We start from the raw sequence: 57,671 nt of genomic DNA, 5'->3' as shown, positions 1-57,671 counted from the left end.
CTCGCCGCGTCAGCACGCGATCCGAAGCCCGGCGGGCTCAACTGGGCGCCGCCTCCCGCCGTTCGGCGAGGGCCAGGCCGGTGGCGCCGGCCAGGACCGCCATGCCGAGCGCCTCGAACCGGCCGATAGCCTCCCCGGCGGCGGCCACGCCGACCACCACCGCCACCGCCGGGCTGACGAAGGCGTAGAGCCCGGCCCGGAACGCGCCCCAGGCGCGCAGCAGCCAGAGATAGATCGTGAAGGCGCCGAGCGAGCCGCCCACCACCATCAGGGCGAGCCCGAACGCGGCCCGCGGGTCGGCCAGCGCCGCGAAACGGGAGGGATCGTAGCCCTCGGCGAGGAGCGTGACCGGAACGAGGCCGAGCGCGCCGAGGCTCGTCTCCCAGAAGGCGAGGGCGACCGGGTGCATCGCCTGCATCAGCGGGCGGCTCGCCACCGCGCCCCAGGCGTAGCTGAGCGTTCCGGCCGCCACCGCCGCGAGGCCGACGCCCGCCGCGTCGCTCCCCCCGCCGACCCGTCCGGCGTAGAGGAGCCCGAGGCCGATCACGCCGAGTGCGATCGCCCCGAGCCGCCGCCCGGTGATCCGCTCCTCGCCGTGCAGCGCCCCCACGAGGACGACGAAGATCGGCATCAGCGCGAGGTTCACCACCGCCGCGAGCCCGGTCGGCGCCCGCGCGACGCCCCAGAACAGCAGCCCGTAGGAGAAAGTGGTGATGAGGAGGGATGCGAGGAGGAGCCGCCCCGGCTGGGCGACCCGCAGGGGCAGCCGCAGCGCCAGCACCAGGCCGAGATAGCCGAGCCCGGCGAGGCTGAAGCGGATGGCCGCGAGGAACAGCGGCGGCACGACCTCGGCGGCGAGCTTGGTCGGCAGCCAGGTCAGGCCCCAGATCAGCGCCATCAGCAGGAAGGCGCCGACCCGCGCCCGCTCCCCCGCGGGACCCGGCATCCCGGTCAGGAGGCGCAGGTCGGTGCCGCCAGGGCGGGGGTGTCTCCGCGCGCCGCCTCCCGGCGCAGGACGCTGGAGACGAAGACCGAGCCGGCGGCCTGGAACGAGAGCGCCGCCGCGATCAGGTCGAGGCCGCAATCGACCCAGGTGGTCGAGGCCATGAACGACCCGAAGCCGATCGCTCCCATCAGGCCGTTCGAGATCGCGTCGTTGCGGGCGTTGAGCCACGTCGCCGCCACCAGGGGATTGGCGTCCCCACGGAACCGGGAGAGCGCGGCGGCGGCGAGACCGGACACGCCGCAGCTCGTGGCCAGCGAGAGGGCCACCACCGCGGTGCTGGTCTTGTCGGGGACGAAGAGATCCCGCCACCCGTCGCACAGCGACTGCACCCCGGACGCCATCATGAGCCCCGCCACCATCAGGGCGGAGATCCGCTCCGCCCGCTCGCCCCGCCCGAAAACGAAGGCCGCGACCGCGTTGAGGAGGATGTCGTAGCCGAAGCTGCGCGCGTCCTCGAACAGGCCGTCGGCCCCGATCGCCCGCGCGTAGGCGGCCTGCGCCAGGGCCACGACGAGCGTGCCCACCGCGATGCCCCAGACGGTCAGCGGATAGCGCGCGGCGGACGGCACGGCGATCGTCATCGGGAACTCTCCGCGCGAGGTCGACTGTGCCCGGATTTCTCCGGTGTTTCCAGTGTTCGACTGTAGCGGAGGATCGTGACGTCAGTAAGGCCGCAGGATGTTGTGGTCGATTCTCGGTCGGGACCGGGCCGCAGGCTATTCCGCGTACTCCGTCTCCGGCATCTCCTCCTGACGGTCGGCGGCCCCGGGCTCGAAGCGGCCGGCGCGGTGGCGGTCGCGCCCGAGGGGAGACCCCGCCTCCAGGCGGGCGATGGCGGCGAGCCGGCTCATCTCGTCGTGTGCGTGGTAGCTGTAGCGCAGGTAGGAGATGCCCCCCGCCACGATGGCCAGCACGGCCGCGAGGCAGAGCAGCGTGCCGGCGAGCGGATTGCCTTGGGGGAGCGTCGTCATCGGGGACCTGGCCAAGCGGGGAGCGGTTCTCGCGGGAGCGCGACCGGTCGTCATTCGAGCGGAGAAAGGTGGACGATCTGTATCGTTGCGCGGCGGCCCCCGCCTATGTCGCGGGTGCCACACCGCCGCGCAACCGCCCTGTCCCCCGACGATCAAAGGACGGCGCCGGCGGCGCGATCGCGATCTCGGTTGCGGTCCCGCGATGCGCGACGATGGGGAGCGCGGAAAGACTTTCGTCGACGTGATGCCCGGCGACTCCGCCGTTGCGCAACGATGATTCGGATCCCGCCCCGGCGACCCGCGGATCGTCCGCAATCGTTCCGGCGCCCCGCTGGCCGGGTCCATGACCGGATCTCTGTCCGGGATCCCTGCGACCGGCCGGATCCGCCGCGTGAGCGGATTGCCAGCCCCCGCGGCGGTCAGATAATGTATTCAAAATTCGTAATGCCAATTTGGCCCGACCTGCCGCGGCACGACGGCGGGCGCCACGAGGAAACGCGGAGGGGACGACCCGCCGCTGCCAGGGAGCGAGACGCCCATGCGGGTGCGGGTCAAGGCGACGACGAGCGTGCTGCTGCTGCTCTGTCTGATGTACTTCATCACCTATATCGATCGGGTCAACGTCGGCACGGCGGCGAGCCACATCAAGCAGGACCTCGGGCTGACGAACACGCAGCTCGGGTTGATCTTCTCGGCCTTCGCCTACCCGTACGCGGTGTTCCAGGTGATCGGCGGCTCGGTGGGCGACCGGTTCGGGGCGCGGCGCACGCTGCTCGTCTGCGGCATGATCTGGGCGGCCGCCACGGTGCTGACGGGCTTCGCGGGCGGGATGGTGTCGCTGTTCCTGGCCCGCATGCTCCTCGGCTTCGGCGAGGGCGCGACCTTCCCGACCGCCACGCGGGCGATGCAGAACTGGACGGCGGCGGGCCGCCGCGGCTTCGCGCAGGGCATCACCCACGCCTTCGCGCGCCTCGGCAACGCGGTGGCGCCGCCGGTGGTGGCGCTCCTGATCGTGCTGGTGGGCTGGCGCTGGAGCTTCGTGGTGCTGGGGATCGCGAGCTTCGTCTGGGTGCTCGCGTGGTACGGCTACTTCCGCGACGACCCGCGCGAGCACGCCCGCATCACGCCCGGCGAACTGGCCGCGTTGCCGCCCGCCCGGCCCGTGGGCCGGCGCAGCCATGTGCCCTGGGGCCGCCTCACCCGCCGCATGCTGCCGGTGACGGTGACCTATTTCTGCTACGGCTGGACGCTGTGGCTGTTCCTCAACTGGCTGCCCTCCTTCTTCAAGGAGGGCTACGGGCTCGACCTCAAGAACTCGGCCCTGTTCGCCTCGGGCGTGTTCTTCGCGGGCGTGGTCGGCGACGCCCTGGGCGGCGTGCTGTCGGACCACATCCTGACCCGGACCGGCAACCTGAAGCTCGCGCGGCTCGGCATCATCCTGCTCGGCTTCCTCGGCGCGGCGGGGTTCCTCGTCGGCGTCTTCCTCACCCGCGACCTCACGACGATCGCGGTCCTGCTCTCGGCCGGGTTCTTCTTCCTCGAACTGGTGATCGGCCCGATCTGGTCGGTGCCGATGGACATCGCGCCCCAGTATTCCGGCACGGCGAGCGGGCTGATGAACACCGGCTCGGCGGTGGCCGCGATCGTGTCGCCCCTCGCCTTCGGGTGGATCGTCGACCTCACGGGCAACTGGGTCCTGCCCTTCGCGGGCTCGGTCGGCCTGCTGTTGGCAGGGGCGCTCCTCGCCTTCACGATGCATCCCGAGCGCCGCTTCGTCGACGAGCCCGCCCCCGGCGGGCCCGCGGTGGCGCCGGTCGAGGGAGCGGCGGCACGATGAGCACGCGACAGGGGCCCCTCGCGGGCGTGAAGGTGATCGAGCTCGCCCACATCATGGCGGGTCCGGTCTGCGGCCTGATGCTCGCCGACATGGGGGCGGAGGTCGTCAAGGTCGAGAAGAGCGAGGGCGGGGACGACACCCGCCGCATGACGCCGCCCGTGCAGGGGGGCGAGAGCGCCGCCTACATGATGATGAACCGCGGCAAGACCGGGATCGCCCTCGACCTCAAGCACCCGGACGGCAAGGCGGTGCTGCGCCGCCTGCTGCGGGACGCGGACGTGCTGATCGAGAACTACCGCGCCGGCACGATGGAGCGGCTGGGCTTCGGCTATTCCACCCTGCGGGAGGAGAATCCGGGCCTGATCTACTGCTCGCTCTCGGGCTTCGGGCGCACCGGCCCCTACGCGGACCGGGCCGGCTTCGACCTCGTCGCCCAGGGCATGAGCGGGCTCATGAGCATCACCGGCGAGGGGCCGGGCCGTCCGCCGGTGAAGAGCGGGGCGCCGGTCACCGACATCACCGCCGGCATCGTGGCGGCCATGGGCGTGCTCGCCGCCTACGTGCACCGCCTCAAGACCGGCGAGGGTCAGGAGGTCGACACCTCGCTGTTCGAGGCCGGCATCGTCCAGACCTACTGGCAATCGGCGATCGCGCTCGCCACCGGCGTCGCGCCGGGGCCGATGGGCTCGGCCCATCCGCTCAACGCGCCCTACGAGGCCTTCCCGACCGCGGATGGCTGGATCACGGTCGGCGCCGCCAACCAGACGAACTGGCTGCGGCTCCTCACGGTGCTCGGCGCCGAGGCGCTGGGGCAGGATCCGCGCTTCGCCGAGAATCGCGGCCGGATGCAGCACCGGGAGGCCCTGGCGGCCGCGCTCTCGGCCTATTTCCGCGAGGCGACCTCCGCCGCGTGGCTGGCGCGGCTGGAGGCGGGGGGCGTGCCGGCCGGCCCGGTCCTCGACGTCCGCGCGATGCACGCGGACCCGCAGACGCTCGCCCGCGAGATGGTGGTGGAGGTGGAGCATCCCCGCGCCGGCCCGATGCGCACGCTGGGCCTGCCGGTGAAGTTCTCGCGCACGCCCGGCCGCGTGCACGGCCCGGCGCCCCTGCTCGGCGAGCACAGCCGGCGGATCCTCGCCGCACACGGCTACGCGCCCGCGGAGATCGACGACCTGATCGCCCGCGGCGTCGTGCGCGAGAGCGCGGCCTGATCGATACGCATTCGCGTATCATTTCATGTTATACGCGAATGCGTATTTCCTGTGATGATCCGCATTCGCGTATATGGACCTCGCGCGCGGCGTCGCGTATCCGTCTCGTGGAGACGGCCATGAGCGAGCAGATTGCCCGGACCGAGAAGCAGCTCGGCGCCATCCTGCGCCGCGCCCGCCGGCAGGCCGGGTTGACGCAGGCCGCGCTGGGCGAGCGGGTGCATCTGCGGCAGGGCACGGTCTCGCGGCTCGAAGCCGGCGAGCCCGCGGTGCAGCTCCACACCGTCCTGGAGGTGCTCTCGGCGCTCGGCCTCGAACTGGTCGTCCGGCCGCGCAGCCAGGGCAGCGCGCAGGAGATCGAGGACATGTTCTGATGGCCCGCCGCAGGGCGCATCGGCCCTTGAGCGTCCTCGCCAACGGCCGCCGCGTCGGGACGCTCCGGCGGGAGGCGACGGGCGCCGTCGATTTCCGCTACGCGCCGGAGTGGCTGGCCCTCGACGGCACCTTCCCGGTGTCGCTGTCCCTGCCGCTCCGGGAGGAGCGTTACGTCGGCGCCCCGGTCCTCGCCGTGTTCGACAACCTCCTGCCCGACAGCGATCCGATCCGACGGCGGGTGGCTGAGCGGGTCGGGGCCGAGGGCACGGACGTCTACAGCCTCCTCTCGGCCCTCGGCCACGATTGCGTTGGGGCGCTGCAGTTTCTTCCGGAGGGCGCCGAGCCGGGTCCGGTCGGCGGCACCGACGGCGTCCCGCTCACCGAGGACGATCTCGCCCGCCTCGTGGAGAACCTCGCCGTAGCTCCCCTCGGTGTCGGCCCGAACGAGGATTTCCGGATCTCAATCGCGGGCGCTCAGGAGAAGACGGCGCTGTTGCGCCGGGACGGGCGCTGGTTCAAGCCCGTCGGCACGACCGCGACGACGCACATCCTCAAGCCGCAGATCGGGCGGCTGCCGAACGGCGTCGACCTCTCGCACAGCGTCGAGAACGAGTATCTCTGCCTGCGGCTGGTGGAGGCCCTCGGCGTTCCGGCCGCGCGGGCCGAGATCGCCGAGATCGGGGCGCGCCGCACGCTCGTGGTCGAACGCTTCGACCGGCTCTGGACGCAGGACGGGCGCCTGCTGCGCCTGCCGCAAGAGGATTGCTGCCAGGCGCTCGGGGTGCCGCCGAGCCGCAAGTATCAGTCCGACGGCGGGCCGGGCCTGCGCGAGATCGTGGGCCTCCTCAAGGGCAGCGACCGCCCGGAGGACGATGTCGCCGCCGTCCTGCGCGCCGCGGTGGTCTTCTGGCTGATCGGAGCCACGGATGGCCATGCGAAGAACTTCAGCGTGTTCATCACGCCGGGCGGACGCTTCCGCTTGACGCCCCTCTACGACGTGCTCACAGCGCAGCCGAGCCTCGACGCGGGGCAGATCCAGCGCAAGGCGTTCCGGCTCGCGATGTCGGTCGGGACGAACCGGCATTACGCCGTCAACGACGTCGTGCCCCGCCACTTCCTGCAGAGCGCGGATCTGGCCGGCATCGGGGCATCGGTCCTGCGGGGGATCTCCGATGACCTCGCGGCGCATGCCGTGGAGCGGACCGAAACGGTGCTCGCCGCGCTTCCGCCCGGCTTTCCGCCATCCCTCGCCGAGTCCGTCCTCTCGGCCATCCGCACAAGGGTACGCCTCCTCGACGCGTGAGGCGGTCCGCGCGGACTTGACGGCCGCGACCCCCGCGGGCAGGCACGGACCTCGGGCGAGGGTTCTGGCGATGCGGCTCTGCGTGTTCTGCGGCTCGAGCGACGGGGCGCTGCCCCACTACCGCGAGGGCGCCGAGGCCCTCGGGCGGCACCTCGCCCTGAGCGGTGTCGGGCTCGTCTACGGCGGCGGCAAGGTCGGGCTGATGGGCGCCGTCGCGGATGCCGCGCTGGCGGCGGGCGGACACGTCACCGGGATCATGCCCCGCGCGCTCGTCGAGAAGGAGATCGGGCACGAGGGGTTGAGCGACTTGCGCGTCGTCGCCTCGATGCACGAGCGCAAGGCGATGATGGCCGACCTCGCGGACGGCTTCGTGGCGCTGCCGGGCGGGCTCGGCACCTTCGAGGAATTGTTCGAGGTCTGGACCTGGGCCCAGCTCGGCTACCACCGCAAGCCGGTGGCGCTCCTCAACGTCGGCGGCTTCTACGACGGCCTGCTCGCCTTCCTCGACGAGGTCGTGCAACAGGGCTTCGTGCGCGCGCCGCACCGGGCGATGCTCCTCGTCGGCACCACGCCCGAGGACCTGCTCGCGCGGATCCGCGCCTACGAGCCGCCGAACGTGGTCAAGTGGGTGAAGGCCGGCGAGCGCTGAGGGAGAGAGCCATGGCCGGTCTGCCGCGCCCGGAAGACCTCACGATCTGCTTCGCCCACGCGGCCTACCGGCTCGCCCCGGACTTCGCCGCCCGCGGGCACCCGGCCCGGTTCTTCGCGGTCGAGAGCCGGGAGGCGCTGCGAGCCCGGATCGGCGAGGCGGACGTCCTCGTCGCCTCGGGCTTCTGGCAGGACGACCTGATCCCGCTCGCGCCCCGCCTGCGCTTCATCCAGGCGGTGAGCGCCGGCACCGACCTGTTCGACCGCGAGCGGCTCGCCGCGGCGGGGATCCGGCTCGCGAGTGCGCAGGGGTCGAACGCCAACGCGGTGGCCGAGCACGCCATGGCGCTGATCCTGAGCCTGCAGCGCCAGCTCCACCTCGCCCGCGACAACCAGGCGGCGCGGCGCTGGCGCCCGATGATCGCCGACCGCTCCGTCCGCGAGGAGGAATCGGCGGGCAAGACCCTGGTGGTCGTCGGGTTCGGCGGGATCGGGCGGCGCCTCGCCACCCTGGCCCGCGCCTTCGGCATGCGGGTCGTCGGCCTGCGTCGGCAGCCCGGCCCCTGCCCGGAGGCCGACGCCGTGCTGCCGCCCGACCGGCTCCACGAGGCGCTGGCGCAGGCCGATATCGTGGCGCTGGCCTGCCCGTTGACGCCCGAGACGCGGGGCCTGATCGACGCGGCGGCGCTCGCGGCGCTCAAGCCCGGGGCGCTGCTGATCAACGTGGCGCGGGGCCGGGTGGTGGAGGAGGCGGCGCTGCTGCGGGCGCTCACCGAGGGCCGCCTCGCCGGTGCCGGGCTCGACTGCTTCCACGACGAGCCCCTGCCGCCGGATTCCCCGTTCTGGGCGCTGCCACAGGTGATCGTGACGCCCCATAGCGGCGGCGAGACCCGCCGCCACGAGACCCGGGTGGTCGATATCCTGATCGAGAACCTCGCCCGGCTCGCGCGCGGGGAGACGGCGTTGCTCAACGGAGTGGTGTGAGGGCCGCCCGCCCGTGGCAGCCTCAGCTGCGGGCGGCCCAGCGGTCGATCTGCCAGACCGGGCGGCCCCGGAGATCGCTGGTTCCGGTGCGGACGAACTCGGCATCGTCCGGCTTCGCGCCGAGGAGGTCGTAGGCCTGCCGGGCGAGCGGCGCCGTCCGCGCGAAGGCGCCCTTGACCTGCTCCCAGCTCAGCGGCGCCGCGATCGCCTTGCTGTCCACGAGGGACTTGGACACTTCGAGGAGCGCGGTCGCATCGGCCTCGGTGGGCCAGGACCAGCCGCGCAGGAACAGCACGTCGTCCTTGACCACCGTCGCGCCGTCCTCCGCCTCCAGTTTCCAGTAGGGCTTGACGAGGTCGGACACCGCGCCCGGATCGCCCTTGGCGCACAGGGCCGACAGGGCCTCCTGCTGGGCCACCAGGAAGGCGAGCGCCAGCTTCGGATGGTGGTCGAGGAGCGCGTTGTTCGCCAGCCAGAAGGACCGGTGCAGGTAGTAGCCGTCCGGGTAGAAGGGCGATTGCCGCACGGAGGGAAGGAGGAGGCCGGCCCCCTCGCCGAGCGGTCCCCGGTAATGGGCCTCGGTGTAGCCGTGCGAGTTCATGATCGCGACGCTGCCGGTGGCCCTGGCCGGCAGGAAGGCGGGGTAGAAGACCGAGGTCGCGTCGAGCCCGGCGGGCACCTGCGCCGCCTGGGCCAGGGTCGGAATGTTCACGAGCCGGATGCCGTGGTCGCGGGGATTGGCGCTGCCGAGTTCCCAGCGCAGCATCTGCGCGAAGGCGTTGAAGGGGTCGCCGCCGAGCAACGCGCCCACCGTCTTGCCCCGGAGATCCTGGATGGTGCGCAGCGGCGAGTCCGCCCGGGTGGCGATCACGAAGCGCTGGTGACCCTCCCCGACCGCGAGCAGGCTGACGGGCAGCCGGTTCGCGATGGCCCGGATGATGGGGGTGTTCCCCCACATGCCGATGTCGAGGGTGTTGCCGATCAGCGCCTCGACCATCGGCAGGGCGGTCGGGTAGTCGCGCCAATCGACCGTGAGCGCGTAGCCCTGATCGGCCGCGCGGGCCTCGAACAGCTTGTGCGCGATCATGTGCTGGGTCACCGGAGCGTTCGCGGCGGCCCAGGGGATCCGGCCCACCGAGACCCGGACCGGCTCCCGCGCCGCCTCGCCGCGGGCCACGAAGGGGGCCGCGAGCGCGCCGCCCGCGAAGGCGGCCGCGCCGGCGAGCAGGCTCCTTCGGCTGCCGCGGGTCCAAGTGTCGACCATCGTCGTCTCCTCTCGTTGCGGTTGGGGTCGGGACGCGTCAGCCGATCGCGGCGCGCGCCTCGTCCCGGATCAGGCCCCAGATCTCCTCCGCCAGCGCGCCGAAGCGGGGGAGGGCGCGGGTGTGGTCGCCGCGCGGTCGCGGCAGGTCGACGGGGATCTCGGCCCGCAGCCGGCCCGGATGACGGCTCAGGATCACGACGCGGTCGGCCAGGAACACCGCCTCGTCGATATCGTGGGTGATGAACAGGACGGTCTTGCGCTGCGCCCGGGGCCGGCGCTCGCCCCAGATCCGCAGCAGCTCGACCTGGAGGATCAGGCGGGTCTGGGCGTCGAGGGCGCCGAGGGGCTCGTCCATCAGCAGGATGTCCGGCCCGTTCGCGAGCAGGCGCGCCAGGGCGACGCGCTGGCGCATGCCGCCCGAGAGTTGGTGGGGATACTTGCCCTCCGCGCCCCGCAGGGACACGAGGTCGATGACGTCGGCGATCCGTTCCCGCCGTTCGGCCCGCGTCAGGCCCGCACCGGGCGTACCGTGGTTCAACCCGAAGCCGACATTCTCCTCGACCGTCTGCCACGGATAGAGCGCGTAGTCCTGGAACATCACGCCGCGGTCGGGACCCGGCCCGGTGACGGGAACGCCGTCCTTCTCGACCGTCCCGGCGCTGGGCGTCTCCAGGCCCGCGATCAGGTTGAGGATCGTCGACTTGCCGCAGCCGGACGGGCCGACGACGCAGACGAACTCGCCCGCCGCGACCGCGAGCGACACGTCGTCGAGCACCAGCGTCGGCCGCCCGTGGCCGGGCGCCGCGAAGCTCTTGCTGACGTGCGACAGGCGCAGGGCGGCGCGGGCCGTCTCATCGGCCATCGGCGAATCTCCAGGGCGTGAGGCGCTGCTCGGCCAGGCGAAACAGCCGGTCGATCGCCAGGGCGACGAGCCCCACCGCGATCATGCAGACGACGATCCCGTCGAGATCGACGCTGTAGGCGTAGAAGACGAACATCATCTGCCCGATGCCGCCCGAGCCGCCGCCGCCGGAGGCCGATCCCACCGCCAGTTCCGCCGCGATGATCGCGGTCCAGGCCACTCCCATGCCGATGCGCGCGCCCAGCATGATGCTCGGGAGGGCGCCCGGGAGCACGACCCGCAGCCGGATCGCCCGTCCGGAGATCCCCATCGTGCGCGCGGCGCGCAGGAGCCGCCGGTCGACGCCCGTCACCCCGAGCACCGTGTGGGCGAGGATCGGGAAGAAGGCCGCGTAGGCGACGATGGCGCAGGCCGTGGGCGTGCCCGTCCCCAGCCAGAGGATGGCCACGGGGAGGATCGCCATCGGGGCGATCGGCCGGAATCCCTCGACGGCCGGCGTGAGGAGGTCCCGCACCGGCCGGCTCGTCCCCATCGCGAACCCGAGTGGAACGGCGAGCGCCAGGGCGAGCGCGAAGCCCGCGAGGACGCGCGCGAGGCTCTCGAGGAGGGCCGCCGGCAGCTGGCCCCCCGCCGCGAGGGTGCCGAACGCCGCCAGGACCCGCGCGGGCGACGGGGCGGCCTGGCCGCCGGGCAGGAGGGAGCTCCAGACCTGCCAGAGGGTCAGCGCGGCCGCCGGCAGCAGCAGCGACCACGCGAGGGCGGGCTTGCGGCCCGGCCGCGCGGCCGTGGCGGCGGCCCGGCGTTCGGCCGGCGCCAGGCGCTCCTGCAGCAGGCGGAGCAGGGCATCGAAGACGATGCCGATGGCGCCGATGACCGCGATGAAGGCGAACACCTTCGGCGTCGTCAGGAGCTGGCGGTACCACTCGATCGCGAAGCCGACGCCGCTCGGCGCCCCGATCAGCTCGGCCGCCACGATCGCCGACCAGGCCGCCGCGAAGGCGAGGCGCAGGCCCGCCGTCAGGTGCGGCAGGCAGGAGGGCAGAACCACCCTGAGCAGGATGGCGCCCGGCCCGACGCCCATCGTGCGCGCGGCGGCCGTCAGCCTCGGATCGACCGCCTTCACGCCGGCGACGGTGGCGAGGAGGAACTGGAAGCTCGACACGTAGACGAGGATGAAGATCGGGAGTGCGTCCCCGACGCCGAAGATGAAGAGCGCGAGCGGGATCCAGGCGATTCCCGAGATCGGGCGCAGCAGCTCGACCAGCGGATCCACCAGGGTCTCGACCCGGCGGTTCAGCCCCATCAGGAGACCGAGGGGCACGGCGAGCGCGCCGCCGAGCAGCAGGCTGACGAGGACGCGCGCGAGGCTCACGCGCGTGTTCGCCCAGAGATCGCCGTCCGCCGCGAGATCCCGCAGCGCCGCCGCGACCGCCAGGGGATCGGGGAGCTGGATCGGGCTCGCCCACCACCGCGCGGCGCCCGCCCAGATGAGGAGGACCATCAGGATCCCGATGGCGCCGAGCGCTCTCGCTCCGTCCGGACGGAGCGGCGCCGGCCAGAGCACCCCGCGCGCGGGGCGCTCCCCGATGGCGTCGGAGATCGAGGAGCGCTCCGTCATGCGGGGGGCACGGATTGGCTGTCGGGCATGGGGATGGCCGAACGAGGGGAGGTCGAGGTCGCGCGGCGCCCGCCGCCGCGCATCGGCGGGGCGGCGGCCCGGCGCGCGCAGGCCTCGCGGGGAGCCGGCATCCGGCGTCGCGCCCGCGCTACCGGTCGGCGAAGCGCCGCGCATAGGCCCGGGCGCGCGCCTCCAGCTGGCGGCGCCGCTGCGCCGGGTCGAGGCGCGCCGCGTCCTTCGGCAGGGCCGAGGGCAGGGCGTCCCGGGAGACCCGCCGCACCGCGATGGCCGGCTCGCCGGTCGCCCCCCCGTCGTTCAGGAGCTGCCAGCGGACCATCAGGATCCCTTCGCGCGATCCGCCCGGGTCGATCCAATTGACGAATCCGGGATCCCGGTTGGCCACGACCAGGGTGATCGTGCCGTCCGGATTCGGGATCGCCTGATGGTTGTTCAGACTGTTCTGGTGCCGCGTCGCGTCCGGCGTGACGCCCCAGACATTCGTCGCCGTGAGGGCGGCGTAGCCGGCGCCGCCTGGGGTCAGCACCGCGACGAGCGCCTCGTCGTCGTCGAGCCGGAAATGCCCCAGCGCGTTGCGCTGCGTGACGAGGTAGCCGGGCTTGTCGGCCGCCGCGCCCGGTTGCGGGATCGTGTTGACGGGATGCCGGAAGATCGGCGGCTGCAGCGTGTCGAGGCTGTGGCCGATCACCACCTCCATTCGGGCGACGATCCGCCGGGCGAGATCGTCGTCCGTCGGCTCGGGGCCCGGCGGCGGTCCTTCGGTGCGCGTGATCGCGAGGGCGTCGGGCCGCGCCGTCGCCCAGTCGGCGAGCGTCTGCCGGATCAGCAGGACGCCCCCTCCCTCCCGGATCTGCAGGTGGTTGCGGCGCCCGCCGGCCGGCGCGTCGTCGAGGGTGATGCGATAGCGGCCGTCCGGGTCCACCGCGAGATCACGCAGGCCGAGATTGTCGAGGGTGCTCCAGACATCCGGCACCTGGACCGAGACGTTGAGATCGACGGGGCCATCCGCGTGGCGCAGGCCGTCGACGCGGTAGCGCGCGCCGCGCGCGATCGGCACCGCGAAATAGAGCGTGTCCGGATTGTTGATGCCCCAGCGCCCGCCCGGGACGTCCAGTCCGCCCCAGCGATGCGGCCCGGCCGAGATCTCCACCACCCGTGGACGCGCCGCGTCGCCGTTGACCACCTGGAGGGCGACCAGCAGCACGACCTCCTCGATCGAGGCGCGGAGCTGCGCGTAGGTCTCGGGCAGGAAGCCCGCGGTCCCGTCCCGCCACCGGGCCGCCTGACCCTCCAGCGCCGCCTGCACGTCGGCCCGGCGGATCAGCCGGATGGCGCGGCGCTCCATCGCCACCTGCTCGTCCAGGAAAGAACTCATACCGGCCGCCCGTGAGAAAATGAACGATCTCTCGTCGATCGACAGAGGGACCGAGGCTGTCGATCGACGATCCCCGCCTCGCCGCGCCCGCATTCTTGCTCATTCGGACGACGAAGACCAGATCGAGGCGAATAGAAAATAATACTACGAAAACACGCGCTCGAAAGACTTGAATTCTCCTGCGTCAAGGCGTCGATCCGGGATGCGACCGACGGCGGCCCGCCGCTCGGGGCGGCGTCGGCCGCGGTCCCCGGTCCTACGGCCCGCCCGCGCCGTCCGCGAGCCCCGCCGCCTCCGGTGGCACCCGCCGCTTCCAGGCGGCGATGGCCGGGGCGGCCGCCCGCGTCAGGGCCGCCAGGAGCGGGGCCGGGGCGGGATCGGCGATCGCGACGCCGTTCCGGCGCATGCGGGCGTAGTTCTCCTCCGTCCGGGTCGCCAGCCGCTCGACCTGCCGCCGCTCGGTCTCGGCGGCGGCCTCGGTCACGGCGGCCTGCTGCTCCGGCGGCAACGCGTCGAAGGCGTCGCGGCGAATGAAGGCGACCGAGATCGGAACCGCGTAGGTGATCGCCGTGAAGTGGTGCAGGTCGTCCCAGAGCCTGCGCCCGGCCCCGCCGTCGCCCGAGGTCAGGATCCCGGAGAGCGTGCCGGCCTTCACGCGGGCGATCGTCTCACTGAAGGGCAGGAACACGGCTTCGGCGCCGGCGGCGCGCATCACCGCGGCCGAGGTCTCGTCGTAGGTGCGCAGGATCAGGCCCGCGAGGGCGTCGGGACCCGACAGCGCGCGGTTCGACCACAGCCCCGTCGGCGGCCAGATCGTCACGTAGAGGAGCTTCAGGCCGCGCCGCGCCAGGACGGCCTCGTAGAGCGGCCGCGCGCGGGCATTGAGGTCCCGCGCCGCCTCCACCGACCGGACCAGGAAGGGCAGCGAGGGGAGGCCGAAGACCGGATCGATCGCTTCGAGCGGGCCCGCGAAGGCGTCCCCGCCGGTGATGCGCCCCTCCTGCGCCGCCCGGATCATCTCGCCCGAGGTCGCCTTCGCGGCGTTGTCGAAGGCGGGGGCGATCACGACGGCGCCCCCCGTGCGCGCCGCGACGCGTTCCGCCAGCATCGCGAGCCCGGCACCCGAGACGGTGCTCTCCGGATACTCCGTCGCCAGGACCCAGCGCACCTCGGACCGGGCCGGGGCGGCGAGGGCGAGGAGCGCGGCGAGGGCAAGGGCCGTTCCGGAGAGCCGGCGGCGGCGGGTGGGTGCGTTCACGGTCGGACCTCCGCGGAGCCCGACGGCCGGGCCGCCGCTCCCCTTAGGGTAGGAGGTCGGCGCGGCGCAATCGCGGCCACCCGGCGCCGCGGCCCCCTCAGGCGCCGAGGGCCTCGGCGAAGAGCCGCCGGAACTCCTCCGCGCCGAGGGGCCGGCCGTTCGTCGCCGTCGAGTGGTCCTCCACCGCCCAGGGCAGCACCGCCTCGCATTCCTGCGCGGTGACGCCCATCTGCGCGAGGCTCTGCGGCAGGCCGAGGTCGCGGTTCAAGGCTCCGATGGATTCGGCCAGGTCGGCCTCCGGGGCGAGGCCCATCGCGTTGCGCAGCGCCCCGTACTTCTCGGCGCAGGCCGGGGCGTTGAAGCGCAGCACGGGGGGCAGGATCACGGCGTTGAGGGTGCCGTGATGGAGCGGCCGCGCCTGCCGCCCGCCGAGGGCGTGCGACATCGAATGAACCGCGCCGAGCCCCTTCTGGAAGGTCATCCCGCCCTCCAGCGCCGCCATCATCATGTCCTCGCGGGCGTCGAGGTCGCTGCCGTCGCGCACCGCGCGTCGCAGGGAGCGCATCGCCCGCCGCAGCCCGTCGAGGGCGATCGCCTCGGCCGGCGGGTTGTGGCGCGGGCTGAGGAAGGTCTCGATGCAGTGGGTGACCGCGTCCATGCCGGTCGCGGCGGTGAGCCCGGGCGGGAGCCCGAGCGTCAGCTCGGGATCGCAGATCGCCACGTTCGGGATCAGGTGGGGCGAGATGAAGCCGAGCTTGCGCCCGTCCGCCAGGGTCAGGAGGGCGGCGCGGCCGACCTCGCTGCCGGTCCCGGCCGTGGTCGGGATGGCCACGACCGGCGGCTGGTCGGCCCGGATGCGGGGAATCCCGCCCAGCACCGCCGCGTAGGGGGCGAGGGGGCCGTCATGCGTCGCGAGGAGCGCCACGCCCTTAGCGAGGTCGAGGGGCGAGCCCCCGCCCACCGCCACCACCGCGTCGCAGCCCTCCGCCCGGTAGAGGTCGCGGGCCGCGATCACCGCCGCCTCGGTCGGGTTCTCGGGCGTGCCGTCGAAGACCGGCGCCCCGGCGAGCGCGCGGCTCGCCTGCGCGAGGCGCCCGATCAGCCCGGCCGCCACGATCCCGCGGTCGGTCACGATCAGGGGGCGCTTCGCCCCGAGCAGGGCGAGCTCCTCGTCGATCAGGCGGATCGCGCCGCGCTCGAACTGGATGCGGGTGAGATAGGTGATCAGGCCCATGCGCCGGCGTCTCCTCCCTGTCCGGCGGTGCCGCGCCGGTTGCCGGACCGGATAGCATCCGGGCGGGCCGGCGTCGCCGCGATGGGGCGGAATGCTTGCGGCTCATTCCTGCATGCCTCATATATTGTCCCTGTTTTGGGGCAAATGGAGCGGCAGCCGTGGGACATCCGAGTGTCGTGCTGACGGACCTCGTCGCCGAGGACGGGGTGATCGAGACCGGCCGCCTGTCCGAGCGGCTGCGGGTCTCCAAGCTCGAACTGGCGGCGGCGGCGGGCCTGTCGCGGGATGCCGTGTCGAAGACCGCCCGTCTGCGGGCGCCCTCCACGCAGGCGCGGCTGCGCGACATGGTCGAGATCATCACGCGCGTGCTGCCCTGGGCCGGATCGGTGCCCCAGGCCTTCGCGTGGTACCGGGCGCAGCCGCTGCCCTCGTTCGGCGACCAGACGGCCGAGGATCTGGTGAAGGCCGGCCGGGCCGAGGCCGTGAAGACCTACCTCGCGCGGATCGCCGTCGGCGGCTTCGCGTGAGGCTCGTCGGAACGGTCTACCGGGCGCACCATCCCCGCTGGGCCTTCGCGCCGGCCTCCGGCGAGGGCGCGGCGCTCCACGGCGGACGCTTCAACCCGAAGGGCGTGGCGGCCCTCTACACGGCGCGCCGCCTGGAGACCGCCTGGCTCGAAGCGCAGCAGGGCTTTCCCTTCAAGGCGCAGCCCATGACGGTCTGCGCCTACGCGGTCGACTGCGCCGACCTCCTCGACCTGACCGATCCGGCCGAGCGGGACGGGCAGGGCGTCGCGGCGGAGGATCTCGCCTGCCCGTGGGAGGACCTGTCGCTGCGAGGCGCGACGCCGCCGAGCTGGGTCCTGGCCGCGCGGCTGATCGGGGCCGGCGCGGCGGGGATCGTGGTGCCGAGCTTCGCCCCCGGCGCCGGGCCCGACGACGCGAACGTGGTGTTCTGGCGCTGGGGCGACGCGCACCCGCATCGGGTGCGCGTCGTCGACGATGCCGGCCGCCTGCCGCGGGACGAGTCCTCCTGGCGGTGAGGGGCTCCTACTGCCCCGGGACCGGCGGCGGCGGCAGCGTCTCCGTCGCGCCGTCCGGCGGCTGCACCCGCGCCACGTTCAGCGTCATGCAGACGAGGTCGTAGTAGCCGTTGACGGCGATCAGATCCATGGCGCCCTGCTCCCCGAACCGCGCCACCACGCCCTTGTAGAGCGTATCCGAGACCTGCTTCTGCCGGTGGAGCTGTGTCGAGAAGTCGTAGATCAGCGCCTCGTCGTCGCTCATGCCGGCGGGGCGCCGGCCGGCCTTCAGGTCGGCGAGGATCTCCGGCTTCATCCCGGCCTTGAGGGCCAGCGGCTGATGCGCGAACCACTCGTAGCCCGCGCTCCACTCGACCCCGGTGATCAGGATCGCGAACTCGTTCAGGTCGCGCGGCAGGCTGGTGTTGAAGCGCAGGTATTCCCCGACCTTCTGGAGCCGGTCGCCCAGTTCGGGCGAGCGCAGCCAGGCATTGAACGGCCCGTCGAGGGACTTGCGCGGTCCCGACAGGATGGCCTCGGCGGCCTTCCTCTGGGCCGGGTTCATCTGATCGAGCTGCAGGGGCGGGAAACGCGCGACCGTCTGCGCGGCCGCCGGGGCCGCCGCCCAGGCCAGTCCGAGCGCGGCCAGGATCACGGCTCTCATGGATGGTCCTCCCGAACCCGGCCGTTCATCGCCGGATCCGGGGATGGTGAGCGCCCGCCGCGGCCTTGTCCACCGGATGCGACCGATCCCAGGCGGGCCGCGCTCCACTTCCAGGCTGACGGAATCGCTGCGCCCGCGTAGCATAGCTGAAGCAGGCGTCTCATCGGGCGCTCGGAACGGCTGGCCGCGCTGCTTCGATGATGATGTCTATGGTGATCCTCGCCGGGCTCCTCACGGCCGCCGCGGAGAGTGCCGACGACGACGCGTCGCGGTGCGCCGTGCTGGACAGCGCCGATCTGCGCAGCCTCTGCCTGTCGCTGCGGGACGGGGACGCCTCCTATTGCCGCCGCATCCGCGACCCGGACATCCGCGAGTGGTGCCGGAGCCAGAGCGGGGAGGAGACCCTGGAGGGCCCCGACCAGGCGGACGAGGCCGGCCCGCCGCGGCGCCCCGCCGGTCCGCGCCGCCGATGACCCGGCACGCGGGTCAGGCGGGATCCGGCGCCTCGACGGTGCCGGACCGGGGGGCCACGATCCCGTCGATGGCGCGCAGGGCCGGGACCACGAAATCCGTGAAGGCCCGGATCGCGGGCCGCATGTAGCGGACCGACGGGTAGGCGAGATAGGCCTCCGTCGCCGGGACCTCGTAGTCCGGCAGGAGGCGGACGAGGCGGCCGTCCCGCAACTCCTCGTTGACGAGGATCTGCTGGACGGAGCCCGCCGCGTGGCCGTCCCGCAGGGTCGCCGTGATGACCTCGGCGTTGTTCGTCCGCAGGATCGGGGTCGTCCGGATCGCGCAGGTCGTCCCGTCCCGGTGGCGCAGGGTGAGGCCGTCGTCGTCGGCGCCCGGCCGGACGCTCGCGATGACCGGGACCGCGGCGAGGCGCGCGGGCGCGTCGATCGGGCCGGTCCGCGCCAGCAGGTCCGGCGCCGCGACCACGATCCGCCGGATCGTGCCCAGGCGGCGGACGATCGCGGTCTGGGCGCTCGGCCGGTCGTACCGGATGGCGAGGTCGAGATTCTCGTGGACGAGGTCGATCTCCCGGTTCTCCAGCAGCAGATCGACGGTCACCCGCGGATGCGCGCGCTGGAACGCCATCACGAGGCCGGGCAGGCACTTCGCCCCCAGGCAGGACGGGGCGTGCAGGCGCAGCCGGCCCTCGATCAACCCCATGCCCTGGCGCACGCCCTCCAGCGCGGCGTCGATGCTGTCGAGGGCCAAGCGGCTCGCCTCGTAGAGGGCGCGGCCCTGCGGCGTCGGCCGCACGAGGCGCGCGGAGCGTTCGAGCAGGCGGGCGCCGACATGGCGCTCGAGGTTCCGCAGGTGCTTCGTGACCGCCGGCTGCGACACGGCGAGATCCCGCGCGGCCGCCGTCACCGACCCGCGCTCGACGGTCCGCAGGAAGGCGCGCAGGGCGAGGGCGACGTCCATTCGATCACCAAGGGTTATGACGCTCATGTCTTCATAACCGCTGGACGGGAATGCCGTCATCCGGCTCTCTCGCCTGCATCCCTGCGGCAGGTGACCTCGGCTGACATCATGATCGTGAAGAGACGGAGCTTTCTCCTCGGCCTTCCCCTCTGGGCCGCGGGCTGCGCGGCGCGGCGGGAGCCCGTCGCGGCGGTGGCCGAGGACCCGGTCGATCCCGCCTTCGTGGCCATGTACGCGGCGATCACGACGGAGCCCTACCCGGTCCCGGCCGTGGACCCGGCGCGGATCCCGCCCCGATTCTGGCGGCGGGAGGTCGCCGACCCGACCGGGCAGCGGCCCGGCACGATCGTGGTCGATCCGGCCGCGCGCCACGCCTACCTCGTCCTGGAGGGCGGCCGCGCGGTCCGCTACGGGGTCGGCGTCGGCCGCGAGGAGGCCTTCAACTTCAGGGGGACCGCCACGATCGCCCGCAAGGCGGAATGGCCGGGCTGGCGGCCGACGCCCGCCATGATCGCGCGGGAGCCGGAGCGCTACGGCCCGGTGCGGGACGGCCTGCCGGGGGGCGAGGGCAACCCCCTCGGCCCGCGCGCGCTCTACCTCTATCGCGACGGGCGGGACACCTACTACCGGCTTCACGGGACCGTGGAGCCCTGGACCATCGGGACCACGGTCTCGTCGGGCTGCGTGCGCTTCATCAACCAGGACATCATCGACCTCTACGGCCGCGCCCCGATCGGCACGACGGTGATCGTGCTGCCCGCCGACCGTCCCCTCGCGTGACGGGGCCGCCGCCGCTCAGGCCAGCATCTGCAGGTCGCCGTCGACCGCCAGCGCCTGGCCGGAGATGGTCCGCCCGCGCGGCGAGGCCAGGAACAGGATCTGGTCGGCGATCTGGCGGGCCGTGACGTAGTCCTTGATCGAGGCCGCCGCGAAGGCCTCGGCCTCGGCTTCCGCGAAGCTCAGGCCCCGCCGCTGGGCGCGGGCCTCCAGCACCCGGCGCTGCCGGTCGCCCGCCACGATGCCGGGCAGGATGGCGTTGACCCGGATCCCGTCCGCCCCGAGTTCCCGCGACAGCGACTTGGTGAAGCCGATCACGCCCCACTTCGCCGCCGCGTAGGGGGTGCGCAGGGGGAAGCCGAAGCGGCCCGCCGCCGAGGACAGGTTGGCGATCGACGGGTTGGCGCTCGCCCGAAGCAGCGGCACCGCGAGGCGCGCGCAGTTGAACTGGCTGGTGAGGCAGATCGCGAGGCAGCGGTCCCACTCCTCGGGGCCGATCTCCTCGACGCGCCCGGTCGGCCCGGCGATGCCGGCATTGTTCACGAGCGCGTCGAGCCCGCCCAGCGCCGCGGTGGCCTCCGCGAACAGGTGCGCGACCGCGCCGCGATCCGCGACGTCGGCCCGCGTCCCGGTGATCCCCTCCGGCAGCGCGGCGAGCCCCGCCTCGTCCACGTCGCAGACATGGACCCGCGCGCCCTCCTCCCGGAAGGCGCGGGCGATCTCCAGCCCGATCCCGCCCGCACCCGCCGTCACCAGGACCCGCAGGCCCTTCACATCCATGTCCATCAGACACTCCCTGGCTGGGGCGGGCCGCTGCCCGCTTGGTGGCCGTTGTCCGCTTGGCGGTCGCCGCCCGCGAGGCGGCCGCCGGCCGCGATGAAGGCGGCCGCGCCCTCGATATCCGCCGCGAGGGCGGCGCGGGCCGCCGCCCCGTCCCGGCCGCGGATCGCCGCCAGCAGGGCCGCGTGGTGCCGCTCGGCCCCGCCCTTCGCGAGGCGCCCGCCCGAGACCCGCATGTCGAGGTTCAGCACCGGCCCGACGCGCAGCCACAGCCCCTCGATCAGGCCGACCAGCGTCGGCAGCCCGGACGCGGCATAGACCGCGAAGTGCAGGTCCCGGTTCGCCCGCACCGCCCGCTCGAAGTCGGGGGACAGGGCGCGCGCCTCCTCCCGGAAGATCGCGTCCTGCCGGGCGATTGCCGCGAGGTCCGCTGCGCCGCGGGCGCGGGCCGCCTCCTCGGCGGCGAAACCCTCGACCGCGAGGCGCACCCGCGTCAGTTCGCGGAACTGGCCGGCATCCATCAGCGGCACCCGCACGGAGCGGTTCGGCAGGACTTCGAGCGCCCGGTCGGCCGCGAGCCGCGACACGGCCTCGCGCACCGGCATCATCGAGGTACCGAGTTCCCCGGCGACCCGGCGCAGGGACAGGCGCTCGCCCGGGGCGAGTTCTCCCGCCATCAGCAGGTCGCGCAGGCGCGCGGTGACGCGGTCGCCGAGCGTTTCCCGCTCCAACCGGCCGATCCGTCGACCGATCCTGGCGATGGCCTCATCCAAAGCGATTCCACCCCGTCGCGGGCCTGCGGCGCGAGGGCTCGACAGGCCTTCGGTTTGATGGCAGCCTAAGTGTGATCACAGATCACGGCAAGCCAATCGACCGTGGCGGATTCACAGGGCAGGGGACGCATCCCATGACGCAGGGCATGACGCCGACGCGCCGCACCCTCGTGCGCGGAGGCTTGGCGGCGGGTGCCGCACTCGCGATGCCGGCCATCGTGCGGGCGCAGGCGGGGCCGATCCGGATCGGTCACCTGACGCCGCGCACCGGGTTCCTCGGGCCGCTCGGCGAGTACGCCGTCATGGCGGCTCAGCTCGCCACCGAGGAGATCAACGCGGCGGGCGGGATCGACGGCCGCAGGATCGAGCTCCTCACCGAGGATTCGGTGAACCCGCAGACCGCATCGAGCAAGGCGGAGCGTTTCGTCGAGCGCGACAAGGTGGCGGCGATCGTCGGCGAGATCTCCTCCGCCTCGGCGCTGGCGATCGGCCAGGTGGCGCAGCGCGGGCACACCCCCTTCTTCAACACCGGCGCCAATTCGGACGCGCTGCGCGGCCCGGATTGCAAGCGCTACATGTTCCACATCGAGGGCGCCAACTCGATGTACGTGAAGGCGGTCGGCCGCTCGCTGGTCCAGGACGGGCTCGTCAAGGGCAAGAAGTGGTACTCGCTCACCGCCGACTATGCCTTCGGGCACGATCTCCTGCGGGTCGCCAAGGTGTTCATGCAGGGCAACGGCGGCGCCTTCGCGGCGGACGAACTCGTCCCCACTGACGCCACCGATTTCTCCGCCTACCTGATCAAGATCCGCCAGGCGAAGCCCGACCTCGTGATCTCGAACCTCGCGGGCAACCAGATCACCAACTTCCTCAAGCAATATGCCGAGTACGGGCTGCCCTTCCCGGTGGCGGGATTCGGCTTCGACACCGCGCTCGCCTGGGGCGCCGGCGCGGGCAGCTTCGCCGGCACCTGGCCCTGCCTGTGGCACCACCTCGTGGACACGCCCTCCGCCAAGGCCTTCGTGGCCGCCTTCGGCAAGAAGTACGGCAAGCCGCCGGAGAACCAGGCCTGGGGCGACTACAACGGCGTCAGGATCGTCGCCCAGGCGATCCGCGAGGCGAAGTCGACGGAGGGGCCGGCACTGGTCTCCTACCTGGAGGGTGGCGCCAAGTTCGACGTGATGAAGCCCCGTCCCGGCTATTTCAGGGCCCGCGACCACCAGTTGATCAGCGAGATGTACGCGATCACCGCGCTGCCGGCCGATCAGGTCAAGAACAAGTGGGACATCTTCTCGTCCTCGCCGGCCCTGCCGGGGCCGAACGAGGACTTGGAGGTGCTCGCCCCCACCGCCGAGGAGGCGGCGTGCCGGATGGAGGGGTGAGCCTCCCGCCGTGTTCAGGATGAGGCGCGGGAGAACCCTCCCCCCTCTGCGGGGGAGGGTGGCGAACGCAGTGAGCCGGGAGAGGGGAACCACGCTTCAGGATCTGGCGCCCTGCACCACGGTTCAGCCAATTCCGGAAGCGTGGTTCCCCTCTCCCGCCCCACTCCGTGGGGCACCCTCCCCCGCAGAGGGGGGAGGGTGAGCGTCAGCGAATTGTCGAAGTCGGAGCCCTGCCGCCGTGATGCTCCTCACCCTCGCTGCCGAGCAGGTCGTCAACGGCCTGTTCCTGGGAGCGATCTCCCTGCTGATCGCGCTCGGCCTCTCGCTGATCTTCAGCTTAGGCGGCATCGTGAACCTCGCGCACGGGGCGTTCTTCGCCGTCGGCGCCTACCTCACCATCGTGCTCACGCCAAGCCTCGGCTTCTTCGGGTCCCTCGCGGCGGCGCCCGTCCTCGTCGGGATCATCGGCCTCGTGGTGGAGCGGGTGCTGTTCCGGCGCTTCTACCGCTCCGACCCGATCCTCTCGCTCCTCCTCACCTTCGGCCTCGCCATGGTGGCCGAGCAGGCGCTGCGCATGATCTTCGGGGCACCGCCGCTGCCCTACGGCATCCCGCAGGCCCTGCGCGGCCAGATCGTCCTCGGCGACTTCATCCTGTCGCGCTACCGGCTGACCATCCTCGCCGCCGTGGTGCTGGCGGTGGCGTCCGTCTGGTTCCTCCTCCAGCGCACCACCTTCGGGCGGGTCGTGCGGGCGGGCGTGCAGAACCCCGACATGGTCGCGGCGCTCGGCATCTCGCTCAAGCCCTACATGGCGGCGGTCGTGGTCATCAGCGTCGGGCTCGCGGCGCTGGCCGGGGTCATGCTGGCGCCGATCTCGGGCGTGCACCCGGCCATGGGCGCGGAGGTGCTCACCGGCGCCTTCGTGGTCGTGGTGATCGGCGGGCTCGGCTCCTTCTGGGGCGTGGTCGCGGCGGCGCTGATCGTCGGGGTGGTCCGCGGCCTGATGGTGCTGATCTCCCCGGGCCTCGCCGAGGCGGCGATCTACGCGCTCATGGCGGTCATCCTGCTCGTCCGGCCCCGCGGCCTGTTCGGCGAGCGCATCCTCCGGTTTGAGTAGGGAGCGCCCGATGACCCGCGCGGACCGGCTCGCGCTTCCCCTCCTGGCGGCCTCCCTGGTCGTCCTGCCGTTCGGCCTGCAGGCGGTCGGGCTCACGCTCACCACCGCCACCGACGTGGTGGTCTTCGCGGTGGCGTGCCTAGGCCTCAACATCCTGGTGGGGCAGACCGGCCTCGTCTCCTTCGGCCACGGTGCCTTCTTCGGCTTGGGCGCCTACGCGGCGGCGATCAGCCAGCGCGCCCTCTTCCCCGGCGGCCTCGTGCTGCCGATGCTCTTCGCCCTCGTCGTCGTGGCGCTGATCGCCCTGCTCCTCGGGCTGCTGATCCTGCGGCGGCGCGGCGTCTACTTCTCGCTCCTCACCCTCGCTCTCTCGGCGCTCACCTTCACGGTGGCCTATCGCTGGACGGCGCTCACCGGCGGCGAGAGCGGCTTCGGGGGCGTGGTCCGCCCGGCCCTGCCCGGGCTCGACCTCGACCGGCCCCTCGCGTGGTACGGCACCGTCGCGCTCGTCGGGTTCGGGGTGGTCTACGGGCTCGCGCGCCTGCGCCGCTCGGCGGTGGGCAGCGTGCTGGAGGCGATCCGCGAGAACGAGCAGCGGGCGCGCTTCCTCGGCTACCCGACCAGCCGCTACAAGCTCCTCGCCTTCACGGTCTCGGCCGCGGTCACGGGCCTCGCCGGCGTGCTCGAAGTCTTCACCCACCGCTTCGCCTCGGCCGAGCCGCTCGGCACCGCCTTCTCGGGCGAACTCCTCGCCATGGTGGTGATCGGGGGCATGCGCAGCCTCGCGGGGCCGGCGATCGGCGCCCTGTTCTTCATCCTGTTCCGGGAACAGCTCTCGATCTGGACCGGCGACTGGCTGTTCTGGTTCGGCCTCCTGTTCATCGGCTTCATCCTGTTCTCGCCGGACGGGCTCGTGGGCATCGGCCGCCGGGTCCTGCACCTCGTCCGCCCCGCCGCCACCGAGGACGCCGCCATGGCGGGCCGTCGGGCCGGCGCGCCCGAGGGCCTGCCGGAGGTCCTGCGCCCGGCCGGGAGCGTCGCCGGCGCGATCCTGAGGGCGACCGGCATCGCCAAGCGCTTCGGGGGCATCCGGGCGGTGGAGGACGTCTCGCTCGCGGTGCGCGACCGGACGCTGCACGCGCTGATCGGCCCGAACGGAGCCGGCAAGACCACGGCCTTCAACCTGATCTCCGGGATGTTCCGGCCCGATGCCGGCGACATCACCCTGGCGGACCGCTCGATCGCCGGCCTCGCGCCCGAGCGGATCTGCCGGGCCGGTCTCGGCCGCTCCTTCCAGATCACCAACCTGTTTCCGGCGCTCAGCGTCGAGGAGAACGTGCGCCTCGCCGTGCAGGGCCGACATCCGGGCCGTTTCGACCCCTGGCGCGACGCGCGCAGCCGGCGTGCCGTCGCGGCGGAGACTGCCGAGATCCTGCGCTGGCTCGGGCTTGCGGGCCTGGAGCGCGCGGAGGCCGGGTCCCTCTCCTACGGCGGCCAGCGCCTCCTCGACATGGGCGTGGCGCTCGCCACCAAGCCCCGCCTGCTCCTCCTCGACGAGCCGCTGGCCGGCCTCGCGGCGGGCGAGCGGCAGCGCATCGGCGACATCATCAAGCGCGTCTCGACCGAGGTGCCGGTCCTGATGGTCGAGCACGACATCGACCGCGTCTTCCAGATCGCCGACGCCGTGACGGTGATGAACGAGGGCCGCGTCCTCGTCGACGGCACCGTCGAGGAGGCCCGCTCCAGCCGCGCCGTGCAGGAGGTCTATATCGGCTCGGGCACAGCGGCGATCGCGTCCAAGCCCCGCCCGAGCGCCGCCGGTGGGCGCACGCTCCTCTCCCTCGAGGGCGTCGACACCTTCTACGGCAAGAGCCATATCCTCGCGGGTGTCAGCTTCGCCGTGCACGAGACCGAGATCGTGGCGCTGCTCGGCCGCAACGGGGCCGGCAAGTCGACCTGCCTCAAGACCATCACGGGCATCGCCCCCCATGCGGCCGGCCAGATCCGCCTCGGGGACCAGAGCCTCGACGGGCGCTCGGCCGCCGCGATCGCGCGGGCGGGCATCGGCTACGTGCCGCAGGGGAGGGGGCTCTTCGCCGGAATGAGCGTGGCCGAGAACCTCGAACTCGGCCGGCTGCGACGGCGCACCGGTAACGGGGTGCACTGGGACGAGGAGCGGATCCTCACCTATTTCCCGCGCCTGCGCGCGCGCTGGCACACGCCCGCCGACTACCTGTCTGGGGGCGAGCAGCAGATGGTGGCGGTGGCGCGCGCGCTCTCGGGCGACACCCGGGTCCTCCTCCTCGACGAGCCCTTCGAGGGGCTGGCGCCGGCCGTGGTCGAGGGCCTGTTCGAGACCTTCGACGCCCTGCGCCGCGAGGTCTCGATCGTGATCGTCGACCACAACCTCGATCTCGCGCTGGCGCTCTCGGACCGCACCGTCGCGCTGGAGCGCGGCCGGGTGGTGCATGACGGCCCGTCCGCCGCCCTGCGCGACGACATCGATCTGCGCCGTCAGGTGCTGTGGCTGTAACCGGAGGGACCCTGCCATGCCGAACGTCGCCCTGGTCGGAGCCGGCCTGATCGGCCGGTCCTGGGCCGTGGTCTTCGCCCGGGCGGGCTTCCGCATCCGCCTCACCGACCGGGACCCGGCCGCTCTCGCGGCGGCGCCGGCCCACATCGAGGCGGCCCTGCGGCAGCTCGCGGCGCACGGCCTCGTCGCGGAGATCCCGGCGATCCTCGCCCGGGTCGCCTGCACCGACACCCTCGCCGCGGCGGTGCAGGGTGCCGACCTCGTGCAGGAGAGCGGGCCGGAGACGGTCGAGGCCAAGCGGGCGCTCTTCGCCGAGCTCGACGCGCTCTGCCCGCCCGAGACGATCCTCGCCTCCTCCACCTCGGCGATCGTCGCCTCGCGCTTCACGGAAGACCTGCCCGGCCGCGCCCGCTGCCTCGTCGCGCACCCGGTCAACCCGCCCCACCTCGTGCCGGTGGTGGAACTCTGCGGCGCACCCTGGACCGACCCGGCGGTGATCGAGCGGGCGCGCGGCCTCTACGCCGCGTCCGGCCAGGCGCCCGTGACGGTGAACCGGGAGGTCGAGGGGTTCGTGCTCAACCGCCTGCAGGGGGCGCTGCTGTCCGAGGCCTTCCGGCTCGTCTCCGAGGGCGTGGTCAGCCCCGCCGACCTCGACCGGACGGTGGCCGAGGGCCTGGGCCTGCGCTGGTCCTTCCTCGGCCCCTTCGCCACCATCGATCTCAACGCGCCCGGCGGCGTCGCCGACTACGCCGCCCGCTACGGCGGCTTCTACCGCCGCCTTGCCGCGGACCCGGCCCCGCCCGAGGTCTGGGATGCCGAGACCCTCGCGCGGATCGCGGACGCCTGGCAGGGCGGGCCGGACCCGGCGAGCCCCGCCGAGCGCGCGCGCCGCCGCGACGCCCGCCTCGCCGCCCTGATGGCGCACAAGCGCGCCCAATCCTGAAAGGCACCGCCATGGCCGCCCGCAAAGTCATCATCACCTGCGCCGTCACCGGGGCGATCCACACGCCGTCGATGTCGCCGCACCTGCCGGTCACCCCGGAGGAGATCGCCGAGGCCGCGATCGGCGCCGCCGAGGCCGGGGCGGCGATCGTCCACCTCCACGCCCGCGACCCGCAGACCGGCAAGCCGGACCAGCGGCCGGAGGCCTTCCACCCCTTCCTGTCGGTGATCAAGCAGCGCTCGAACTGCGTCATCAACCTGACCACCGGCGGCGCCCCGACGATGGGGATCGAGGAGCGCCTCGCGCCCGCCTCGACCCTCAAGCCGGAGGTCGCCTCCCTCAACATGGGCTCGATGAATTTCGGGCTCTACCCGATGCTGGAGCGCTTCAAGAGCTTCAAGCACGACTGGGAGGAGCCCTACCTGGCCGGCTCGCGCGACCGCATCTTCAAGAACACCTTCGCGGATATCGAGCACATCCTGACCACCTGCGCCGAGAACGGCACCCGGTTCGAGGTGGAGTGCTACGATATCGGCCATCTCTACACGCTTGCCCACTTCGCCGACCGGGGCGTGATCAAGCCGCCCTTCTTCGTGCAGAGCGTGTTCGGGATCCTGGGCGGGATCGGGCCGCACCCGGAGGACGTGGCGCACATGAAGCGCACCGCCGACCGGCTGTTCGGCCAGGATTATCACTGGTCGGTGCTGGGGGCCGGCCGCAACCAGCTGCCCATCGCCGCCCAGGCCGCCGCCATGGGCGGCAACGTCCGGGTCGGGCTGGAGGATTCCCTCTGGATCGGCCCCGGCAAGCTCGCGGAATCGAACGCCGACCAGGTCGCACGGGCGCGTCAGATCATCGAGGGGCTGGGCCTCGCGATCGCCGGTCCCGACGATGCGCGCGCGATCCTCGGCCTGAAGGGCGGCGACCGCGTCGGTTTCTGACCGGCGCCGCGACCCGCGCCGACCCGCCCGCGGCCGCAGCGATGGCGCGGCGCGGGCGAGCGAGCGCGACCGGCACGACGCGGGTCATGCGGGCCATGAGGGCTCGCCGGGCTGGCGCGGGGGCCGCCGGCGCAGGCCCGAACAGTGCAACCCAATCCGGCGCGCCGCCTCTCGCCGCGGCCCGGTGCCGTCTCAGGTCCCTCGGCGGGTGCGGGTGCTGCAATCTCAAGTTGACTGTTCGTGAGGTAAGAACTTGTACCGGTTCTCGTCCGCGGCCCGTGCGCCGCGGAGGCCGCACGCGCCCCATTAATCCACGTGGGATGTCGCTCGTCGCTGGGTCAGGTCTCGGGCAGGCCGCGAAGCGAATACCGGCCGTTAATGATTGTGCGCGACAGTTTCATCTGCGGGGAATACGGGGTTTGCCCTCTCGGTCTGCCGGTCGCGGCGGAACCCGGCGGGGCGAAGAAGAACCTGGACCCGTGCGGGGCTGCTCACGGATCGTGCAACCGATCCGCATATCGGGACAGGTGCATGTCGTTCTTCGGCCGTGACCACGCCGCCATCATCGAGGCCCTCGGCCGTTCGCAGGCGATCATCGCCTTCTCCCCGGACGGCACGATCCTCGACGCCAACGAGACGTTCCTCAAAACTGTCGGCTACGCGCTCGGTGAGATCAAGGGTGTGCATCACCGGATGTTCGTGGATCCCGCCGAGCAGGACGGCGCGGCGTACCGGGCGTTCTGGGCGTCGCTCGCCGGCGGCGAATTCCAGTCCGGCGAGTACCGGCGCCTGGGGAAGGGCGGCCGGGAGATCTGGCTCCAGGCGACCTACAACCCGATCCGCGGGCGGACCGGACGCATCATCAAGGTCGTGAAGTTCGCCTCGGACATTACCGAGCGCAAGCGGACCGACGCGGATTACCGCAGCAAGGTCGAGGCGGTCGAGCGCTCGCGGGCGGCGATCGAATTCGATCTCTCGGGCCACATCCTGCGGGCCAACGACAATTTCCTGCAGACGGTGGGCTACGGGCTCGACGAGATCGTCGGGCGCCACCACACCCTGTTCGTCGATCCGGCCGAGCGCGAGTCGGCCGCCTACCGCGACTTCTGGGCCCGGCTCGCCCGCGGCGAGTTCCAGTCGGGCGAGTTCCGGCGGCTCGCCAAAGGCGGACGGGACGTCTGGCTGCAGGCGGTCTACAACCCGGTGCTCGACGCCAGCGGGCGTCCCACCAAGGTGGTGAAATACGCCACCGACACCACCCGGGCCGTGCAGGCGCGCCGCGAGCGCGAGGAGGCCCTGGCGGCGATCGAGGTCAAGCTGCAGGAGATCGACCACACCATGGCGGGCGTCGCCGCGCAGGTCTCCGGGACCGCCGCGGCGGCCGACGAGACCTCCGCGACGGTGCGGGCGGCGGCGGCCGGGACCCAGGCCTTCGCGGCCTCGATCGACGGGCTCACCCGGGATGCCGGCGAGGCGCGGCGCGCGGGCGACGCCGCCGTGTCGCAGGCGCAGGAGGCCCGCAGCATCGTCACCGGCCTCCTCCAGGCCGCCGAGCGCATCGGCGACGCCGTGAGCGCGATCCGGGCAGTCGCCGAGCAGACCAACCTGCTGGCGCTCAACGCCACGATCGAGGCGGCCCGCGCCGGGGAGGCGGGCCGGGGCTTCTCGGTGGTGGCCACGGAGGTCAAGGCGCTGGCCGGACAGTCGTCCCGGGCGGCCGAGGACATTGCCGCGCTGATCGCGGCCGTCCAGGGCTCGACCGGCGACGCGGTGCGGGCGATCGAGACGGTGGGCGGCGCGATCCAGGAACTGAGCGCCCTGTCCGGCCGCGTCTCCGCCGCGGTCACCGAGCAGGCGGCGGCGACCCGGGAGGTGTCCGGGAACATGGACGCCATCGGCGGCAGCGTGGAGCGGGTGCGCGAGAGCGCCCGGGCGATCGACGCCGCCACGAAGGCGGTGGGCGCCTCGATGAGCGAGATGGCCGGTTTCGCCCGCCGGATGGTCTAACGCGAACGCGCCCGCACAACATGGTCGTTGCTGCGAGATTTTAGGCCGGCTGTTCTGCGGGTCATGGCGCCGGGAACCCCTCTCCCGCGTGGGCTAGCGGATTCACAGAGCGCGAAAAATAAAAACAGGGCAGATACTTGCGTCGACACACGATGGTTCCCGGATGTGGCGCGGGAAACCCCTCTCCCGTGCGGGAGAGGGGCAGGGGTGAGGGTCCAGGTGGTTCAGCAAGAATTCTGAAGTGTCCCGCTGCCAGCACGACCGTCTTCGCTTGATGACGGCACGGTCCGGGACCCTCACCCCTACCCCTCTCCCGCACGGGAGAGGGGATCCCGCGGGTCTCCTCGGTTCCGTTCAGGCGACTGCGAAAGAAGCGCTTTTTTGATGCCGGGAGGCGAAGTGTGAACACGCTAGCCCGAGTGGGAGAGGGGCAGGGGCGATCAAAGATCGCGCAGGGTGGCTCGGCTTCAGGATTGAACTCCAAAGGTCGAGCTGCCAGCGGCACGGTTGCGTCTTCTTGCTGAAGCGTCCGTCCCTCACCCCTACCCCTCTCCCACTCGGGAGAGGGGTTCCCGCGCCCGTCTTGGAAGGCCATCGTCAAGTCTTGCCTGTCCCTACCACCGATCAGCCCACGCTTTCATCCGCGAGGGACGGCGAAGCCGGTGAAGAACTCATATCGAATCCGCTTGATCGAAGCGGGTGCCTTATCGGCAGCCCGCGCGGCGGAGTCTCGCGCCGCACGCCTGAGCGAAGTCCAAATTCGCCATCCCGGAGCGATTGCGGCAGCAATCGCCGAAGGGATCAAGCGGATTGAGTAAGAACGGGGCCGTCCCGCCGCTCACCGCCTTGGGGCGGGCGGGTCGTCCTCCTGGATGGTGCGCAGCAGGCCGGCGAGCTGGTCGGCCTGGGCGCGCGTCAGGCCGGTGCTGACGATTCCTCCGTTGCAGCAAACCGTGAAGGAGCCGTCCCCGCACGGCCTGACCTTGATCGACGTCATGATGGATCACTCGTTACGAACGCGGCGCCCCCGGCCGGACCGGTCCGGGCGCCCGGCGAGCATGTGGGAAGGCGCGCGCTTTTCACCAAGGGGAGGGCGCGCTGCTCAGGCCGGCCCCGCGGGATCGAGGGCGGCGAAGCGCGGGAGCAGGTCCGCCAGGAAGGTCTCGGAGGCCTTGGGCAGCGAGCGGCGGGCCTTGCGGATCAGGGCGATTGGCCGCTCGAAGCTCGGCTCGGCGATCGGACGCGAGCGCAGGTTCGGTTCGGCGCGGATCTCGCGGGCGGAGCCCGGCAGGATCGTCAGGCCGAGGCCCGCCCGCACCATGCCCACCGCGGTCATCATGTAGGTCGCCTCGCAGGCCGTCAGCGGCGGGCGCCCGACCGTCGCGAAGGCCGCGTCCACCACCGCGCGGACGCTGGTCTGGGCATCCATCAGCACCAGCGGGTGCGCGGCCAGGGCCTCCACCGTGACGGCCGGCAGCGCCCCGATCGGATGCCCTTCCGGATAGATCACGTGGAGCGTGTCGACGGCCCGCGCCAGCACCTCGACCTCCGGGTCGCGCAGGGACCCGCCCACGATGCCGAGATCGACCTCCTCGCTCCGCACGAGGTCCAGCACCCGCCCGGCGATCGCGTCCTTGACCGCGAAGCCCACCCGCGGGTGGCGCGCCCGGAAGGCCGCGATGGCGTCGGGCAGCAGCCCCGCCGCGAAGGACGGGAGGGTGGCGATCCGCACCGTGCCGTGCCGGCCCGCCGCGAGGGCGCGGGTGTCCGCCACCGCGCCGTCGAGGTCGCGCAGCACCCGCTGGAACACCGGCAGCAGGTCGCGCCCGACGCGGGTCGCCGCCACGTTGCGGCTGTCGCGGTCGAGGAGCCGGACGCCGAGCGCCTCCTCGAGACGCCGGATCTGAACCGTCAGCGCCGGCTGAGACAGGTTCAGGAGCGACGCCGCCCGGGTGAAGCTGTGCAGATGCGCGACCGACACGAAGGCGCGGACGTGCCGCAGGTTGAGATCCATAACGGATGCCTATCGCTGCGATCCGATCTTTTCAATTGTCTGATCGAACGCGGCGCTGTTTCCTGCCGACAAAGAACAGGCGGTCCGCCGTCGAGATCTGGGAGGAAACCATGCTGGCCCTGCTCGGCCTGGGCACGATCGCCCTGCTCCTGGCCGCGATCCTGACGAAGCGGATGTCGCCCCTGGTCGCGCTGATCGTGATCCCGGTGGCGGCCGCCCTGATCGGCGGCTTCGGCCTCGAGACCGGCAAGTTCGTGCTGACCGGCCTGCAGAGCCTCGCGGGCGTGGTCGGCATGTTCGTGTTCGCGATCCTGTTCTTCGGGATCGTCAGCGACGCCGGCATGCTCGACCCGATCATCGAGCGGATCCTCGCGACGGTGGGCACCCGCCCGACCCGGATCGTTCCCGGCACGACCCTGCTCGCGCTCCTCATCCACCTCGACGGCTCGGGGGCGGTGACCTTCCTGATCACGATCCCGGCGATGCTGCCGCTCTACGATCGGGTCGGGATCGACCGGCGCATCCTCGCCTGCGCGGCCTCGCTGGCGGCGGGCGTGAACTTCCTGCCCTGGACCGGCCCGATGATCCGTGCCTCGGCCGCCCTGAAGCTGCCGATCCCCGAGATCTTCTCGCCGCTCGTCGCCGTGCAGGCGGTGGGCCTCGCCTTCATCTTCGCGGTGTCCTGGTGGCTGGGCTCACGCGAGGAGCGTCGCCTCAAGCGCGTCCGGCGCGAGGCCGAGGCCCAGGCAGCGCCCCTCCGGGCCGAGGCGCGGCCCCTCAGCGAGGCCGAGCGGGTTCTGCGCCGGCCGGAGCGGTTCTGGATCAACCTCGCGCTCACGCTCGTCGTCCTCGGCACGATGGTGTTCATGGCCGAGAAGATCCCGCCCGCGCTGATGTTCATGCTCGGCACCGCGGCGGCCCTGCTGATCAACTACCCGAGCGTGGACGCGCAGCGCCAGCGCATCGACGCCCACGCCAAGGCGGCGATCCTGATGGCGTCGATCCTGCTCGCGGCCGGGGTGTTCACCGGCATCATGCAGGGCACCGGCATGCTCAAGGCCATGGCCCAGAGCGCGGTCGCCGTGGTGCCGCCCGGTCTCGCCCCGCACATCCCCTTCGCGCTCGGCCTCGTGGCGATGCCGCTCAGCATGCTGTTCGACCCGGATTCCTTCTATTTCGGCGTGCTGCCGGTGGTGGCCGAGGTGGCGGGCCAGCTCGGCGTTCCGAAGCTCCAGGTGGCGCAGGGCGCGCTGCTCGGCCAGATGACCACCGGCTTTCCGGTCAGCCCGCTCACGCCCGCCACCTTCCTGGTCTGCGGCCTCACCGGCATCGATCTCGCCGACCACCAGAAGTTCACCTTCCCGTTCCTGTTCGCCGCGTCGGTGGTGATGACGTTCGCCTGCGTCGCCCTCGGCGTTTTCCCCCTGTGATGGAGGGCCGACCATGAGAACCCTGCGCCTGGGCGCCGGAGCCGGTTACGCGGGCGACCGGATCGAGCCCGCGGTCGAACTCGCCGAGCGGGGCGAGATCGACGTCCTCGTCTTCGAATGCCTCGCCGAGCGCACCATCGCGCTCGCGCAGGCCGCCCGGCTGCGCGACCCGGCCCTCGGCTACGACCCGCTGCTGGAGGCGCGGATGCGGGCCGTGCTCGATCCCTGCCGGCGCCGCGGCATCCGGATCGTCACCAATATGGGCGCGGCCAACCCCCTCGCCGCGGCCGAGCGCGTCCGCGCGATCGCGCGCGAGAGGGGCCATGCCGGGCTCAGGGTCGCGGCGGTGACGGGCGACGACGTCCTGGCGGAGATCCGCGGGCTCGATCCCGCGATCGAGGAGACCGGCGGGTGCGTCTCGGATCTCGGCGACCGGGTCGTCTCGGCCAACGCCTATCTGGGTGCCGCCCCGATCGCCGAGGCGCTGGCGGGCGGCGCCGACGTGGTGGTCACCGGCCGGGTCGGCGACCCGGCCCTGTTCCTCGGGCCGCTGGTCCACGCCTTCGGCTGGCGCCTCGACGATTGGGACGCGCTCGGGCGCGGCACGCTCGCCGGCCACCTCCTCGAATGCGCCGGCCAGATCACCGGCGGCTACTTCGCGGATCCGGGCCGCAAGGACGGACCGGGGCTCGACGCGGCGGGACTGGCGCGGCTCGGCTTCCCGATCGGGATCGTGGCGGAGGACGGCACGGTCGAGATCACCAAGGTGCCGGGCTCCGGCGGCGCCGTGACGCTCGGCACCTGCAAGGAGCAGCTCCTCTACGAGGTCCACGACCCGGCCCGCTACGTCCAGCCGGACGTGGTGGCGGATTTCTCGGGCGTGACCATGGAGGCCCTCGGCCCCGACCGGGTGCGGGTGACGGGCGCGCGGGGCGCTCCCGCCACCGGCCTCCTCAAGGTCTCGATCGGTTACCGCGACAGTTTCGTGGGTGAGGGCCAGATCTCCTACGCGGGGCCCGGCGCCCGGGCGCGGGGCGAACTCGCCCGCGCGATCGTGCGCGAGCGCCTGCGCCTCACGGGCCTGCACCCGCGGGAGCTGCGCCTCGACCTGATCGGGGTCGACGCCCTGCACGGGGCGCGGCCCGGGCCGGACCCCTCCGAGGTGCGCCTGCGGGTGGCGGGCCGCACCGACAGCCTCGCGGAGGCGGCGCGGATCGGCAACGAGGTCGAGACGCTCTACACCAACGGCCCGGCAGGCGGCGGCGGCGCCTGGACCTCCGCCCGCGAGGTGATCGCGGTCTGCTCGGCCCTGGTGCCGGCCGGGCTCGCCCGGCCCCGCGTGCAGATCCTGGAGGCGTGACCATGCAGCTCTGCGACCTCGCCCATTCCCGCACGGGCGACAAGGGCGACACCGCGAATCTCTCGCTGATCGCCTACGACCCGGCGGACTTTCCCTTCCTCGAACGGCACGTGACGGCCGAGCGGGTGCGCGCCCACTTCGCCGGGATCGTCTCCGGCGAGGTGGTCCGCTACGCGCTGCCCCAGCTCGGCGCGCTCAACTTCGTGATGCGCGGGGCGCTCGGCGGGGGCGTGACGCGCTCGCTCGCCCTCGACGCCCACGGCAAGTCCCTGAGCGCGCTCCTTCTCGACCTGGAGATCCCGGAGCGCGCCGGCGCGCCCGCGGTTTGACGCCGGGCGGGCCCGCCCTATTCCCCTCCCGTCGGCGGCCTTGCGCGTCGCCGGCCGGAGGCCCGACCCATGCGCACCCTCACGCTCCGCACCGGCGCCGTCGTCCCGGTCCTCGGCCAGGGCACCTGGCGGATGGGCGAGGTGCCGCGGGAGCGCCGGACTGAGGCCGAGGCCCTGCGCGCCGGGATCGATCGCGGCCTGACGCTGATCGACACCGCCGAGATGTACGGCGAGGGCGACACCGAGAGCTTCCTCGGCGAGGCCCTGGGTCCCTTGCGCGAGCGGGTCTTCCTGGTGAGCAAGGCCTATCCGCACAATGCCGACCGGACCCGCCTGCGCCGGGCCTGCGAGGCGAGCCTGCGGCGGCTGCGCACCGACCGGCTCGACCTCTACCTGCTGCACTGGCGCGGGCGCGTGGCCCTGGAGGAGACCGTCGCGGGCATGGAGGCGCTGGTGCGGGCGGGCCAGATCCGCGCCTGGGGCGTCAGCAATTTCGACACCGACGACGTCGACGACCTGATCGAGGCCGGCGGAACGGCCTGCGCGGTGAACCAGGTCCTCTACAACGTCACCCGCCGCGGCCCGGAATTCGACCTCTTCCCGGCGATGGCGGCGCGGGGCATCGCCGTGATGGCCTATTCTCCGGTCGAGCAGGGCCGCCTGCCGCAGGAGGGCGCGCTCGCCGCGGTGGCGTCCCGGCACGGGGCGACGCCATACCAGGTGGCGCTGGCCTTCACCCTGCGGCGCCCGGACCTCGTGGCGATCCCGAAGGCCGCGAGCCTCGCCCACGTGGAGGAGAATGCCGCCGCGGCCGACCTCGTCCTCACGCCCGAGGACCTCGCCACCCTCGACGCCGATTTTCCGCCGCCGCGGCGCAAGACCCCACTGGAGATGCTGTAGGGTGGTCGGAGGATTTGCGGTCCTCCACCCCCCTTTTCCGGGCGCATGCAGCGTCAGCGGAAAGCGACCCGGAAACCAGCACAAGAAGACGCGAAGCGGCTGCTTTTCAACACCGTTGCTGGAAGTCGGGGCCGCTTCGCGGCGATTCCTGTGCTGGTTTCCGGATCTCCTTCCGCTGTCGCTGCCGTCGTCCGGAAAAGGGGAGCTTGGCATCGAGGGGAAGCACTTTGGTTGGATCCGACAGGGGTCGCTTCGCCAGTGAAAACTCCGAACACGTCCGCGTCATCCCTGGGTGATTGCTGCAGGATGGCGAATGGGGGCTTCGTTCCGCCGCACGGGTTTGCTGACGCGCCTTCCGCTCCGATCAAGCGGACGGCGCGTCACGCCTCGTCGAACCCGTCCCGCCGGATGACGTAGCGCGCCGCGCCCTCGCGCACCCGCAGCGCCATGCTGCGCTTCTGCAGGTGGCAGTAGATCGCCTGGCGCGCGTGGCCGCCCGTCTCGATCACCGTGAGCCGGCCGTCCTCACCGCAGACCACCTCGCGGATGTCGCGGTCGGGATGGTAGGTGTCGAAGAAGCTCGCCTCCACGTCGCGCTCGTTCGGCCGGAACAGCCGCACGAAGCAGGCCGGCACCACGTCGCAGAAATACCGGTTGATGTAGAACATCGTCAGCGCGTGGGCCGCGACGAAGTCGAGGAAGGGCTGCCGGAAGGCGATCTCGTCGGTGATGTGGACCTCCGGCGATAGGATCAGCGCGACGAGGTCCGGCACCTCCCGGTAGATCCGGCGCAGCGCCGGCCGGTTGCGGAACGCCGTGAGGTGGCCGTGGAAGCCCCCGATGACGTCGCGATCCGGCTCCAGGGGCAGGAAATCCGCGAAGCGGCCGTAGATCAGGTCGATGTCCCCCCAGCCGACGTAATCCTCCTCCGTCGCCCCGAGCCGCGCGCCGAGCGCCCGGAACAGTTCCGGCAACAAGACCTTGACGTCGACGATCTTGTAGGGCGTGCGCAGCAGCGCCTCCGGCGCGACCGCGGTGCCGAGCTCCTGCGCCAGGAAGGCGGCGAGCCGCCCGCGCAGCGCATCGAGGGTCATCGGGATGCAGACGAGGTTGTCGGGCAGGTCGTAGTCGCCGAGGTCGATGTCGGTGAACAGGACGACCGTCAGCACGTCGGCGTTCCGCGCCAGGCTGCGCAGATAGAGCGGGAAGTAGTTCGGCAGCGACCCGAAATACGGCACGTAGAGGAAGATCCGCGGCCGGCGCGCGGGGGGGCGGCGGTCGCGGGCCAGCGCCTCGAACTTGCGCGAGCGCGTGCCGTACCAGCCGTCCCCCGAGAGGTCGGCGAGCTGGCGCAGCACCCAGTCGAACTGCCGGCCCACCGCGGCCTTGCCGTAACGCTCCCGCGCCAGCGCGGCGATGCGCGCCCGGTCGAGGTCGCCGCTGGCGCGGATCGCCTCCACCCAATCGGCCAGCGTGTGGCAGCGGTAGCCGGTGACTCCGTCGATCACGGTCTCCTGGAAGGCGCCGAAGGCGGTGGCGATCTGCGGCACGCCGCAGAGCTGCGCCTCCGCCCCGGAGCAGCCGAAGGGCTCGATGTAGGTGGTCGGCGTCAGCACGCAGCGGGCGCGCTGGACCACGCGGATCCGCTCGTCCCCGAACAGGATGCCCTTGAAGTGCAGGTTCTCGGGCTTGCGCTCCAGCCAGGGCGACGGGTCGCCCGGGCCGTAGACGTGCACCGGCACGTCGGGCATCCGCCGGGCGACCTCCATCACGGTGTCGATGCCCTTGCGCGGCGTCACGCGGCCGTGAAACAGGACGGCGTCCCCGGTCTCGGTCCCGGGCGTCCACAGATCCTCGTCGAAGAAGGCCGGCACGACCCATTTGTAATTGTGGCCGTCGCCGTGCCCGGCCTTGGCGTAGTGGTAGTGCATCCACGCGCTGCTCTCGTAGATGCGGAAGGACAGGCCCGGCGAGGCGTCGTAGCCCACCGCCAGCTCCACGTGGTGGCAATGCGGCACCGCCTCGGCGGCCGGGACGTTCGGCCCCCAGACGTGGCAGACGATGTCGCCCGGCCGGGTCCGGGCCTTGAGCTCCCGGATCAGCGCCGCCTGGAATGCCTCGTTGAGGGGCGGGTTGTCGACGTCGAGCTGGTGGGGATCCTCCCGCGAGTGCCGCCGGCTGAGCTGCCGCATCCGCTCGCGGCCGAGCATGACCACGTGCTCGTGGGCGCGGCTCTGCGAGCCCTCGTTGCTGTACTCGACCACGTACCAGCCGAAGGGCTGGATGATCTCGGGAAACAGCAGGATCTTGGCCGTGAAGGCGCAGACGAGGTGGTCGCGGTCCGCCACCGTGTGAGGAACACCGATGATGTGGAGGGTGCTCGGCATCGCGTCCCGTTCCTGAACCGGTTCCCGCCGCGCGGCCGGGCCGCCGGCCGCGACGCCCGGCAGAGATGAGGAGAGGCACCGTCCCCGGGACGGCCCGATGTCGCGCCCGGGAAGTTCCGGGCGATCGCGGTCGTGACGGCGGATGATCTGTCGAGCGGCGCCTCCCGACTGCCGGGAGGACCACGACGACACGCACACCTCAAGGTGAGGTGTGGACGATCGTCTCCCGGATTGTCAACGCGCCCGCGCCGCGTCGAGGGCCGCGACGACCGGCCCGGCGATCGCCGCGGCGGCCTCGCGCCAGTCCGCCATCGCCCGCCGCTTGGCCTCCCCGTCCGGCCGGAACGCGGTCCCGGGCGCCTTGGCGTCCCGCCCCGCCGCCGCCCGCATCGCGGCGCGGGTGGCCGCGTCCGGCTCCAGCCCGAAATGCGGCAGCACCCGCGTGAACAGCGCCTCCGGCAGGTCGTCGTAGCGCAGGACCAGACCGCGGCCCGGCGCCCGGTCGAGGTCGTCGAGCGCCGCCCGCCCGAGCGCCGCGATCACCTTCAGCTGGTAGATCGACGGTTCGAGGGTGAAGAGGTCGGCCGGATCGATCCCGAGCCGCGCCGGGTCGATCCGGCCCGGGAGCGTGTCGGCCCCCGCCTGGCGGACCTGCGAGGCGACGACTTCCAGCGGCTCCCGGTAGAGGAAGATCCAGGGCACCGCCGGAAACACCCGCTGCAGGCGGGGCAGGTCGAGGACGTCCGCGGCCATGAACTTGACGATGGCCCGCGCCTCCCCGGGAAAGCGCGGCTGCGCCAGGGCGGACAAGGTGCCGGACAGCCACGCGTCGACCCGCGCCGGGTCGAGGGCCGGGATCCACCCGGCCTCCAGCACGCCGCGCAGGGGCCCGGGCTCGGAGAGGACCAGGGAGGTCGGGTCGGCGGCCAGCATCTGGGCGCAGAGGGTCGAGCCGCAGCGGGCCATGTGGAAGATGAAGCCGGCGGGCGGCAGGCCGGGAGCGCGGGCGGCGAGCCCGTCGGCGCGGCTGCGCTGCTGGAAGGCGGCGTTGAACGGGTGCCCGATCTCCCGGGCGATGGTCTCGAAGAAGAACGGGGCGGTGGGGCGGCGGTCGCCGAGGTGGCACCAGTCGAGGGTGAGGGTGCCGTCGGCCCAGCCGGTGCGGAACGGCGTCCATCCGGCGAGGGCGGCGGGGTCGGGGTTCTCGACCGGCCCCGGCTCGCCCGGCGCGGGCAGCGGCGCGGTCTGCATGAGCCAGCCGTGCCGGTTGCCGGCCATGGCGGCCGCGACGTCGCGCTCCGTGACGGCGAAGCCCAGGCGGCCGGCCGCCGCGACCGCCGCCGCCGTCAGGGCGTCGCGCTCATCGATGGTCCGCAGGGCGGCGGCGAGCGCCGGGTCGCCGCCGACGCGGCGCACGAAATCCGCGAATCCGGGAGCGGGTGTCACGCCGCCGCCTCCCGGGCCCGCGCGAACAGGGCGGCGAGCCAGGGATCGACCCGGGCGTCGATCACGAGGTGGATGCGCTCGCCCGGCCCGTCGTTGCGCACGCTGTGGGGGTCGGACAGGCGCAGGTACCAGCAGGTTCCCGCCGCCATGGTCACGCGGGTGCCGTTGAGGCGGAAGTCGACGCCCGCATGGGTGCGCAGCGGCACGTGGAGGCGCACGGCGCCGTCCTCGAAGGCGAGGTCGGGGTCGCGGTGCTCGCGGATCACCGAGCCGGCCGAGAGCCGCATCAGGCGCACCGCGTCGAGGGGGCAGGGGAGGGCGGCGAGCGCCGCGCGAATCGCCGGGCAGGCGTCGAGGAAGGGCGTGTCGCGAAAATCCCGGCAGGCCGGATCGGCGTGGATCATCCGCACCGGATGGGTGGCGTCGGCCGGCGCGCGCAGGGGGATCACGTCCCAGTCGCCCGCGTAGTTCCCGGTGACGAAGTGGCGGATCCAGGGCGCGCGCCCCAGCCCGTCGCACTCGGCCGCCAGGGCCTCGGCGTCGAAGCGGAGCGGCAGCCGCAGGCGGTCGGGGATCGGGCTCACGGGGGCGGGGTCCCAGGCGAGGTCGAGGGTGAGGTCGCCGGCCGCGACCTCCCGGAAGCCGAGGCGCGCGTAAAGGCGGCGCGCCCGGCCATTGTCGGCCGCCACGGTCAGGCGCACGGGGAGGCCGCACGCGGCGGCCTCCGCCATCGCGTCGCGCAGGAGGCGGGTTCCGAACCCGCGCCCGCGCCAGTCCGGCAGGAGCGCGAGGTCGAGGATCGTCAGGGCGTCGGCGCCCCGCTCCGTGACGATGCGGCCGACCGGCACGCCGGCCGCCTCGACCACGTCGAACCGCGCCGCGGGGTGCCGCGCCCGGTAGGTGGCGGCCTGGCCCGCACAGCACTGAGCGAGCAGGAGGTCGCGCAGGTCGGCGGGCAACCCGGCGAGGGGGCGGCCCTGCGAGGCGGCGAAGACCGCGCGCAGGAACGGCCCGTCCCCGGGTCGCTCGGGGCGGCGGACGGGATCGTCCGCCGCCGTGGCCGGGTGCGCCATCACCGGGCCGCCATCAGTTCCGGCTCGGGAAGACGCCCTGCAGGGCGATGATGTAATTCATGGCCATCGACGGCTGCAGGTTGCTGTGCGGCTGGCTCCCCCCCTGGACCCCGCTGGTGGTCGGGTTGAGCGCCACCGGGGCCGCCGGGGTCCCGGTCGTGAAGGACGGGGCGAGCGTCGGCGGCCTGCCGGCCGCAAGCACGACCTGCGCGATGTTGCCGGTGTTGGCGGCCGGCGCAGAGGTCGACCCGGGCGTCGCGTCCATCGTCACGGCGACCGAATGGGCGTGGGACGGGATCTGCGCCACCGTGAGGGTGGTCGACTCGGAGCCGACCGTCTGCCCCGGCTGATAATTCGTGCCCGAGCCGGGCGCCTGCCCGGTGCCCAGCGGAACCCGGCCGCGCAAGTCGGGCAGTGCGAAGGTCGTCGTCCCGTTTCCTCCGTAAGTTGTTCCCAGGATCGCGAACAGGGCCTGGTTCTGGGCAATCGGCAGGATCTGTCCCTGGCAGAACGCCCATCCTTTCGGCGCGAAGGTGCCGGCGAACAGCATGATCTGTCCAATGTAAGGTGTCGTCATTGCCGATTTCCTCCAGTCAATAGGGTGCGATCCACGAGTGAAGTGGCAACAGACCCCGAAGTGTCTGTCGTGGGCGCGCTTTTGATCAGATAACAGAAATTTTGCGGGAGTAAACAGGATATCTGCGGGTAGAATAGAGTTTCATGGCACGCTATGAAGGCGTTCATCACAAGAAACGTGAAGCCCTAAGACGGATATGAAGAGAAAAATGTCGAAAAATCTTTGCTACATGATTGCTATCTAATGTTTTTAGTAAGAAATACAGCGGAAAAATATCTCCATGGACAGGTCGTCGAGTGTGATTTTTTCGCATCTCGCCTGCTTTTTTCCACCAGTTGGGGCCGCCATCGTATCTCTAACTTTGAATATCTGCGAGTGTCGGACAAGGCAAGACTGATGCAGGGGAGAAGGCGGGGTAAGCCACCAGATATCGGCCACCGCGAGGGAGTCGAAATCTCGGAGCGGGCCGCGCTTCGCTGCACGAACAGACCGCCATCTGAGGCGAGAGGGGCTTTCCACTGATCGACAGGGGTTCGGCTGAACGGACGTGACTTGCGGTTGGCGCCGCGGTGGCGCGCCGTCTCATGGCTGCATCGGCTGAAGCGGCCTCATCGTTGTGCGCAATCCAGGGAGTAAAGTGCGGCCATGGCGAATTACGGGCAGGTATTCCTCAACGGGGTATCTTCAAATCTCTTTGCCAACGGATCGACAAGGTTTGAACTTTTCACCGGCACGTTCCCGGCAACGGGGTCGAACTTGGTGGCGTACAACCAGGGCGCGGTCCTGCCTCCGTCGGGGACCGTGACGAACCCGCAATCGTTCTCCCTCTCAGGTTCGGTTCCGGTCGGTTCGACGACCTTCGAGCTCTACATCGTGGCTGCGGTTGCGGCCCCGACCGGACTGAGCCCGGTTCTGGTGACTTCGGACGGAACACAGTACACGAGTACGAACGGTAGTACTCCGGGCACCGTGTCGGACAGCAATACGACCGGATCCCCGATCACCGATTACACCTATACTTTCACCAACGTGAACGTTACGGCAAGTGCCGGTGCGACGGGTGCGACGGGTCCGACCGGCTCCGTCGGTGCGACGGGCGCCACAGGCCTGGGCGCGACGGGCGCTGCGGGTGCGACCGGTGCGACCGGTGCGATCGGCGCGACGGGGGCCACTGGATTGGGCGCGACGGGCGCCACGGGCGTCGCAGGCGCGACGGGGGCGACCGGCTCCACGGGCGTGGGGGCGACGGGCGCCACAGGGTCGGTGGGCGCCACGGGCGTCGGCGGAGCGACAGGCCCCCAGGGATCCACGGGCGCGGTCGGTGCCACGGGACCGGTGGGCGCCACGGGAACGGGTGCGACAGGAGCCGTCGGGGCTACGGGCTCCACCGGGGCCGCGGGCGTGACAGGCGCGACCGGGGCCACTGGGCCCGCGGGGGCGACGGGCTTGGCCGGTGCCACGGGACCGGCCGGTGCGACGGGCGCCGGCGGGGCGACGGGTGCCGGGGGCGCGACGGGTGTGGCCGGCGCCACGGGACCGGCCGGCGCGACGGGTGTCGGCGGGGCGACCGGCGCCGGGGGCGCGACGGGTGTGGCTGGCGCCACGGGACCAGCCGGCGCGACGGGCACGGGCGCGACCGGCCCCGCCGGCTCCACGGGCGCCGTTGGGGCGACGGGCGTTGCGGGAGCGACGGGTCCTGCCGGCGCGACGGGTGTCGGCGCCACCGGGGCGACCGGTGTCGCGGGGGCGACGGGCGCGACGGGCCTCGGTGCGACCGGAGTGGCCGGCGCGACCGGCCCCGCGGGCGCGACGGGCGCGGTTGGGGTGACGGGCGTAGCGGGAGCAACGGGTCCTGCCGGCGCGACGGGCGTCGGCGCCACCGGGGCGACCGGTGTCGCGGGGGCGACGGGCGCAACGGGCCTGGGTGCGACCGGAGTGGCCGGCGCGACCGGCCCCGGGGGCGCGACGGGCGCAGCGGGGGCGACGGGCGTAGCGGGAGCAACGGGTCCTGGCGGCGCGACGGGCGTCGGCGCCACCGGGGCGACCGGTGTCGCAGGGGCAACGGGCGTTGCGGGAGCGACGGGTCCAGCCGGCGCGGCGGGCGTGGGTGCCACCGGGGCGACCGGTGTCGATGGAGCGACGGGCGCGACGGGTCTCGGTGCGACCGGAGCGGCCGGCGCGACCGGCCCCACGGGCACCGCGGGAGCGACGGGTCCAGCCGGCGCGACGGGCGTCGGCGCCACCGGAGCGACCGGTGTCGCGGGGGCCACGGGCGCAACGGGCCTCGGTGCGACCGGCTCCGCGGGCGCAACGGGCACCGCGGGAGCGTCCGGTGTTGCCGGCGCAACGGGTCCTGCCGGTGCGACGGGCCTCGGTGCGACCGGCTCCGCGGGCGCAACGGGCACCGCAGGGGCGTCCGGTGTTGCCGGCGCGACGGGTCCAGCCGGCGCGACGGGCGTCGGGGCCACCGGGGCGACCGGTGTCGCGGGGGCCACGGGCGCGACGGGCCTCGGTGCGACCGGCTCCGCGGGCGCGACAGGCACTGCGGGGGCGTCCGGTGTCGCCGGCGCGACGGGTCCAGCCGGCGCGACGGGCGTCGGGGCCACCGGGGCGACCGGTGTCGCGGGGGCGACAGGCGCGTCGGGCCTCGGTGCGACCGGGGCGGCCGGCTCCGCAGGCGCGACAGGCACCGCGGGGGCGTCCGGTGTTGCCGGCGCGACGGGCGTCGGCGGCGCGACCGGCGCCACCGGCCCGCAGGGGGCGACCGGCGCCACCGGGGCGACGGGCGCGGTGGAGTGCTTCACCCGCGGCACCCGCCTGCTCACGCCGACGGGCGAGCGCTGCATCGAGGACCTCGCGGTCGGCGACCGCGTGCTCACGGCCGAGGGCGAGGCGCGGCCCATCATCTGGATCGGTCGGCGCCGGCTCGACCTGCGCGCGCATCCGCGCCCCGACCTCGTCTGGCCGGTGCGGATCCGGGCCGGCGCGGTGGCGCCGGGCCTTCCGGTGCGCGACCTGCTGCTCTCGCCCGGCCACGGCGTCGCCTTCGACGGCCACCTGATTCCGGCGGGCTCGCTGGTGGACGGGGCGGCGGTGACCGTGTGCCCGCGGGGGGAGATCGAGTACTTCCACCTCGAACTCGACCTGCACGCGGTGGTGCTGGCCGAGGGACTGCCCTGCGAGAGCTTCCTGGACGGCGGACAGCGGGCGGATTTCGAGGGCGGCGGTCCGGTGATGCGGCTCCACCCGGTGTTCCTGCCGCTGACCTACGAGGCGGCCTGTCTGCCGGTGGCGATCGGCGGCCCGGTGGTGGCGGCGGCCCGCGCGAGGATCGCCGCACGCGCCGCCGAGCAGGAGCCCGCGCGGGAGGCCGAGGCGCTAGGGATGGCGGCCGGCGGGGCCGAGTAGGCCATCGAGGAAGTGGACGAGCGGCACCCGCCGCTCGTGCCCGGTGAGATCGGTGGGCGCGGCCTCGGCCGCGCCCATTTGCGTGGCGCGATAGGCGGCCGAATCGAACACCCGGCAAGGATCGAGGTCGCGGGTGGCCCCGAGCCGCAGCAGGTGGCCGAACGGGTCTCGGTTCGGACCGATCTCGCGCCCGTGCCGAGCGAGGTAGAAGGGGATGTCGAACAATCCGTTGGGCGCCACGGCCTGCGAGCGGCGATGCGCGAGGTAGTGCGCGAGGCAGAGCTGGTCGTTGGGCACGCCGTAGGTGCGGCGGTACCAGGCCGGATTGAAGTAGGCGATCGGCCGGCAGCCCGCGGCCTCGCCGCCGCCGGCATAATGGGCGAGGGGATTAGCCTCGGGCGCATCGGCGAGGTAGCGGGCGCGGTACCAGCCGGGATCGAAGCAGAGGTTGGGCCGCCGCCCCTCGCGCCAGCCGAACCGGCAGAAATGCGCGACCGGGTCGACGCCCGCCCGCAGCACGTCCTGGCCCTCCATCAGGTAGTAGTTGAGGTCGAGGAGGCCTGAGCCGCGCACGAGCTCGGTCTCGCGGTCGAGGTCGGGAACGAGCCGGCGCGGCCGGAAGGTGAGCGGCATCGGTGGTGCGGTGGATCGGCCCCGGCGCGGAGGCCGGTGCCCCAGGGCTACGCGGATCGGGAAGCCGGTTCAACGGGCGGGATGCGGCGCCCGCAGCTCACGCCACTGCCGGCGCCGCCGGGCCGGTGCGGCACGCCGCGAACCTGAACCCGAGGTCGACGCGCGCCCGCGTGCCGGTGACCATCGGGTCGTGGACATCGCCCGGTTGCCCGATCCGAAACATCCGGTCCGCCGGGGCCCAGGCCCGTTGCCGAAGGACAGGGTGCGGCGGGCCGGGCTCCCCCCGCGGCGCGTCGTCCGCGTGGTCATCCGGCTGCCGCGCGGCGATGAGCGCGGCGGAGGCCGCCGCCGGGTCGCGGCACCGGACCTCGAAGCCAGCACCGGGTGCCGGCGAACATCCTCCCTGGCCGCGCCCGCCGGCCCCGGCTTTGGCGCCGACTGAATTTTGAATTATGTATCCGCTCATGACAGAGCCGGCCCTCGCGTCGCCGGGAGGGAGGAGCGATGCACGGATCTCTGGAGCGGGGCGCCGCCGCGGTCGCGTCCGATCTCGGGCGGCGCCTGCGCGGGGCCGTGGCGGGCGAGGTGCTGCTCGGCGCCCATGATCGCGGCCGCTACGCCACCGACGCCTCGATCTACCAGATCATGCCGCGCGGCGTCGTGCTGCCCCGGAGCGCGGACGACATCGCCGCGACCTTGGCGGTGGCGGCCGAGCACGACCTCCCGGTGATCCTGCGCGGCGGCGGCACCTCGCAGAACGGCCAGCCGATCGGCGACGGGATCGTGGTCGATTGCTCGCGCCACCTCGACCGGGTGCTCGCCTACGACCCGCAGGCCGGCACGGTGACGGTCGAGCCCGGCACGGTGCTGGAGCGCCTCAACGCGCGGCTCAAGGCCGACGGCTGGTTCTTCCCCGTCGAGCCCTCGACGGCGAGCCGCTGCACGATCGGCGGGATGGCCGGCAACAATTCCTGCGGCGCCCGCTCCCTGCGCTACGGCAAGATGGTCGACAACGTCCTCGGCCTCGACGGGCTCCTCGCGGACGGCACCGCCTTCTCGCTCTCCGCCGAGGGCGCGCCGGGCGCGGAGGCGCTGGCGGCGCGGATGCTGCGCCTCGCCGCCGCGGAGCGCGGGGAAATCGAGGCGCGGTTCCCGAAGGTTCAGCGGCGGGTCGGTGGCTACAACCTCGACGCCCTGCTCGGGGCGCGGCCGAACCTCGCCCACATGCTGGTCGGCTCGGAGGGGACGCTCGCGGCCACCACTGCCGTGACGCTCCGGCTGGCCCGGCTGCCCGCCCACCGGGTGATGGGCGTGTGCCATTTCCCGTCCTTCCGCGCCGCCATGGAGAGTGTCGCCGCCCTGGTGGATCTCGGCCCGGTGGCGGTGGAACTCGTCGACAACAACGTGCTGGTGCTCGGCGCCGACATTCCGCTGTTCCGCGCGACCCTCGCGGACATCACCCGCGGCAGGCCCGACTGCCTGCTCCTCGTGGAGTTCGCGGGAGAATCCCGGGCCGACCTCGACCGAGACCTTGCCCGCCTCGACGCCTGCATGGCGGATCGCGGCTTCCCGGGCGCCGTGGTGCCGGTCACGGAGCCCGCCCGCCAGCGCACCGTCTGGGGCATGCGCGAGGCCTGCCTGAACATCATGATGTCGATGCGCGGCGACGCGAAGCCGGTCTCCTTCATCGAGGATTGCGCGGTGCCCCTGGAGCACCTCGCGGATTACACGGATGCGGTCACGGCCGTCTTCGCCCGCCACGGCACAAGGGGCACGTGGTACGCGCACGCCTCGGTGGGCTGCCTGCACGTGCGGCCGATCCTCAACCTCAAGCAGGAGGCGGGCGTCGCCGCCATGCGGGCGATCGCGGAGGAGACCGCCGCGCTGGTGGCCCGCTTCCGCGGCTCCTACTCGGGCGAGCACGGGGACGGCATCTCGCGCTCGGAATTCATCGCGCCCCTGTTCGGGGCGCGGCTCGCCCGCGCCTTCGAGACGGTGAAGGACGCCTTCGACCCGGAGAATCGCCTGAATCCCGGCAAGATCGTCCGGCCCCTGCGCATGGACGACCGCTCCCTGATGCGCTTCCCCGAAGGGTACCGGGTCGAGGCGCCCGCGCCCGCCCTCGACTGGTCGGCCTGGGGCGGGCTCGGCGGCGCCGTGGAGATGTGCAACAACAACGGCACCTGCCGGGCGCTCGCGGGTGGCGTGATGTGCCCGTCCTACCGGGTGACCCGCGCGGAGGAGCACCTGACGCGCGGGCGCGCCAACACCCTGCGACTCGCCCTCTCGGGCCGGCTCGGGCCCGACGCGCTCACGGCGCCGGAGACGAAGCGCGGCCTCGATCTGTGCGTCTCCTGCAAGGGCTGCCGGCGCGAATGCCCGACGGGCGTCGACATGGCGCGGATGAAGATCGAGGTGCTCCACCACTACCACGCGCGGCACGGGCTGCCGCTGCGCGAGCGGCTGGTGGCACACCTGCCGCGTTACGCGGGCGCGGCGGCGCTCGTCGCGCCGCTCCTCAACCTGCGCGACCGGGTGCCGGCCCTTGCCGCCTTGAGCGAGCGGCTCCTCGGGCTCTCGGCGCGCCGCTCGCTGCCGCGCTGGGGCCGGCCCTTCGCGGAGACCGGGGAGGTGGCCCATCCCGCCGACCTCGCGGGCGGGTTCCGGGACGTGGTGCTGTTCGCCGATACCTTCAACCGCGCCTTCGAGCGGGAGACTCTGGAGGCGGCCGAGGCGGTGCTGCGGGCGGCGGGCTACCGTCTGCACCGGGTGGTGGCGCTGCGCGGGGCCCGGCCGCTCTGCTGCGGGCGCACCTACCTGGCCGTCGGCGACGTCGCCCGGGCCCGCGCGGAGGCGCGCCGCACGCTCGACGCGCTCCTGCCCTTCGTCCGGGCGGGCGCCCGGGTGGTGGGGCTCGAACCCTCCTGCCTGCTCACCCTCCGCGACGAGTTCGCGGCGCTCATTCCGGGCCCGGAGACCGCCGCGCTCGCGGAGGCGAGCCTGCTGTTCGAGGAGGTTCTGGCGCAGGACCTCGCGGCCGGCCGCATCGCCCTGCCGCTCGCCGACCAGGGCGGCCGGGTGGCGCATCTCCACGGCCATTGCCACCAGAAGGCCTTCGGGGCGATGGGGGCGGTCGAGAGCGTCCTGCGCCACGTGCCGGGCCTCGCCCTGCGCGTGATCGAGTCGAGCTGCTGCGGCATGGCGGGGGCCTTCGGCTACGGGGCGGCCACCTACGATGCCTCGGTGGCGATGGCGGAGCTGTCGCTGTTCCCGGCCCTGCGCGGGGCGGCCCCCGGCGACCTCGTGGTGGCGGACGGCACGAGCTGCCGCCACCAGATCCGCGACGGGCTGGACCGGGAGGCGATCCACGTCGCTCGCCTTCTCCACGGCGCGCTCACGCCGCGGGCGCGCGCGAATCTCGACAGAGGGACCGCGCTCCCCTAGACCATTCTCCGACGGCGCGGGCACCAGTCCGCCGCGGCAGGGTCGAAGGGCGGACGCGGGCGCGGAGCGGGCGTGACGACGTGACGGGGTCGCTCGAGACGGGGATCAGCCGCCGCTACCTCCACGACGAGGTGGCCGAGCGCCTGCGCGCGCTGATCCTCTCGGGCGAGCTGGAGCCGCGGGCGCGCCTCAACGAGATGCTGCTCACGGAGCGCTTCGGCATCTCGCGCACCCCTCTGCGCGAGGCGATCAAGATCCTGGCGACCGAGGGATTGCTGGAACTCCTGCCCAATCGCGGGGCGCGGGTCGCCAGCATCTCGACGGCGGAGATCGAGGAGATCCTGGAGGTGGTGGCGGCGCTGGAGGCGCTGGCGAGCGAACTCGCCTGCCGCCACATCACGCCGGCCGAGGTCGAGGCCATCGCGGCCGACCACGCGCGGATGCTGGAGGCGTGGCGGCGCGGGGACGACCCGGGCTACTTCGCGCTCAACCGCCGCATCCACGAGGCGATCATGGCGGCGAGCCGCAACGCGACGCTGGGCGCCATGTATGCGAGCCTCTCCGGCCGCATCCAGCGGGCGCGCTACGCGGCGCACAAGACCCCCGAGCAGTGGCGCCGCGCCGTCGACGAGCACGAGCAGATGCTCGCGCATCTGCGCGCCCGCGACGGCGAGAGCCTGGCAGCGGTGATGCGCCTGCACATCCGCGGCAAGAAGGCGGTGATCGCGGCGGCCTATGGCAGCGAGGCGGGCGAAGCCCCCTCCGACTCGCTCGCACCGTAAGCCCGCGCCGCAGGCCCGCTCGGCGCCGGGCTGCCCCGCACCGGCTCCGGATGTCCCATCGTATTCCCCGCCGCGGCGCCCCCGGACGATCGCAATCCGCGACCGCCCCGCCCGCTCACGGCGTATGGCCGATCGTCAAGCCCAGGACGTTTTTCGCCGGCTCATTGCAAAGGCCGGCGCGCGGCGTGTCAACGATCTGTCACAGACTGTTGCTACGCCACCGGCAACGTTAAGAAACAATTACTTTCCCTACGGAAAGTGATCAATCACGCGCTCGACCCGACTGGGAATTGCGCGCCGCTTTCGTTCGCCATTCCCCGGACTCTCTTCCGTTCCGCCGTGCCTCGCTGGCGCGGGGCCGGATGCGCGCGTCCGCCCACACGAGGACCGTTCCATGGCCACGACGCTCTCCGCCGGGGATCTCGCCATCATCGGCTACAGCGCCGATACCGGCGGCAAGTCCTTCGCCTTCGTGCTGCTGCGCGACGTCGAAGCCGGCACGGCGATCAACTTCACCGACAACGGCGTGAAGAAGGACGGCACGTTCCGCACCGGAGAGGGCGTCAAGACCTGGACTGCTCCCAATGGCGGCGCCACGGCCGGCACGGTGGTCACCTTCACGAACCTGACCGGTAACCTCAACCCCTCGACCAGCGGCGACCAGATCATCGCGTATCAGGGCACGAGCACCTTCCTGTTCGCGATCAACTTCGCGGACGGCAAATCGACCTTCGCGGGCGACGCGACGAATTCCAACACCTCGGCGGTGCCCCCGGGCCTGACCTTCGGCAAGACCGCACTCGCCTTCCCGCTCGACAACGGCGCCTATACGGGACCGACGAGCGGCACGAAGGCCGAGCTGCTGGCGGCGATCGCTGACGGCAGGAACTGGACGCAGGACGACGACACCCCGGTCGCCTACAAGACGGCCTTCACGGTCTCGTCCGCCGCCGCCGATACGACGCCCCCGACGCTGGTCGCGACCAGCCCGGCGGACGACGCGACGGGGACCGCCGCCGACGGCGCGATCGTGCTCACCTTCAGCGAGGCCGTGAAGGCGGGCTCCGGGTCGATCACCCTCACGGACGGCGCCGGCGACACGCGCACCCTCGCGACCGACGACCCGCAGCTGCGCTTCAGCGGCAGCACGCTGACGATCGCGCCCTCGACCGGCCTGCGCGCGGGCGCGACCTACCACCTGACGATCCCGGCGGGCGCCGTCACCGACCTCGCCGGCAACGCCTATGCGGGCCTGGCGAGCGGCGCCCTCGACTTCACCACCGCCGCCGCCGCCGCGGCCAGCCTCTCGATCGCCGCGGCCGACGCGGTCAAGGCGGAGGGCGATGCCGGCACCACGGCCTTCACCTTCACGGTCACCCGCGGGGGCGACATCAGCGGCGTGACCAGCGTGCACTACGCGGTGACGGGCAAGGGCGCGAGCCCGGCGGATGCGGCGGACTTCGCCGGGAGCACACTGCCGAGCGGGGACGTCACCTTCGCGGCGGGCGAGACGCAGAAGACCATCACGGTGTCGGTGGCGGGCGACACGAGGCCCGAGCCCGACGAGGGCTTCGCCGTCACCCTCTCGTCGCCGACGAACGGCGCCACCCTCGCCACCGCGAGCGCGACCGGAACCATCCAGGACGACGATTCCTACACGCATATCTACGACATCCAGGGCCGTGGGGCGACCTCGCCGCTCGCCAACCAGACGGTCACGACCCGGGGCGTCGTGACGGCCTTGAGCCTCGGATCGACCAAGGGCTTCTACATCCAGGACGTGGACGGCGACGGCGACGCGGCCACCTCGGACGGCATCTTCGTCTTCACGGGCGCGGCGCCGAAGGTCCACGAGGGCGACCTCGTGACCGTGACCGGCACCGTGAAGGAATACCGCCCGAACAACGCCGCGCCGGGCGCGCTCACCACGACCGAGATCACCGGCAGCTCCGGCAAACCCCTGGCGATCACGGTGACCGGCACCCACGCGCTGCCGCAGGCGGTCCTGATCGGCAGAGGCGGGATCGTCATCCCGAATTCCGACATCGCGGCGGCCAACGCGGTCTACGAGAGCCTGGAGGGGATGCTGGTCACGGTCGACGCGCCCCTCGTGGTCGGCCCGACCAATCACTACGGCGAGATCTTCACGGTGGCGAGCGGCGGCGCCGACGCGACGGGCCTCAATGCCCGCGGCGACCTCCTGATCCGCGGCGGCACGCCGAGCTTCGGCTTCACCGACACGCAGGGCGGCGACCTCAATCCCGAGCGCATCCAGATCGATCCCGGTCTCGGCGTGACCCTGCCCAAGGTCAATACCGGCGCGCGGCTGGCGAGCGTGACGGGCGTGGTCGGCTACAGCTTCGGCGACTACGAGGTGCTGGCCAAGGCGGCGCCGGACGTGACCCAGGCGAGCCCGCTCACCAAGCAGGCCGCGACCCTGACCGCCGACGCCACCCACCTGCTGGTGGCGAGCTACAACGCCGAGAACCTCGATCCGGGCGATGGGGCGGCGCGCTTCGCCACCATCGCGGACGAGATCCTGACCAAGCTCAACGCGCCCGACGTGATCGCCCTACAGGAAGTGCAGGACAATTCCGGGCCGACCGACGACGGGGTGACGGCGGCCGACCGGACGCTGCAGATGATCGTCGACGCGGTGAAGGCGGGCGGCGGCCCGGGTTACGCCTTCGTCGACAATCCCTTCATCGGGAACGACACCAATGGGGGCGAGCCCGGCGGCAACATCCGCACCGCCTTCCTGTACCGGACCGACCGGGTCGCCCTGGTCCCGGGCTCGCTCGCCACGATCGGTGCCGACGGGCGGGCGATCACATCCGGCCCCGACACGTCGCAGCAGCAGGACCGCAACAACCCCTTCTACGGCTCGCGTCCGCCGCTCTCGGCCACCTTCCGGTTCAACGGGCAGGACGTGACGGTGGTGAACAACCACTTCGCGTCGAAGGGCGGCAGCGCCGCCGCCTACGGCGACGCCCAGCCGCCCTTCGACGCCGGGGAGGTCCAGCGCGCCGCGCAGGCCCAGGCGGTGAACACCTACGTGGACGGCCTCCTCGCCGCCCATGCCGACGCCAAGGTCCTGGTCGCGGGCGACCTCAACGAATTCGGGTTCGAGCAGCCGCTCAGCGTGCTGAGGGGCGTCGCCAGCGTGTCGAACTACCGCGTGCCGGGCACCGATCCGAAGGCGGCGACGGCCGATTACGCGGCGGGGGGCACGCAGGTGCTCAACGACCTGCAGGACACGCTGCCGGCCGACCAGCGCTTCGACTACGTCTACGAGGGCAATGCCGAGACCCTCGACCACATGCTGGCCACGGACGCGCTCGCGGCGGGCGCCGCATTCCAGCCGGTGCACATCAATTCCGAGTTCTCCGACCAGACCAGCGACCACGACCCGCTGATCGCCCGCTTCAGCATCGCGCCGTGGCTCACCGCGCAGGTCACGGTGAGCGGGCAGGCGAGCTTCGCGCTGCCGACGGACGGCAAGCTGACGGTCGCCAAGGGGCCGGCGGTGCTGTGGAACCTGAAGCCGGCCACGACGGGCGCCAACGCGACGCTGGACAATGCCGGGGCGATCACGGCGACGCGCGGCCGGGCCATCGACACCGACAAGACGCCGAGCGGCGGCAACCACTTCACGCTCCTCAACCGGGCGGGCGCGAGCATCACCTCGCCGGGCGACGCCGTCCGCATCAACGCCGATCTGCCGAACGGCGTGGTGAGCGTGGACAATGCCGGCAGCATCCGCTCCACCGGCACCGGCGACGCGAACGGCCAGGCGCTCGACTTCGCCAACATCGTCTCGGCGAGCGCCGCGACCCGGATCGTCAACCGGGCGGGAGGCGTGATCGCGGCGACCGACGCGGATGCGATCCGGCCGGGCGCCAACGCGACCGTGGAGAATGCCGGGACCATCACGGGCGCCGCCGCGGCGGGCAGCACCGGCAATGACGGGATCGACTTCCAGGACACGGGCTACGGCACCGTGCACAACCTGACGGGCGGCACCCTCACGGGTGCGCGCCACGGCATCACCGGCAAATTGCCGATCACCCTCGTCAACGAGGCCGGGGCCAGCATCACCGGTCAGCTCGGCTCCGGCCTCAACCTCGACACCGCCCCGGACAGCACCGCGATCCTCACCAATGCGGGGACGATCACCGGGACGGCCGGCGGGACGTCGGACGGCGACGGGATCGACGTCGATGGCGGCGTGACGCTCGACAATTCCGGGCTGATCGAGGCGCTGGGGACCTGGAGCGGCGGCCTGTCCGAGGCGGTCACGGTCGGCGGCGGCACCATCCGCAACCGCGCGGGCGGCGTCATCCGCAGCGTGCAGCGCGCCATCACGGTGGACGACAGCAACCTCGGCAACGCGCCGCAGGCCACCGCGATCACCAACGAGGGCCTGATCGAGGGGAAGAACGGCGAGGCGATCGTCATCACCGACCTCTATTCCGACACGCTCACCAATGCCGGGACGATCCGCGGCAGCGTGGCCCTCGGGGGAGGGGACGACGTCTTCACCGCGAAGGCCGGGTCGTCCCTCACCGGCGCCGTCACGCTCGGCGACGGTGCCGACACGGCGACGCTGGAGGCCGGCGCGACCGTGACCGGCGCGATCGACGGGGGAGCGGGCGCCGACACGCTGATCAATGCCGGGACGATCACGGGTGATGTCGGCCTCGGCGACGGCGATGACACGCTGACGAATGCCGGCACCATCACCGGCACGATCGATCTCGGCGCCGGCAATGACACGCTGACCCTGACGACGACCGGCACCGTCACGGGGGCGATCGACGGGGGAGCGGGCGACGACACGCTCATCCTGACGGGACCCGGTGCGGCGACGCTGTCGAGCCCGGTCGCCCGTGTCGAGCATCTCGCGGTGGCGGGCGGCACGTGGGGGCTCGCCGCTCGCGGCGCGGGCTTCGCCGATATCGACGTGCGGTCGGGCGCCGCCATCGCCGGCGGTCTGGCGGTCTCCGGCGCGCAGCGGATCGTCGTCGAGGCGGGCGGCGCGGTCACCGCCTCCTCCGATCCGGCCCTGGTCTGGACGGGCGCGGCCACGGGCGCGGTCGTCGAGAATGCCGGCACGATCGGCGTCGACAGCCCCTGGAACTGGATCGAGAAGCCGGCCTTCACCAATGCCGGTCCCTACGGCGCATCGCGCGGCACCGGCTCGCTGAGCCTGACGAACCGGAAGGAGACCCGTCTCGGTGTGGTCGCGATCTCGGGCGATCTCGGCTCCGGCGGGTCGTTCTCCCTCGACAATGCCGGCACGATCACACGGGCCACCGCGACGACGCTGATCACGGTGGCCGATACCGGTGCCGCCCCCGTCATCCTCACCAATTCCGGCACCATCAGCGGCGCGGGCAAGGACGCGCTCCTCATCGACATCCGGAATGTCCAGGGCCTCGTCATCAGCAATTCCGGTGTCATCACCGGCTCGGCCACCGATCCCGACGATGCCGGCCGCGGGGCGATCGCGGTCGCCGGCACGGGCGGTTCCACGCTCACCAACACCGCCTCCGGCACCGTCACCGGCGGCATCGCGCTCGATTCGGGCGACGACGTCGTGACGAATCTCGGCGCGATCGCGGGCGGTCTCAGCCTCGGCGACGGCAATGACACGCTGATCAATGCCGGCACCATCGCCGGCCGGGTCGAGACCGGGGCCGGCGACGATCACGTCATCAACCGCGGCACGATCGAGGGCGACCTGATCCTCGGCGACGGGAATGACACGCTCGACGCCGTGACGGGCTCCTTCATCGCCGGGACGATCGATGGCGGTGACGGCTTCGACACGCTCAACCTGTCGGGTCCCGGCCGGGGCGAGATCGGCGGGCTCAGCCATGTCGAGGCGGTGAACCTGCTCAGTGGCGACTGGACACTCGACAGCGAGGGCGTCGCGGTGAATTTGGCGGAGGGCGCCCAGACCCTGCGCCTCGGGGCCGGGACGCTCGCGGACCGGCGCTTCGACGGGACCATCGCCGGGTTCGGCGTCGACGACCAACTCGACCTCGAAGGGATCGGCGCGGCGGCGCGGGCCACGCTCAATCGCCGGACCGGCATCCTGACCGTCCATGACGGCGCCACGCACACCCTCGCGCGGCTGACGCTCCAGGGTGATTATACCGACAAGGCGTTCCACGTCGCCTCGGACGGCACCGGCGGCACGCTCCTGACCGTGGCGCCGGACCTGACGCCGAAGCTTCGCGCGGACGTGACCCATGTCTCACTGTTCGGCAGCGTCCGGACGGATGCGGCGCACGGTGTCCTCGCCAACGATGCGGCGGTGGCGCCGGGCGCGCGCCTCTCGGTGTCCGGAATCGGCATCAACGGGCGGAGCGTGAGCATCACGCCGGGCGGGAGCGCGACGCTGGCCGGCACCTACGGCACGCTGACGCTCCGCTCGGACGGCAGCTACAGCTACGCCTCGACCCTGCCGGGGACCCTGGCGGTGTTCCGGCGGCCGGACCTCGTACCCTTCGACAGCTTCACCTACACGGTGAGCGATGGGCAGGGGCACCAGGCGGAGAGCCGGCTGACCGCCACGACGGTCGCGTCCTACCAGACCTATGTGGGCGGCACCGATGGGAACGACGTCCTGTCGGCGGCGGCGCTTCCCTTCCTGCCGCGGAGCCTGGGCCTGGCCTTCCCGTCGGTCCTCGACGCGGGCAATGGCGATGACCGCCTGACCGGCGGCAGCAGTCCGGACGTGCTGATCGCCGGCACCGGGCACGACACGCTGACCGGCGGCCAGGGGCCGGACACCTTCGTGTTCAAGCCCGATTTCGGCCAAGCGCTCATTACGGATTTCCGCCCGGGGCAGGACGCGCTGCAGTTCGACCGCGGCCTCTTCGCGGATGACGCCGCGGTCCGCGCGAACTGGACCCAGGTCGGTGCCGACCTGGTGATCGCCAAGGACGAGGACCACACGATCACCCTGCAGGGCGTCCAGGCCGGGAGCCTGCACCCGAGCGACATCCGCTTCGCGTGATCGGTCCCTGCCGCCCGCACGCGGCTCGGCCCCACGCCTGCGCGGCCGAGATCCGCCGCGCAGGCCGAGAATCCTGGTCCGCCGTCGCGGATGGACGCCCCAGGCGATGGGTGACGGCCGATCCCCGAAAGATGAAAAGCCCTCCGGCGACCACGGCACGAGCTGTGGTCATCGGAGGGCTTTCGCATGTGGACGGCGCGCTTGAGCGCTGGAATGATCGACGAAGCCGAGCAGCGATCGCGCGCGGGTCGCCGGACACGTGACGAGGGACTGCGTGGCGAGCGCTTGGGGCTCGCTGACCTGATCTTGGCAGGTCTGGCGGTGACCGACTCTCCCGTGCCTTAGGACACAGTACCATGGGCGCTGGAGGCTTTCACGGCCGAGTTCGAGATGGGATCGGGTGGAGCTTCCTCCGCATCGACCACCAGACCGGCCAAGATCAGGGTTGGGTTGTGCGTTCGGCGTTGTCTGGTCTTGGTGCGTGCCGCTCCGGACTGCCCGGACACGGATCATGAGAGACGATCAAGC

At 72.6% G+C, this 57,671-nt stretch carries 44 protein-coding genes and 1 rRNA gene; 24 read left to right on the top strand and 21 right to left on the bottom strand.

Going from position 1 to position 57,671, the window contains the following annotated elements; translation table 11 throughout:
- Window positions 1-37: 37 nt before the first annotated feature.
- The 3 genes from ACW9J6_RS00225 to ACW9J6_RS00215 form a co-directional block, all read right to left on the bottom strand.
- Window positions 38-946, bottom strand: a complete 909-nt coding sequence (locus tag ACW9J6_RS00225; protein WP_457114406.1) for a DMT family transporter — start codon at window positions 944-946, stop codon at window positions 38-40.
- 5 nt (window positions 947-951) lie between these two features.
- Window positions 952-1,587 (bottom strand): cation transporter, encoded by a 636-nt coding sequence (locus ACW9J6_RS00220; protein ID WP_457114405.1) that lies wholly within the window; start codon window positions 1,585-1,587, stop codon window positions 952-954.
- A gap of 135 nt (window positions 1,588-1,722) precedes the next feature.
- Window positions 1,723-1,977 carry a hypothetical protein gene (locus ACW9J6_RS00215; RefSeq protein WP_457114404.1) on the bottom strand — a complete coding sequence of 85 codons (255 nt, stop codon included), beginning with the start codon at window positions 1,975-1,977 and terminating at the stop codon, window positions 1,723-1,725.
- A gap of 538 nt (window positions 1,978-2,515) precedes the next feature.
- Between ACW9J6_RS00215 and ACW9J6_RS00210 the strand changes: the two genes are divergently transcribed.
- The 6 genes from ACW9J6_RS00210 to ACW9J6_RS00185 all read left to right on the top strand — a co-directional run bounded on the left by ACW9J6_RS00210 (window position 2,516) and on the right by ACW9J6_RS00185 (window position 8,335).
- Window positions 2,516-3,814 (top strand): MFS transporter, encoded by a 1,299-nt coding sequence (locus ACW9J6_RS00210; RefSeq protein WP_457114403.1) that lies wholly within the window; start codon window positions 2,516-2,518, stop codon window positions 3,812-3,814.
- Entirely contained in the window at window positions 3,811-5,025 is a 1,215-nt protein-coding gene (locus tag ACW9J6_RS00205; RefSeq protein ID WP_457114402.1) for a CaiB/BaiF CoA transferase family protein, read from the top strand. Before ACW9J6_RS00210 ends, ACW9J6_RS00205 begins: the two co-directional genes overlap by 4 nt.
- A gap of 119 nt (window positions 5,026-5,144) precedes the next feature.
- Entirely contained in the window at window positions 5,145-5,399 is a 255-nt protein-coding gene (locus tag ACW9J6_RS00200; RefSeq protein ID WP_457114401.1) for a helix-turn-helix domain-containing protein, read from the top strand.
- Window positions 5,399-6,703 carry a type II toxin-antitoxin system HipA family toxin gene (locus ACW9J6_RS00195; RefSeq protein WP_457114400.1) on the top strand — a complete coding sequence of 435 codons (1,305 nt, stop codon included), beginning with the start codon at window positions 5,399-5,401 and terminating at the stop codon, window positions 6,701-6,703. The genes ACW9J6_RS00200 and ACW9J6_RS00195 overlap by 1 nt, the downstream gene beginning before the upstream one ends.
- Window positions 6,704-6,773: 70 nt before the next feature.
- Window positions 6,774-7,352 carry an LOG family protein gene (locus tag ACW9J6_RS00190; RefSeq protein ID WP_457114399.1) on the top strand — a complete coding sequence of 193 codons (579 nt, stop codon included), beginning with the start codon at window positions 6,774-6,776 and terminating at the stop codon, window positions 7,350-7,352.
- Between the two features lie 11 nt (window positions 7,353-7,363).
- Window positions 7,364-8,335 carry a D-2-hydroxyacid dehydrogenase gene (locus ACW9J6_RS00185; RefSeq protein WP_457114398.1) on the top strand — a complete coding sequence of 324 codons (972 nt, stop codon included), beginning with the start codon at window positions 7,364-7,366 and terminating at the stop codon, window positions 8,333-8,335.
- A 22-nt stretch (window positions 8,336-8,357) separates the two neighbouring features.
- Here the strand turns inward: ACW9J6_RS00185 and ACW9J6_RS00180 are convergent, their stop codons facing one another.
- The 6 genes from ACW9J6_RS00180 to ACW9J6_RS00155 all read right to left on the bottom strand — a co-directional run bounded on the left by ACW9J6_RS00180 (window position 8,358) and on the right by ACW9J6_RS00155 (window position 15,964).
- Complete coding sequence (locus ACW9J6_RS00180) at window positions 8,358-9,599, bottom strand: ABC transporter substrate-binding protein (protein ID WP_457114397.1); 1,242 nt, start codon at window positions 9,597-9,599, stop codon at window positions 8,358-8,360.
- 37 nt (window positions 9,600-9,636) lie between these two features.
- On the bottom strand, window positions 9,637-10,461 hold the full coding sequence (locus ACW9J6_RS00175; protein ID WP_457114396.1) for an ABC transporter ATP-binding protein: 825 nt from the start codon (window positions 10,459-10,461) through the stop codon (window positions 9,637-9,639).
- Window positions 10,451-12,079, bottom strand: coding sequence for an ABC transporter permease (locus tag ACW9J6_RS00170; RefSeq protein WP_457114395.1), 1,629 nt, complete (start codon window positions 12,077-12,079; stop codon window positions 10,451-10,453). The genes ACW9J6_RS00175 and ACW9J6_RS00170 overlap by 11 nt, the downstream gene beginning before the upstream one ends.
- A gap of 148 nt (window positions 12,080-12,227) precedes the next feature.
- On the bottom strand, window positions 12,228-13,472 hold the full coding sequence (locus ACW9J6_RS00165) for a hypothetical protein (protein WP_457114394.1): 1,245 nt from the start codon (window positions 13,470-13,472) through the stop codon (window positions 12,228-12,230).
- 256 nt (window positions 13,473-13,728) lie between these two features.
- Window positions 13,729-14,730, bottom strand: coding sequence for a TRAP transporter substrate-binding protein (locus tag ACW9J6_RS00160; protein WP_457114393.1), 1,002 nt, complete (start codon window positions 14,728-14,730; stop codon window positions 13,729-13,731).
- Between the two features lie 97 nt (window positions 14,731-14,827).
- Window positions 14,828-15,964 carry an iron-containing alcohol dehydrogenase gene (locus ACW9J6_RS00155; protein WP_457114392.1) on the bottom strand — a complete coding sequence of 379 codons (1,137 nt, stop codon included), beginning with the start codon at window positions 15,962-15,964 and terminating at the stop codon, window positions 14,828-14,830.
- Between the two features lie 158 nt (window positions 15,965-16,122).
- Between ACW9J6_RS00155 and ACW9J6_RS00150 the strand changes: the two genes are divergently transcribed.
- Both ACW9J6_RS00150 and ACW9J6_RS00145 read left to right on the top strand, forming a co-directional pair.
- Window positions 16,123-16,491, top strand: a complete 369-nt coding sequence (locus ACW9J6_RS00150) for an XRE family transcriptional regulator (RefSeq protein ID WP_457114391.1) — start codon at window positions 16,123-16,125, stop codon at window positions 16,489-16,491.
- Window positions 16,488-17,006, top strand: coding sequence for an RES family NAD+ phosphorylase (locus tag ACW9J6_RS00145; protein WP_457114390.1), 519 nt, complete (start codon window positions 16,488-16,490; stop codon window positions 17,004-17,006). Before ACW9J6_RS00150 ends, ACW9J6_RS00145 begins: the two co-directional genes overlap by 4 nt.
- A gap of 7 nt (window positions 17,007-17,013) precedes the next feature.
- On the opposite strand, the gene ACW9J6_RS00140 is transcribed toward ACW9J6_RS00145, so the two are convergent.
- Complete coding sequence (locus ACW9J6_RS00140; protein ID WP_457114389.1) at window positions 17,014-17,649, bottom strand: carboxymuconolactone decarboxylase family protein; 636 nt, start codon at window positions 17,647-17,649, stop codon at window positions 17,014-17,016.
- Window positions 17,650-17,858: 209 nt separating this feature from the next.
- On the opposite strand from ACW9J6_RS00140, the gene ACW9J6_RS00135 reads away from it, so the two are divergent.
- On the top strand, window positions 17,859-18,122 hold the full coding sequence (locus tag ACW9J6_RS00135) for a hypothetical protein (RefSeq protein ID WP_457114388.1): 264 nt from the start codon (window positions 17,859-17,861) through the stop codon (window positions 18,120-18,122).
- 13 nt (window positions 18,123-18,135) lie between these two features.
- On the opposite strand, the gene ACW9J6_RS00130 is transcribed toward ACW9J6_RS00135, so the two are convergent.
- On the bottom strand, window positions 18,136-19,080 hold the full coding sequence (locus ACW9J6_RS00130; RefSeq protein WP_457114387.1) for a LysR family transcriptional regulator: 945 nt from the start codon (window positions 19,078-19,080) through the stop codon (window positions 18,136-18,138).
- Window positions 19,081-19,188: 108 nt separating this feature from the next.
- On the opposite strand from ACW9J6_RS00130, the gene ACW9J6_RS00125 reads away from it, so the two are divergent.
- Entirely contained in the window at window positions 19,189-19,860 is a 672-nt protein-coding gene (locus ACW9J6_RS00125; RefSeq protein WP_457114386.1) for a L,D-transpeptidase, read from the top strand.
- Window positions 19,861-19,875: 15 nt separating this feature from the next.
- Here ACW9J6_RS00125 and ACW9J6_RS00120 read toward each other — a convergent pair whose 3' ends face one another.
- On the bottom strand, window positions 19,876-20,643 hold the full coding sequence (locus ACW9J6_RS00120) for an SDR family oxidoreductase (RefSeq protein WP_457114385.1): 768 nt from the start codon (window positions 20,641-20,643) through the stop codon (window positions 19,876-19,878).
- Entirely contained in the window at window positions 20,643-21,410 is a 768-nt protein-coding gene (locus ACW9J6_RS00115; RefSeq protein WP_457114384.1) for a GntR family transcriptional regulator, read from the bottom strand. Before ACW9J6_RS00115 ends, ACW9J6_RS00120 begins: the two co-directional genes overlap by 1 nt.
- 134 nt (window positions 21,411-21,544) lie before the next feature.
- On the opposite strand from ACW9J6_RS00115, the gene ACW9J6_RS00110 reads away from it, so the two are divergent.
- The 6 genes from ACW9J6_RS00110 to ACW9J6_RS00085 all read left to right on the top strand — a co-directional run bounded on the left by ACW9J6_RS00110 (window position 21,545) and on the right by ACW9J6_RS00085 (window position 30,333).
- Window positions 21,545-22,792 (top strand): ABC transporter substrate-binding protein, encoded by a 1,248-nt coding sequence (locus ACW9J6_RS00110; protein ID WP_457114383.1) that lies wholly within the window; start codon window positions 21,545-21,547, stop codon window positions 22,790-22,792.
- 241 nt (window positions 22,793-23,033) lie between these two features.
- Window positions 23,034-23,909: a branched-chain amino acid ABC transporter permease gene (locus ACW9J6_RS00105; protein ID WP_457114721.1), complete on the top strand. Its 876-nt coding sequence runs from the start codon at window positions 23,034-23,036 to the stop codon at window positions 23,907-23,909.
- 10 nt (window positions 23,910-23,919) lie between these two features.
- Window positions 23,920-26,442: a branched-chain amino acid ABC transporter ATP-binding protein/permease gene (locus ACW9J6_RS00100; RefSeq protein WP_457114382.1), complete on the top strand. Its 2,523-nt coding sequence runs from the start codon at window positions 23,920-23,922 to the stop codon at window positions 26,440-26,442.
- A 16-nt stretch (window positions 26,443-26,458) separates the two neighbouring features.
- The gene (locus tag ACW9J6_RS00095; RefSeq protein WP_457114381.1) at window positions 26,459-27,385 is read left to right on the top strand and encodes a 3-hydroxyacyl-CoA dehydrogenase; all 927 of its coding nucleotides are present in this window, start codon (window positions 26,459-26,461) and stop codon (window positions 27,383-27,385) included.
- Between the two features lie 11 nt (window positions 27,386-27,396).
- Entirely contained in the window at window positions 27,397-28,326 is a 930-nt protein-coding gene (locus tag ACW9J6_RS00090; RefSeq protein WP_457114380.1) for a 3-keto-5-aminohexanoate cleavage protein, read from the top strand.
- 531 nt (window positions 28,327-28,857) lie between these two features.
- Window positions 28,858-30,333 carry a methyl-accepting chemotaxis protein gene (locus tag ACW9J6_RS00085; protein ID WP_457114379.1) on the top strand — a complete coding sequence of 492 codons (1,476 nt, stop codon included), beginning with the start codon at window positions 28,858-28,860 and terminating at the stop codon, window positions 30,331-30,333.
- Window positions 30,334-31,171: 838 nt separating this feature from the next.
- Here the strand turns inward: ACW9J6_RS00085 and ACW9J6_RS00080 are convergent.
- The gene (locus ACW9J6_RS00080; RefSeq protein ID WP_457114378.1) at window positions 31,172-31,330 is read right to left on the bottom strand and encodes a hypothetical protein; all 159 of its coding nucleotides are present in this window, start codon (window positions 31,328-31,330) and stop codon (window positions 31,172-31,174) included.
- Between the two features lie 105 nt (window positions 31,331-31,435).
- Window positions 31,436-32,347, bottom strand: coding sequence for a LysR family transcriptional regulator (locus ACW9J6_RS00075; RefSeq protein ID WP_457114377.1), 912 nt, complete (start codon window positions 32,345-32,347; stop codon window positions 31,436-31,438).
- A 110-nt stretch (window positions 32,348-32,457) separates the two neighbouring features.
- Here ACW9J6_RS00075 and ACW9J6_RS00070 point away from each other — a divergent pair, with 110 nt between their 5' ends.
- From ACW9J6_RS00070 to ACW9J6_RS00055, 4 genes are all read left to right on the top strand, one after another.
- On the top strand, window positions 32,458-33,777 hold the full coding sequence (locus ACW9J6_RS00070) for a CitMHS family transporter (protein ID WP_457114376.1): 1,320 nt from the start codon (window positions 32,458-32,460) through the stop codon (window positions 33,775-33,777).
- A gap of 13 nt (window positions 33,778-33,790) precedes the next feature.
- Window positions 33,791-35,137: an acyclic terpene utilization AtuA family protein gene (locus ACW9J6_RS00065; protein ID WP_457114375.1), complete on the top strand. Its 1,347-nt coding sequence runs from the start codon at window positions 33,791-33,793 to the stop codon at window positions 35,135-35,137.
- 2 nt (window positions 35,138-35,139) lie between these two features.
- Window positions 35,140-35,466, top strand: a complete 327-nt coding sequence (locus ACW9J6_RS00060; protein ID WP_457114374.1) for an AtuA-related protein — start codon at window positions 35,140-35,142, stop codon at window positions 35,464-35,466.
- Window positions 35,467-35,535: 69 nt separating this feature from the next.
- Complete coding sequence (locus ACW9J6_RS00055) at window positions 35,536-36,366, top strand: aldo/keto reductase (protein ID WP_457114373.1); 831 nt, start codon at window positions 35,536-35,538, stop codon at window positions 36,364-36,366.
- A 380-nt stretch (window positions 36,367-36,746) separates the two neighbouring features.
- On the opposite strand, the gene ACW9J6_RS00050 is transcribed toward ACW9J6_RS00055, so the two are convergent.
- The 4 genes from ACW9J6_RS00050 to ACW9J6_RS00035 form a co-directional block, all read right to left on the bottom strand.
- The gene (locus tag ACW9J6_RS00050) at window positions 36,747-38,753 is read right to left on the bottom strand and encodes a DUF6625 family protein (RefSeq protein WP_457114372.1); all 2,007 of its coding nucleotides are present in this window, start codon (window positions 38,751-38,753) and stop codon (window positions 36,747-36,749) included.
- Between the two features lie 234 nt (window positions 38,754-38,987).
- On the bottom strand, window positions 38,988-40,199 hold the full coding sequence (locus ACW9J6_RS00045; RefSeq protein WP_457114371.1) for a sulfotransferase family protein: 1,212 nt from the start codon (window positions 40,197-40,199) through the stop codon (window positions 38,988-38,990).
- Window positions 40,196-41,272 carry a GNAT family N-acetyltransferase gene (locus ACW9J6_RS00040; protein ID WP_457114370.1) on the bottom strand — a complete coding sequence of 359 codons (1,077 nt, stop codon included), beginning with the start codon at window positions 41,270-41,272 and terminating at the stop codon, window positions 40,196-40,198. The genes ACW9J6_RS00045 and ACW9J6_RS00040 overlap by 4 nt, the downstream gene beginning before the upstream one ends.
- A 13-nt stretch (window positions 41,273-41,285) precedes the next feature.
- Entirely contained in the window at window positions 41,286-41,849 is a 564-nt protein-coding gene (locus tag ACW9J6_RS00035; RefSeq protein WP_457114369.1) for a phage tail protein, read from the bottom strand.
- Between the two features lie 2,790 nt (window positions 41,850-44,639).
- Here ACW9J6_RS00035 and ACW9J6_RS00030 point away from each other — a divergent pair.
- Complete coding sequence (locus ACW9J6_RS00030) at window positions 44,640-45,257, top strand: Hint domain-containing protein (protein ID WP_457114368.1); 618 nt, start codon at window positions 44,640-44,642, stop codon at window positions 45,255-45,257.
- On the opposite strand, the gene ACW9J6_RS00025 is transcribed toward ACW9J6_RS00030, so the two are convergent.
- Window positions 45,228-45,890, bottom strand: coding sequence for a hypothetical protein (locus ACW9J6_RS00025; RefSeq protein WP_457114367.1), 663 nt, complete (start codon window positions 45,888-45,890; stop codon window positions 45,228-45,230). The two genes, ACW9J6_RS00030 and ACW9J6_RS00025, sit on opposite strands and share 30 nt — an antisense overlap.
- Before the next feature lie 504 nt (window positions 45,891-46,394).
- Here ACW9J6_RS00025 and ACW9J6_RS00020 point away from each other — a divergent pair.
- The 3 genes from ACW9J6_RS00020 (at window position 46,395) to ACW9J6_RS00010 (ending at window position 57,143) form a co-directional block, all read left to right on the top strand.
- Complete coding sequence (locus ACW9J6_RS00020) at window positions 46,395-49,334, top strand: FAD-binding and (Fe-S)-binding domain-containing protein (protein ID WP_457114366.1); 2,940 nt, start codon at window positions 46,395-46,397, stop codon at window positions 49,332-49,334.
- A gap of 80 nt (window positions 49,335-49,414) precedes the next feature.
- On the top strand, window positions 49,415-50,116 hold the full coding sequence (locus ACW9J6_RS00015; RefSeq protein WP_457114365.1) for a GntR family transcriptional regulator: 702 nt from the start codon (window positions 49,415-49,417) through the stop codon (window positions 50,114-50,116).
- A 394-nt stretch (window positions 50,117-50,510) separates the two neighbouring features.
- The gene (locus ACW9J6_RS00010) at window positions 50,511-57,143 is read left to right on the top strand and encodes an Ig-like domain-containing protein (RefSeq protein ID WP_457114364.1); all 6,633 of its coding nucleotides are present in this window, start codon (window positions 50,511-50,513) and stop codon (window positions 57,141-57,143) included.
- 313 nt (window positions 57,144-57,456) lie between these two features.
- Here the strand turns inward: ACW9J6_RS00010 and rrf are convergent.
- Window positions 57,457-57,572, bottom strand: a 5S ribosomal RNA gene (gene rrf / locus ACW9J6_RS00005).
- Window positions 57,573-57,671 lie beyond the last annotated feature (99 nt).

The organism is Methylobacterium sp. JK268 (assembly GCF_054052225.1).
Note: the sequence above shows the minus strand (reverse complement) of the source record. Positions and strands in the feature narration are given on the sequence as shown.

Coding starts and splice junctions, on each gene's coding strand:
- ACW9J6_RS00225 (WP_457114406.1), bottom strand. CDS start 946: ATGCCGGGTCCCGCGGGGGAGCGGGCGCGGGTCGGCGCCTTCCTGCTG.
- ACW9J6_RS00220 (WP_457114405.1), bottom strand. CDS start 1,587: ATGACGATCGCCGTGCCGTCCGCCGCGCGCTATCCGCTGACCGTCTGG.
- ACW9J6_RS00215 (WP_457114404.1), bottom strand. CDS start 1,977: ATGACGACGCTCCCCCAAGGCAATCCGCTCGCCGGCACGCTGCTCTGC.
- ACW9J6_RS00210 (WP_457114403.1), top strand. CDS start 2,516: ATGCGGGTGCGGGTCAAGGCGACGACGAGCGTGCTGCTGCTGCTCTGT.
- ACW9J6_RS00205 (WP_457114402.1), top strand. CDS start 3,811: ATGAGCACGCGACAGGGGCCCCTCGCGGGCGTGAAGGTGATCGAGCTC.
- ACW9J6_RS00200 (WP_457114401.1), top strand. CDS start 5,145: ATGAGCGAGCAGATTGCCCGGACCGAGAAGCAGCTCGGCGCCATCCTG.
- ACW9J6_RS00195 (WP_457114400.1), top strand. CDS start 5,399: ATGGCCCGCCGCAGGGCGCATCGGCCCTTGAGCGTCCTCGCCAACGGC.
- ACW9J6_RS00190 (WP_457114399.1), top strand. CDS start 6,774: ATGCGGCTCTGCGTGTTCTGCGGCTCGAGCGACGGGGCGCTGCCCCAC.
- ACW9J6_RS00185 (WP_457114398.1), top strand. CDS start 7,364: ATGGCCGGTCTGCCGCGCCCGGAAGACCTCACGATCTGCTTCGCCCAC.
- ACW9J6_RS00180 (WP_457114397.1), bottom strand. CDS start 9,599: ATGGTCGACACTTGGACCCGCGGCAGCCGAAGGAGCCTGCTCGCCGGC.
- ACW9J6_RS00175 (WP_457114396.1), bottom strand. CDS start 10,461: ATGGCCGATGAGACGGCCCGCGCCGCCCTGCGCCTGTCGCACGTCAGC.
- ACW9J6_RS00170 (WP_457114395.1), bottom strand. CDS start 12,079: ATGACGGAGCGCTCCTCGATCTCCGACGCCATCGGGGAGCGCCCCGCG.
- ACW9J6_RS00165 (WP_457114394.1), bottom strand. CDS start 13,472: ATGAGTTCTTTCCTGGACGAGCAGGTGGCGATGGAGCGCCGCGCCATC.
- ACW9J6_RS00155 (WP_457114392.1), bottom strand. CDS start 15,964: ATGGGCCTGATCACCTATCTCACCCGCATCCAGTTCGAGCGCGGCGCG.
- ACW9J6_RS00140 (WP_457114389.1), bottom strand. CDS start 17,649: ATGAGAGCCGTGATCCTGGCCGCGCTCGGACTGGCCTGGGCGGCGGCC.
- ACW9J6_RS00135 (WP_457114388.1), top strand. CDS start 17,859: ATGGTGATCCTCGCCGGGCTCCTCACGGCCGCCGCGGAGAGTGCCGAC.
- ACW9J6_RS00130 (WP_457114387.1), bottom strand. CDS start 19,080: ATGGACGTCGCCCTCGCCCTGCGCGCCTTCCTGCGGACCGTCGAGCGC.
- ACW9J6_RS00125 (WP_457114386.1), top strand. CDS start 19,189: ATGATCGTGAAGAGACGGAGCTTTCTCCTCGGCCTTCCCCTCTGGGCC.
- ACW9J6_RS00120 (WP_457114385.1), bottom strand. CDS start 20,643: ATGGACATGGATGTGAAGGGCCTGCGGGTCCTGGTGACGGCGGGTGCG.
- ACW9J6_RS00110 (WP_457114383.1), top strand. CDS start 21,545: ATGACGCAGGGCATGACGCCGACGCGCCGCACCCTCGTGCGCGGAGGC.
- ACW9J6_RS00105 (WP_457114721.1), top strand. CDS start 23,034: ATGCTCCTCACCCTCGCTGCCGAGCAGGTCGTCAACGGCCTGTTCCTG.
- ACW9J6_RS00100 (WP_457114382.1), top strand. CDS start 23,920: ATGACCCGCGCGGACCGGCTCGCGCTTCCCCTCCTGGCGGCCTCCCTG.
- ACW9J6_RS00095 (WP_457114381.1), top strand. CDS start 26,459: ATGCCGAACGTCGCCCTGGTCGGAGCCGGCCTGATCGGCCGGTCCTGG.
- ACW9J6_RS00090 (WP_457114380.1), top strand. CDS start 27,397: ATGGCCGCCCGCAAAGTCATCATCACCTGCGCCGTCACCGGGGCGATC.
- ACW9J6_RS00085 (WP_457114379.1), top strand. CDS start 28,858: ATGTCGTTCTTCGGCCGTGACCACGCCGCCATCATCGAGGCCCTCGGC.
- ACW9J6_RS00080 (WP_457114378.1), bottom strand. CDS start 31,330: ATGACGTCGATCAAGGTCAGGCCGTGCGGGGACGGCTCCTTCACGGTT.
- ACW9J6_RS00075 (WP_457114377.1), bottom strand. CDS start 32,347: ATGGATCTCAACCTGCGGCACGTCCGCGCCTTCGTGTCGGTCGCGCAT.
- ACW9J6_RS00070 (WP_457114376.1), top strand. CDS start 32,458: ATGCTGGCCCTGCTCGGCCTGGGCACGATCGCCCTGCTCCTGGCCGCG.
- ACW9J6_RS00065 (WP_457114375.1), top strand. CDS start 33,791: ATGAGAACCCTGCGCCTGGGCGCCGGAGCCGGTTACGCGGGCGACCGG.
- ACW9J6_RS00060 (WP_457114374.1), top strand. CDS start 35,140: ATGCAGCTCTGCGACCTCGCCCATTCCCGCACGGGCGACAAGGGCGAC.
- ACW9J6_RS00055 (WP_457114373.1), top strand. CDS start 35,536: ATGCGCACCCTCACGCTCCGCACCGGCGCCGTCGTCCCGGTCCTCGGC.
- ACW9J6_RS00050 (WP_457114372.1), bottom strand. CDS start 38,753: ATGCCGAGCACCCTCCACATCATCGGTGTTCCTCACACGGTGGCGGAC.
- ACW9J6_RS00040 (WP_457114370.1), bottom strand. CDS start 41,272: ATGGCGCACCCGGCCACGGCGGCGGACGATCCCGTCCGCCGCCCCGAG.
- ACW9J6_RS00035 (WP_457114369.1), bottom strand. CDS start 41,849: ATGACGACACCTTACATTGGACAGATCATGCTGTTCGCCGGCACCTTC.
- ACW9J6_RS00025 (WP_457114367.1), bottom strand. CDS start 45,890: ATGCCGCTCACCTTCCGGCCGCGCCGGCTCGTTCCCGACCTCGACCGC.
- ACW9J6_RS00020 (WP_457114366.1), top strand. CDS start 46,395: ATGCACGGATCTCTGGAGCGGGGCGCCGCCGCGGTCGCGTCCGATCTC.
- ACW9J6_RS00010 (WP_457114364.1), top strand. CDS start 50,511: ATGGCCACGACGCTCTCCGCCGGGGATCTCGCCATCATCGGCTACAGC.